This is a genomic window from Campylobacter sp. RM12640 (assembly GCF_020137595.1).
GTDB lineage: Bacteria > Campylobacterota > Campylobacteria > Campylobacterales > Campylobacteraceae > Campylobacter_E.
Genome location: NZ_JACGAU010000007.1, coordinates 1 through 57671 on the forward strand (window position 1 = coordinate 1; position 57671 = coordinate 57671).

At 27.7% G+C, this 57671-nt stretch carries 61 protein-coding genes and 1 pseudogene (1 of these 62 running past the window's edge); 9 read left to right on the forward strand and 53 right to left on the reverse strand.

The features are described 5' to 3' along the window. Both AVBRAN12640_RS03630 and AVBRAN12640_RS03635 read right to left on the reverse strand, forming a co-directional pair. Positions 1-709 (reverse strand): cache domain-containing protein (locus AVBRAN12640_RS03630; RefSeq protein WP_336608413.1); only part of this gene is annotated, 709 nt, incomplete at its 3' end. Positions 710-822: 113 nt separating this feature from the next. Continuing rightward, on the reverse strand, positions 823-1821 hold the full coding sequence (locus AVBRAN12640_RS03635) for a c-type cytochrome (RefSeq protein WP_214150613.1): 999 nt from the start codon (positions 1819-1821) through the stop codon (positions 823-825). Between the two features lie 225 nt (positions 1822-2046). On the opposite strand from AVBRAN12640_RS03635, the gene AVBRAN12640_RS03640 reads away from it, so the two are divergent. After that, positions 2047-2448, forward strand: a complete 402-nt coding sequence (locus tag AVBRAN12640_RS03640; protein WP_336608414.1) for a hypothetical protein — start codon at positions 2047-2049, stop codon at positions 2446-2448. A 97-nt stretch (positions 2449-2545) separates the two neighbouring features. On the opposite strand, the gene AVBRAN12640_RS03645 is transcribed toward AVBRAN12640_RS03640, so the two are convergent. The 37 genes and pseudogenes from AVBRAN12640_RS03645 to AVBRAN12640_RS03825 form a co-directional block, all read right to left on the reverse strand. Further along, complete coding sequence (locus AVBRAN12640_RS03645) at positions 2546-3016, reverse strand: hypothetical protein (protein WP_336608415.1); 471 nt, start codon at positions 3014-3016, stop codon at positions 2546-2548. A 71-nt stretch (positions 3017-3087) separates the two neighbouring features. Next, complete coding sequence (locus AVBRAN12640_RS03650; protein ID WP_336608416.1) at positions 3088-3495, reverse strand: hypothetical protein; 408 nt, start codon at positions 3493-3495, stop codon at positions 3088-3090. A gap of 2 nt (positions 3496-3497) precedes the next feature. After that, a complete protein-coding gene (locus AVBRAN12640_RS03655; RefSeq protein WP_214150257.1) occupies positions 3498-3929 on the reverse strand; it encodes a hypothetical protein in 432 nt (143 codons plus the stop codon). A gap of 37 nt (positions 3930-3966) precedes the next feature. After that, positions 3967-4437 carry a hypothetical protein gene (locus AVBRAN12640_RS03660; protein WP_336608417.1) on the reverse strand — a complete coding sequence of 157 codons (471 nt, stop codon included), beginning with the start codon at positions 4435-4437 and terminating at the stop codon, positions 3967-3969. Between the two features lie 61 nt (positions 4438-4498). Further along, the gene (locus AVBRAN12640_RS03665) at positions 4499-5437 is read right to left on the reverse strand and encodes a carbon-nitrogen hydrolase (RefSeq protein WP_214142768.1); all 939 of its coding nucleotides are present in this window, start codon (positions 5435-5437) and stop codon (positions 4499-4501) included. A 42-nt stretch (positions 5438-5479) separates the two neighbouring features. Next, the gene (epsC, locus tag AVBRAN12640_RS03670; RefSeq protein ID WP_214115729.1) at positions 5480-6001 is read right to left on the reverse strand and encodes a serine O-acetyltransferase EpsC; all 522 of its coding nucleotides are present in this window, start codon (positions 5999-6001) and stop codon (positions 5480-5482) included. Continuing rightward, the gene (gene cysK / locus AVBRAN12640_RS03675; RefSeq protein ID WP_336608418.1) at positions 5994-6902 is read right to left on the reverse strand and encodes a cysteine synthase A; all 909 of its coding nucleotides are present in this window, start codon (positions 6900-6902) and stop codon (positions 5994-5996) included. Before cysK ends, epsC begins: the two co-directional genes overlap by 8 nt. A 78-nt stretch (positions 6903-6980) precedes the next feature. After that, positions 6981-7916, reverse strand: coding sequence for an agmatine deiminase family protein (locus AVBRAN12640_RS03680; protein WP_214120147.1), 936 nt, complete (start codon positions 7914-7916; stop codon positions 6981-6983). After that, positions 7916-8977 (reverse strand): YeiH family protein, encoded by a 1062-nt coding sequence (locus AVBRAN12640_RS03685; protein WP_239803498.1) that lies wholly within the window; start codon positions 8975-8977, stop codon positions 7916-7918. Before AVBRAN12640_RS03685 ends, AVBRAN12640_RS03680 begins: the two co-directional genes overlap by 1 nt. Beyond that, complete coding sequence (gene argS / locus AVBRAN12640_RS03690; RefSeq protein ID WP_267524420.1) at positions 8974-10566, reverse strand: arginine--tRNA ligase; 1593 nt, start codon at positions 10564-10566, stop codon at positions 8974-8976. Before argS ends, AVBRAN12640_RS03685 begins: the two co-directional genes overlap by 4 nt. After that, entirely contained in the window at positions 10566-10796 is a 231-nt protein-coding gene (gene tatA / locus AVBRAN12640_RS03695; RefSeq protein ID WP_214115733.1) for a twin-arginine translocase TatA/TatE family subunit, read from the reverse strand. The genes argS and tatA overlap by 1 nt, the downstream gene beginning before the upstream one ends. A 1-nt stretch (position 10797) precedes the next feature. Then, positions 10798-11409, reverse strand: a complete 612-nt coding sequence (gmk, locus tag AVBRAN12640_RS03700; protein ID WP_214115734.1) for a guanylate kinase — start codon at positions 11407-11409, stop codon at positions 10798-10800. A 2-nt stretch (positions 11410-11411) separates the two neighbouring features. Beyond that, positions 11412-13232 (reverse strand): hypothetical protein, encoded by a 1821-nt coding sequence (locus AVBRAN12640_RS03705; protein WP_336608419.1) that lies wholly within the window; start codon positions 13230-13232, stop codon positions 11412-11414. 9 nt (positions 13233-13241) lie between these two features. Then, positions 13242-14000, reverse strand: coding sequence for a flagellar biosynthetic protein FliR (fliR, locus tag AVBRAN12640_RS03710; protein WP_214115736.1), 759 nt, complete (start codon positions 13998-14000; stop codon positions 13242-13244). Beyond that, positions 13988-14695: an SIR2 family NAD-dependent protein deacylase gene (locus AVBRAN12640_RS03715; protein WP_336608420.1), complete on the reverse strand. Its 708-nt coding sequence runs from the start codon at positions 14693-14695 to the stop codon at positions 13988-13990. The genes fliR and AVBRAN12640_RS03715 overlap by 13 nt, the downstream gene beginning before the upstream one ends. After that, positions 14688-15308: an ABC transporter ATP-binding protein gene (locus tag AVBRAN12640_RS03720; RefSeq protein WP_214120152.1), complete on the reverse strand. Its 621-nt coding sequence runs from the start codon at positions 15306-15308 to the stop codon at positions 14688-14690. Before AVBRAN12640_RS03720 ends, AVBRAN12640_RS03715 begins: the two co-directional genes overlap by 8 nt. Beyond that, entirely contained in the window at positions 15308-16372 is a 1065-nt protein-coding gene (tsf, locus tag AVBRAN12640_RS03725) for a translation elongation factor Ts (RefSeq protein ID WP_214120153.1), read from the reverse strand. The genes AVBRAN12640_RS03720 and tsf overlap by 1 nt, the downstream gene beginning before the upstream one ends. Then, positions 16372-17142 carry a 30S ribosomal protein S2 gene (gene rpsB, locus AVBRAN12640_RS03730; RefSeq protein WP_214115740.1) on the reverse strand — a complete coding sequence of 257 codons (771 nt, stop codon included), beginning with the start codon at positions 17140-17142 and terminating at the stop codon, positions 16372-16374. Before rpsB ends, tsf begins: the two co-directional genes overlap by 1 nt. A gap of 120 nt (positions 17143-17262) precedes the next feature. Continuing rightward, a complete protein-coding gene (locus tag AVBRAN12640_RS03735; protein ID WP_214120154.1) occupies positions 17263-18516 on the reverse strand; it encodes an ArsS family sensor histidine kinase in 1254 nt (417 codons plus the stop codon). Beyond that, positions 18513-19190: a response regulator transcription factor gene (locus AVBRAN12640_RS03740; protein ID WP_214115742.1), complete on the reverse strand. Its 678-nt coding sequence runs from the start codon at positions 19188-19190 to the stop codon at positions 18513-18515. The genes AVBRAN12640_RS03735 and AVBRAN12640_RS03740 overlap by 4 nt, the downstream gene beginning before the upstream one ends. A gap of 233 nt (positions 19191-19423) precedes the next feature. Continuing rightward, positions 19424-20658: pseudogene (locus AVBRAN12640_RS03745) on the reverse strand (type II secretion system F family protein). Positions 20659-20661: 3 nt separating this feature from the next. Further along, entirely contained in the window at positions 20662-22353 is a 1692-nt protein-coding gene (locus AVBRAN12640_RS03750; protein ID WP_442862245.1) for a GspE/PulE family protein, read from the reverse strand. Positions 22354-22397: 44 nt separating this feature from the next. After that, complete coding sequence (locus AVBRAN12640_RS03755; protein WP_214120155.1) at positions 22398-22934, reverse strand: hypothetical protein; 537 nt, start codon at positions 22932-22934, stop codon at positions 22398-22400. Next, complete coding sequence (locus tag AVBRAN12640_RS03760) at positions 22931-23803, reverse strand: CDC27 family protein (protein WP_336608421.1); 873 nt, start codon at positions 23801-23803, stop codon at positions 22931-22933. Before AVBRAN12640_RS03760 ends, AVBRAN12640_RS03755 begins: the two co-directional genes overlap by 4 nt. Beyond that, on the reverse strand, positions 23796-24623 hold the full coding sequence (locus AVBRAN12640_RS03765; RefSeq protein ID WP_214115747.1) for an ATP-binding protein: 828 nt from the start codon (positions 24621-24623) through the stop codon (positions 23796-23798). The genes AVBRAN12640_RS03760 and AVBRAN12640_RS03765 overlap by 8 nt, the downstream gene beginning before the upstream one ends. A gap of 9 nt (positions 24624-24632) precedes the next feature. Continuing rightward, a complete protein-coding gene (gene mshL / locus AVBRAN12640_RS03770) occupies positions 24633-26255 on the reverse strand; it encodes a pilus (MSHA type) biogenesis protein MshL (RefSeq protein WP_214150105.1) in 1623 nt (540 codons plus the stop codon). Continuing rightward, a complete protein-coding gene (locus AVBRAN12640_RS03775; RefSeq protein ID WP_214115749.1) occupies positions 26233-26601 on the reverse strand; it encodes a hypothetical protein in 369 nt (122 codons plus the stop codon). The genes mshL and AVBRAN12640_RS03775 overlap by 23 nt, the downstream gene beginning before the upstream one ends. Next, the gene (locus AVBRAN12640_RS03780) at positions 26601-27296 is read right to left on the reverse strand and encodes a hypothetical protein (protein WP_214120104.1); all 696 of its coding nucleotides are present in this window, start codon (positions 27294-27296) and stop codon (positions 26601-26603) included. Before AVBRAN12640_RS03780 ends, AVBRAN12640_RS03775 begins: the two co-directional genes overlap by 1 nt. Continuing rightward, a complete protein-coding gene (locus AVBRAN12640_RS03785; protein WP_214115751.1) occupies positions 27293-28981 on the reverse strand; it encodes a hypothetical protein in 1689 nt (562 codons plus the stop codon). Before AVBRAN12640_RS03785 ends, AVBRAN12640_RS03780 begins: the two co-directional genes overlap by 4 nt. 18 nt (positions 28982-28999) lie before the next feature. After that, the gene (gene era, locus AVBRAN12640_RS03790; RefSeq protein ID WP_336608422.1) at positions 29000-29869 is read right to left on the reverse strand and encodes a GTPase Era; all 870 of its coding nucleotides are present in this window, start codon (positions 29867-29869) and stop codon (positions 29000-29002) included. Next, on the reverse strand, positions 29866-31185 hold the full coding sequence (gene hslU / locus AVBRAN12640_RS03795) for an HslU--HslV peptidase ATPase subunit (protein WP_214150108.1): 1320 nt from the start codon (positions 31183-31185) through the stop codon (positions 29866-29868). Before hslU ends, era begins: the two co-directional genes overlap by 4 nt. Positions 31186-31187: 2 nt before the next feature. Beyond that, entirely contained in the window at positions 31188-31724 is a 537-nt protein-coding gene (hslV, locus tag AVBRAN12640_RS03800; protein ID WP_214115754.1) for an ATP-dependent protease subunit HslV, read from the reverse strand. Further along, positions 31724-32167, reverse strand: a complete 444-nt coding sequence (gene rplI / locus AVBRAN12640_RS03805; RefSeq protein ID WP_214120108.1) for a 50S ribosomal protein L9 — start codon at positions 32165-32167, stop codon at positions 31724-31726. The genes hslV and rplI overlap by 1 nt, the downstream gene beginning before the upstream one ends. Positions 32168-32266: 99 nt before the next feature. After that, positions 32267-32983 (reverse strand): tetratricopeptide repeat protein, encoded by a 717-nt coding sequence (locus AVBRAN12640_RS03810; protein WP_336608423.1) that lies wholly within the window; start codon positions 32981-32983, stop codon positions 32267-32269. 2 nt (positions 32984-32985) lie between these two features. Then, positions 32986-33468, reverse strand: a complete 483-nt coding sequence (locus AVBRAN12640_RS03815) for a DUF3972 domain-containing protein (RefSeq protein WP_214115757.1) — start codon at positions 33466-33468, stop codon at positions 32986-32988. Positions 33469-33476: 8 nt separating this feature from the next. Continuing rightward, positions 33477-34724, reverse strand: coding sequence for a peptidase U32 family protein (locus AVBRAN12640_RS03820; RefSeq protein ID WP_214115758.1), 1248 nt, complete (start codon positions 34722-34724; stop codon positions 33477-33479). Next, complete coding sequence (locus tag AVBRAN12640_RS03825) at positions 34724-35440, reverse strand: chemotaxis protein (RefSeq protein ID WP_336608424.1); 717 nt, start codon at positions 35438-35440, stop codon at positions 34724-34726. The genes AVBRAN12640_RS03820 and AVBRAN12640_RS03825 overlap by 1 nt, the downstream gene beginning before the upstream one ends. Positions 35441-35523: 83 nt before the next feature. On the opposite strand from AVBRAN12640_RS03825, the gene glnA reads away from it, so the two are divergent. Next, positions 35524-36954, forward strand: a complete 1431-nt coding sequence (gene glnA / locus AVBRAN12640_RS03830) for a type I glutamate--ammonia ligase (protein WP_336608425.1) — start codon at positions 35524-35526, stop codon at positions 36952-36954. A 30-nt stretch (positions 36955-36984) separates the two neighbouring features. Here the strand turns inward: glnA and AVBRAN12640_RS03835 are convergent, their stop codons facing one another. The 8 genes from AVBRAN12640_RS03835 to AVBRAN12640_RS03870 form a co-directional block, all read right to left on the reverse strand. After that, positions 36985-37332 carry a cupin domain-containing protein gene (locus AVBRAN12640_RS03835; RefSeq protein ID WP_336608426.1) on the reverse strand — a complete coding sequence of 116 codons (348 nt, stop codon included), beginning with the start codon at positions 37330-37332 and terminating at the stop codon, positions 36985-36987. A 61-nt stretch (positions 37333-37393) separates the two neighbouring features. Continuing rightward, entirely contained in the window at positions 37394-38275 is an 882-nt protein-coding gene (locus AVBRAN12640_RS03840; RefSeq protein WP_336608427.1) for a glycosyltransferase family 9 protein, read from the reverse strand. Next, on the reverse strand, positions 38272-39147 hold the full coding sequence (locus tag AVBRAN12640_RS03845; RefSeq protein ID WP_336608428.1) for a lipid A biosynthesis lauroyl acyltransferase: 876 nt from the start codon (positions 39145-39147) through the stop codon (positions 38272-38274). The genes AVBRAN12640_RS03840 and AVBRAN12640_RS03845 overlap by 4 nt, the downstream gene beginning before the upstream one ends. Further along, positions 39144-40091 carry a glycosyltransferase family 9 protein gene (locus AVBRAN12640_RS03850; RefSeq protein ID WP_336608429.1) on the reverse strand — a complete coding sequence of 316 codons (948 nt, stop codon included), beginning with the start codon at positions 40089-40091 and terminating at the stop codon, positions 39144-39146. Before AVBRAN12640_RS03850 ends, AVBRAN12640_RS03845 begins: the two co-directional genes overlap by 4 nt. Then, entirely contained in the window at positions 40072-41061 is a 990-nt protein-coding gene (locus AVBRAN12640_RS03855) for an OmpA family protein (RefSeq protein WP_214120115.1), read from the reverse strand. The genes AVBRAN12640_RS03850 and AVBRAN12640_RS03855 overlap by 20 nt, the downstream gene beginning before the upstream one ends. Further along, positions 41054-42133: a MotA/TolQ/ExbB proton channel family protein gene (locus tag AVBRAN12640_RS03860; RefSeq protein ID WP_336608430.1), complete on the reverse strand. Its 1080-nt coding sequence runs from the start codon at positions 42131-42133 to the stop codon at positions 41054-41056. Before AVBRAN12640_RS03860 ends, AVBRAN12640_RS03855 begins: the two co-directional genes overlap by 8 nt. 2 nt (positions 42134-42135) lie before the next feature. Beyond that, entirely contained in the window at positions 42136-43185 is a 1050-nt protein-coding gene (gene fbaA / locus AVBRAN12640_RS03865) for a class II fructose-bisphosphate aldolase (protein WP_214115767.1), read from the reverse strand. A gap of 9 nt (positions 43186-43194) precedes the next feature. Continuing rightward, positions 43195-44004: a peptidylprolyl isomerase gene (locus tag AVBRAN12640_RS03870; protein ID WP_214120118.1), complete on the reverse strand. Its 810-nt coding sequence runs from the start codon at positions 44002-44004 to the stop codon at positions 43195-43197. Positions 44005-44078: 74 nt separating this feature from the next. Between AVBRAN12640_RS03870 and nth the strand changes: the two genes are divergently transcribed. From nth to gltS, 5 genes are all read left to right on the forward strand, one after another. Beyond that, complete coding sequence (gene nth / locus AVBRAN12640_RS03875) at positions 44079-44720, forward strand: endonuclease III (RefSeq protein ID WP_214120119.1); 642 nt, start codon at positions 44079-44081, stop codon at positions 44718-44720. Then, positions 44683-45927: a ComEC/Rec2 family competence protein gene (locus tag AVBRAN12640_RS03880; RefSeq protein ID WP_336608431.1), complete on the forward strand. Its 1245-nt coding sequence runs from the start codon at positions 44683-44685 to the stop codon at positions 45925-45927. Before nth ends, AVBRAN12640_RS03880 begins: the two co-directional genes overlap by 38 nt. Beyond that, a complete protein-coding gene (locus AVBRAN12640_RS03885) occupies positions 45924-46724 on the forward strand; it encodes a YihY family inner membrane protein (RefSeq protein WP_214115771.1) in 801 nt (266 codons plus the stop codon). Before AVBRAN12640_RS03880 ends, AVBRAN12640_RS03885 begins: the two co-directional genes overlap by 4 nt. A 212-nt stretch (positions 46725-46936) precedes the next feature. Further along, the gene (locus tag AVBRAN12640_RS03890) at positions 46937-47125 is read left to right on the forward strand and encodes a hypothetical protein (RefSeq protein WP_214115772.1); all 189 of its coding nucleotides are present in this window, start codon (positions 46937-46939) and stop codon (positions 47123-47125) included. A gap of 178 nt (positions 47126-47303) precedes the next feature. Then, positions 47304-48605 (forward strand): sodium/glutamate symporter, encoded by a 1302-nt coding sequence (gene gltS, locus AVBRAN12640_RS03895; protein ID WP_336608432.1) that lies wholly within the window; start codon positions 47304-47306, stop codon positions 48603-48605. 12 nt (positions 48606-48617) lie between these two features. Here the strand turns inward: gltS and AVBRAN12640_RS03900 are convergent, their stop codons facing one another. The 4 genes from AVBRAN12640_RS03900 to AVBRAN12640_RS03915 all read right to left on the reverse strand — a co-directional run bounded on the left by AVBRAN12640_RS03900 (position 48618) and on the right by AVBRAN12640_RS03915 (position 53013). Continuing rightward, a complete protein-coding gene (locus AVBRAN12640_RS03900; protein WP_214115774.1) occupies positions 48618-48923 on the reverse strand; it encodes an ArsR/SmtB family transcription factor in 306 nt (101 codons plus the stop codon). Positions 48924-48931: 8 nt separating this feature from the next. Then, the gene (locus AVBRAN12640_RS03905; protein ID WP_239803478.1) at positions 48932-49807 is read right to left on the reverse strand and encodes a permease; all 876 of its coding nucleotides are present in this window, start codon (positions 49805-49807) and stop codon (positions 48932-48934) included. Positions 49808-50653: 846 nt separating this feature from the next. Next, on the reverse strand, positions 50654-52201 hold the full coding sequence (locus AVBRAN12640_RS03910) for a flagellar hook-basal body complex protein (RefSeq protein WP_214115776.1): 1548 nt from the start codon (positions 52199-52201) through the stop codon (positions 50654-50656). Then, positions 52198-53013, reverse strand: a complete 816-nt coding sequence (locus AVBRAN12640_RS03915) for a flagellar hook capping FlgD N-terminal domain-containing protein (RefSeq protein ID WP_214149753.1) — start codon at positions 53011-53013, stop codon at positions 52198-52200. The genes AVBRAN12640_RS03910 and AVBRAN12640_RS03915 overlap by 4 nt, the downstream gene beginning before the upstream one ends. Before the next feature lie 93 nt (positions 53014-53106). Between AVBRAN12640_RS03915 and ciaB the strand changes: the two genes are divergently transcribed. After that, positions 53107-54849 carry an invasion protein CiaB gene (gene ciaB / locus AVBRAN12640_RS03920; RefSeq protein WP_239803475.1) on the forward strand — a complete coding sequence of 581 codons (1743 nt, stop codon included), beginning with the start codon at positions 53107-53109 and terminating at the stop codon, positions 54847-54849. Then, a complete protein-coding gene (topA, locus tag AVBRAN12640_RS03925; RefSeq protein ID WP_336608433.1) occupies positions 54846-56933 on the forward strand; it encodes a type I DNA topoisomerase in 2088 nt (695 codons plus the stop codon). The genes ciaB and topA overlap by 4 nt, the downstream gene beginning before the upstream one ends. Positions 56934-56977: 44 nt before the next feature. Here the strand turns inward: topA and AVBRAN12640_RS03930 are convergent, their stop codons facing one another. Both AVBRAN12640_RS03930 and AVBRAN12640_RS03935 read right to left on the reverse strand, forming a co-directional pair. Further along, complete coding sequence (locus AVBRAN12640_RS03930) at positions 56978-57559, reverse strand: hypothetical protein (RefSeq protein ID WP_214119872.1); 582 nt, start codon at positions 57557-57559, stop codon at positions 56978-56980. Between the two features lies 1 nt (position 57560). Then, on the reverse strand, positions 57561-57671 hold the 3' portion of the coding sequence (locus AVBRAN12640_RS03935; protein ID WP_336608434.1) for a molybdopterin-dependent oxidoreductase. It continues 2283 nt past the right edge of the window; the window shows 111 of its 2394 coding nt (coding positions 2284-2394); the start codon falls outside the window, past its right edge; it ends in the stop codon at positions 57561-57563.

A 57671-nucleotide genomic window follows, 5' to 3' on the forward strand; every position in this document is an offset into this window, starting at 1 on the left:
TACCATTATTTAATTTGCTTAAAGATTTTACTATTAGCATCATCACATATACAATATAAGGGATAAAAACCACTATAAATACAAATAAAGCAATAATAGATGTCGTAACAAAACTACTATTGATTAAATTTTCTAACTCGTGAGTATTCTTATCAATCTCATCTAAATAAACACCTGTTCCAATCCATAAAGAATTTGTATTAGGTATTAATGCTACATAAGATAATTTTGGTGCTGTAATATCAGTGCCTGGTTTAGGGAAAGGAAAGGTTACAAAACCACCACCAGAATTAGCCTTTTTGCTTAATTCTTGAATAAAAAAAGTCCCATCAGGAGCTTGCATTCCCTTTAAATCTTGTCCTATTAGCTTTTTGCTAACTGGGTGAGCTACTGCTGTGGTATCTTTATAAACGAAAAAATACCCATTACCATTGTCAAATCTAAAATTTTCTATAGCTTGTGCTATATAATCAATTTTCTCTTTTTCACTCTGTAAATCTTTTAAATGAATTGAAAGCGCATTAATCATTGCATCAGTTGATATTTTTAATTTTTCTTCTATATCAACTTGCATAATTCTTGCTACCTCATTTGAATTAGCTTGAATTGTCTTTTGATTATTATTGTAAAATAAATAAAGCATCAAAAATAAAACAAACAATCCTAAAATAATAACAAAACCAAGTTTTGCTTTTATAGTTTTTAACATTACATACTCCTTTTGAAACTTTAAATAAAACATAATTTTAAAATTTAAAAATATAAATAATGTTAAATTTAATTAAGATTTTAGGAATTTCAAAATTGAAATTCCTTCTTTACTTATTTTGCTTTAGATTTGCTAACTTCTTGCATTTTTATATAAGGTCCAAATCTATGTTGCTCTATGCTAAAATCATCATCATAAGGAGCTACATCCATATCAAGTGGTTTTGTCCTTCTATCAGGAAAATCTGCTTCACGATTAGCCTTAATTGGTCTTGGTTTTGAATTAATATAAGCTGCTACATCAAAAGCTTCTTCATCACTTAAAGTAGCATCACCTTTTGGCATATTACCTTTAATATACGAAGCTGCTTTTATTAGTCTATACATTCCAGCACCTGTGTTATAGCTATCATCTCCCCATAAAGCAGGATATACATAATATCCACCTTTTTGCTCGTCATTTAGCATTCCTGCTCCATCTTCGCCGTGACAAGCCGAGCATTTTTCTTCATAAATAACTTTACCTTTTTTAGGATCAGCTGCTCTATTTAATAATTTTACTTGAGTAAGTCCTTGCCCTTCAACATTAGCACCCACTGGCACACCTTGGCTTAAATAGTGCATATAAGTTACAATTGCTTTCATCTCTACTGAATTAATAGGCAATGGCTTACCATTCATAGAGCGTTCCATACAGCCATTTATACGATTTTCAAGAGTAGCGACTACATCGCCTCTAGCTAAGTATTGCGGAAATCTAGCATAAATTCCTACAAAACCTGATTCATAAGGAATAGTCCCGCCATTTGCGTGACAGCTGCTGCAAGATAAATTATTTCCTGCATATCTTTTACTCTCATCTTTTGCCTTTGGACCTATGTAGTATGTGGTTTCATTTAGGATTTTATTGCCTAAAATCACTGCTTCAATATATTTTGAGCCTTTAGGTAATTTTTCTTCATCTAAATACCCATCATCATTCATAGCACTCGGCACTACCCAATTCATTTTAGCTTGTTTAATGCCTGTTTCTGATTTGGTTTTATTCACACTTGGGTCTATCGCAAATGCAAAAGATGATAATAATAAAATCATACTAATTTTAGTTTTCATAACTTCTCCTTAAATTGATTTAAGAAAATGCTAGGATTTTTATGTGAATTTAATGTGAAAAATAAGCATAAAAATCGTAAAAAATTACAAAATTGTTACAAATTTACAAAAAATAAATAAAACTAAGAGAATTTAAAAAGATGAAGTATTAATTTTGATATTCTGTATTAAGTCAATTATAAGTATTATATTATTAAAATAAAAAACTAATATAAAGGAGAGAAAATGAGTAAAAAAATTAATATAATTATGGCTAGTACGTTATATTTTATATCTACAGGTTGCGTTATGCCAGAACTTTTAAATGTAAATAATGTTATAAACCATAACAACAATTCTAATACTAACACAGCTAAAATCATAAGAACATATCCTGATAAAACCATAGTAACTCAAGGAAATATGAATTATGGTAAAAAATGTGCGTTCAAAACAGACCCTAGAAATAATAAAGTTGTAGAAGTAGGCTATGTTATACAAGATGCGTGCTTGCCTGATTGGTGTAAAAAATGGTATGACAATGTAGATTTAGAACCTAAATCTGATTCTGATAAATTTCAAGTTGATACTTGCCATAGTTTTATAATATATAATGCGTCATTAGGATATAAATTGATAGAAGATTAATAAAAGATTAAATAAATTATGCCTTTAACTTTTTAAAGCATAATTTATTAATCAAAAAACTAAAAAATAAAATCTTTAAACCAACAATCAAATTCTTTTACACTTCATCTTTCAATACTTCTTCTCTTACATAAATTGTGCATTCTTCTTTTTCATCTAAGCTTCCGTCCCATTTATAAACAACTAATATTTCTCTTAATAAGGCTATTATTTCTTTTTCATTTAATGTTTTATTATCTCTTATAGAAAGTATTTTATAGACTTTGTCATAAACTACATTATCAATCTCTTGACTAATATCATAATCTAAAATTATCCTTATATGCTCGCCTTTATAATATAAAATCCACAAAGATTTATTAAGTTTTGCATGGTCTAGTTCTGGGTCATCAAAATACATACAATTCATAAACCAGCAGTCTAATTCTTCATCTATTACAATGCGTTCTTCAAAAGGAAATTTATGATGTTGTCTTAAATACCAATCATTAGTATGCTCAATACAAATATCTACAAAAGAATATTTCTTCTCTAATCTATCATCAATAATTGCGTTTTTAAAAGCCATTATTTCTCCTTTTTTTGAAAATAAAATTCATATTTTAATTCTTTAAAATTTTAAGGAATTTAAAATAAGAATTAGCTTTTATAAAAAATATAATATTTTATTTTTTTAAGCCAATTATCTTTAGTTTTTATATCTTTAATTAAACTTAAATTTGCAAATACTAATAAATCCAAATAACGCTGAATAATAGAGAATATAAAAGATAAAATCACAAAAACTAAGAAAAACAAAATTATAAAAATTAAAATATTATCATAAACAAAAGCCCTAGCTATAAAAAATGCAATACTAAAATCTAACAGACCAAAAATAATATTTATCATTTCGCTAATTTTTAATCTTGATATTTTGCCTTTTAAAATATATAAAGCCTTGCAATTAGGACATTGCAAGGTATGAATACCTAAGTCTTTTTTATAAGAAAATGATTTTAGCTTTGAAATATTATAAGAGCAAAACTCGCATTCTTTATAAAACATTTTCATCTTTTTATAAGCTTTATGAAAAAATCTTTTAATTTAATTAATCTAGTTTTTTTAACTTCTAACTTCTCATTATCATCAATTAAAACAAATTTAGAAAATATAAATAAATTTAAATAATGCTCAAGTATTACCACAAAAAGCCCAATACCTAAAAAAGATACAAGCCATACAAAGATTAAAAAAGCAACATTCTTACTCACAAAATCACTGCATAAAAACACACAAAAAAATGGTAGCAAAAACGCAGTCCATCCTAAAATCTCATTCAAAATAGCATAAATCATTACAAAATATACTTTAAGTTTCAATCCATAAGAAGCATTGCAATTAGGACATTTTAAAGTATAAATTCCTAAATCCTTTTTATAGGTATATAATTTTAATTTTGAAATCTTACAAGAGCAAAGCTCACATTCTTTATAAAACATTTTTATCCTTTATATTTTTAAAATGATTTAATTTTTTTTACAAAATATCTTCAAACACTTCATCTATTATATATGCTTTAAATTCTTTATCATTATTTAAGCTTCCATTCCATTTATAAACAGCTAATATTTCTCTTAATAAGGCTATTATTTCTTTTTCACTTAATGTTTTATTATCTTTTATAGAAAGAATTTTATAAACTCTATTATAAACTACATTATCAATCTCTTGACTAATATCATAATCTAAAATTATCCTTATATGTTCGCCTTTATAATATAAAATCCACAAAGATTTATTAAGCTTTGCATGGTCTAGCTCAGGGTCATCAAAATACATACAATTCATAAACCAGCAGTCTAATTCTTCATCTATTACAATATACCAATCATAAGGAAATTTATGATGTTGTCTGCCATACCAACTATTAGTATGTTCTCCGTAGATATAAGAAAGTGAGTATTTTTTATCTAGTCTATCATCAATAATTGCGTTTTTAAAAGCCATAAAATATCCTAGCAATTAGAAATTAGCTTGATGCTAATTCCTAATTAAATTCCAAAATGATTTATTCTTTTATAGCTCTTTTTGTTAGATTAGAATAATGTTCTATTCTTCTATCTCTTAAAAACGGCCACCAGCGTCTTATTTGTTCGCATTTTTTCATATCTATAGCAACTACTACTTCAAGCTCTTCGCTTTCATTGCTTCTAAATAGCTCTTTACCTTGTGCATCATATACAAAACTATTACCCCAAAAATCAATACCATTTTTAGTAGTTTCATTGCTATTTATAAAATGTTTTTTCTCATTTTGAGTAATGCTGCTTTCGCCACTAAGACTTACATCTTCAAAACCAACACGATTTACCCCCACAACAGGCAAACAATTAGCTATTGCGTGTCCTCTTTGAACACCTAGCCACGCATTTAATTGGTCTTGCATAGTTTCACTATCATCGCTAACGCCGTTTTCATAAAGCCAACCAATAGCTGTAGGATATATTAAAATCTGTGCTCCATCTAAAGCCATAAGTCTTGCAGCTTCAGGATACCACTGATCCCAACATACTAAAACCCCTAATTTTCCTACGCTTGTATCAATCGCACGAAAACCTAAATCACCTGGAGTAAAATAAAATTTCTCATAAAAATGCGGATCATCAGGTATGTGCATTTTACGATATTTTCCTGCAATACTTCCATCACTCTCATAAACTATAGCAGTATTGTGATATAAACCTTCTAGGCGTTTTTCATATAAAGATGTAACTAATACGATATTATTATCTTTTGCTACTTCGCTCCAAAAAATCAAATCATTTTCATAATCACTAGCTAGGTCAAAATTATTAGTATTTTGCACTTGGCAAAAATAAGCACTTTGGTGTAATTCTTGTAAAATTACTAATTTTGCACCTTTTTTAGCAACATTTTTAATCTTTGCTTTTGTGATTTCTCTCATATTTTCGCTATATTTTTGTGATACTAAACCAATTTTTAACATATTTTTATCCTTATAAGTTTTCAAGATATTATCAAATTCTAGTTATTTTATATTCTTGATTATTTCCTTTCCTATAGTTCCTACCATTGTTGTATTTGGCGATACATTTTTTAAAATAGTAGCATTCGCACCGATTTTTGCATTTTTACCAATTGTGATATTGCCTAAGATAGTAGCACCTGCTCCAATTATTACTCCATCTTCAATGGTAGGATGTCTTTTACCACTAACTTTACCTGTGCCACCTAAAGTAACCCCGTGATAAATAGTAACATTATCTCCTATAATAGTCGTTTCTCCAATCACAACTCCCATTCCGTGGTCAATAAATAAACCTTTGCCAATTATTGCTCCTGGATGTATTTCTATACCTGTTAAAAATCTTGAAAATTGAGATATAAATCTAGCTATAAAAAATAATTTTTTCTTATACATAAAATGCGCTAAACGATGAAACAACACAGAATGTACACCAGGATATAATAAAAAAACTTCTAATTTATTTCTTGCTGCTGGGTCGTTTTTTAAAATATTTTCTAAATCATATTTTAAATTATCAAACATCAAAAATCCCCATAGAAATATATTTTTCTCCGCCATCAGGAGCTATTGCTAAAATCTTTTTATCATTTGGTAAAGTTTTTGCCAACTCTAAGGCTGCAAATATACTAGCACCAGATGAAATTCCTAATAACAATCCTTCTTTACTAGCTAATAATCTTACCATATTAATTGCATCAGCTTCATCTACACAAACAATATCATCAACCACACTAGCATCATAAATAGCAGGAACAAATCCAGCCCCTATTCCTTGAATTTTATGCGCTCCTGCTGTGTTTTTACTAAGCACTGGAGATTGCTCTGGCTCTACTGCTATTACTTTAATATCTTTAAAATGCTCTTTTAATCTCTTACCAGCACCACTAATAGTCCCGCCTGTGCCTACTCCTGCTACAAAATAATCAAGAGTTTTAAATTCTTTTATGATTTCTTCTGCTGTTTTCGTATAATGCGCTTTTGTATTTGCTGGATTTTCAAATTGTTGTAAGATTATATATCTATTATCACTCTTTGCTAATTCTAAAGCTTTATTAATAGCACCTTTCATACCATCTTTTCCACTCGTAAGAATTAAATCAGCTCCGAAAGTTTTTATTAAATCTCGCCTTTCTTTACTCATAGTATCAGGCATTACTATGCAAGCTTTATAGCCCATTAATCTAGCAATCAACGCTAAAGAAATACCTGTATTTCCACTAGTTGGCTCTAAAATGATTGAATTAGAATTTAATTTTCCTTGTAATTTAGCTTCTTCTATCATAGCTAAAGCAGCTCTATCTTTTACACTACCGCTTAAATTAAATTTCTCAAGTTTTACATAAACTTGAGCCATATTATCATTTGTTAAAGCATTGAGTTTAACTACTGGTGTATTGCCTACTAAATCTAAAATATTTTTCATAATTACCCCTTGTTTTTAAAATAAAAATTTTATTATAAATTAAAAAATTAATTAAAAAGAGTAATTATGAAAATAAAATTATTCTTCAAATATATTCATACAAGAACAATGTAATGAGCCATTTTGCCTTACGAAGACTAAGGCATTTACTAAAATAATTTTATGATTAGGTAAAGCTTTTTGTAATTTTTGTCTTACTAATTCATCGTTTTTATCATCATAACAAGGCACTATTAAAGCGTCATTTACAAACACAAAATTAGCATAAGTGCAGCCTAATCTTTTGCCATTATAATGTTTTGGGCTAGGAATTGGTAGTGAGATTAGATTATATTTAGTTTTTTTAAGCTCATCTTCTAAGGCTTTTAAGCTAGCGTAATTTTCATCATTTTCATCTTCGCAAGAACTATAAGCGATAGTATTTTCATCAATAAATCTAGCTAAAGTATCCACATGAGAATCCGTATCATCACCTATAATGACACCATTTTCAAGCCATAAAACTTCTTGAACTTTTAAATATTTTTTAAGTGTATTTTCTATTTCTTCTTTGCTTTGTTGATTTCTATTATCGTTTAATAAACATTCAGTAGTTGTCAATAATACCTTGCCATTAGTATCAATGCTACCACCTTCTAAAATAAAATCAATTTTATTTAGGTCTTTTTTAAGATAATTTTTAAACAAATTTTCATTAAAAGCATTGTCTAAATTAGAACTAAATTTATTCCCCCAAGCATTAAAAACAAAATCCAAATTATTATCAATTGGACCAAAATCTCTAATCCAAGTATCATTAGTATTAAAACAATAAAACTCTATATTATTTAACTTTTTAAACTCATCAAGATTTGCACTTTCGTGATGAACTAAAAGCACCTTACAATGATTTGTAATAGCTTTTGCAAATTCTAAATAAGAATTTAAAATCTCATTTAAATAAGGCGACCAATCACTATCTTTATGAGGTAATGCTAATAATATATATTCACATTTTTGCCATTCTGCTCTCATTAACAAAACACCTTTATATAAGCATAAGCTGCAACCACTAACCATACGCATAAAATTGCTGCCATAATAAATGGCTTAAGACCAGCTTTGCTTAACATATCCTTTCTAATATTTACTCCAAGTGCCACCATTGCTAAGCTTAATAAAAATGTATCAAAAATAGCAATATTAGGCTTTATAACATTTAAAGCATATTCTGTATTTAAAATAGGCAAACTTGATATGCCACAAGCTAGTAAAAATCCTAAAGCAAACCAAGGAATTTGATTTAAGAAATTGCCTTTTTTTTCTTCTTTTTTAAATCCAAAACTAAGCATTAATAAAAATGGAACAAGCATTAAAACTCTTACCATTTTTATAACTATACTTGAATTTGCCCCATCAACTCCTATACTAGAACCCGCTCCTACAACATGTGCAACTTCGTGTAAAGTCCCGCCTACTAAAAAGCCAAATAATCTACCATCTAAATCAAATAGATTTTGAACCAATGGATAAACAAACATTCCAATACAACCATACACAACTACGGTGCAAACTGCTATACCAACTCTTGCCGAACCACCTTTTAGCACACTCTCACTAGCTAAAACAGCAGCAGCTCCACAAATACTAGAACCACTAGCAATTAATGCTGATTGTAAAAAGTCTATTTTTAATAATTTTCCTATTAATAAGCCAATAAAAAATGTAGAAAAAACTATAAAAAAAGCAAGTCCAACTCCACTTAAGCCAATGCTTTCAATATCACTTAAAGAAATTCTAAAACCATAAAGAATAATCCCTAGTCTTAAAATCTGCTTAGTGCATACTCCTAAAGCACCTGTTTTTTTTAATAAGCTTACATTATGATGTGCGAAATTTCCAATAACAGCTCCCAAAATTACGGCAATTATTAAAGCTGATATTCCAAAGTTCTTAAAAAAGCTTAATTCACCAATAGCATAAGAACAAAATGCTAAAACTACTAATACTACATAACTTTCTATTTTTTTACTTTTATAAATTTTATTTACCCCCAAAGCTACTTGCTCTGGGGATTTGTTGTGTTTTTTACTCACTCTTTTTCCATTCTACTTACTGCATTTATACCAATTAAGCTAAAACCTGTTTTTATACATAAAGCAACTTGAGCAAATATTTTTAAATATTGCTCTTCATTTTCATGTCCAATAACTCTAGTTTCATTATAAATTTTATGAAATGAACTTGCGATTTGTTTTAAATAATCGCATAATTTAGAAAGAGTTCTGCTATTAAAAGCGTCTTCTAAAACATCATTTAAAGCTAAAGCATCAAATAATAAATTAAGTGCATTTTCATCTTTAAAATTACTTAAACTAACATTAATTACATCATTAAAGTTTTTATTAGCTTTTGCAAATATTTGATGAATTCTTGCATGTGCGTAGTTTATATAAAAAATAGGATTTGAATTATCTTGCTTTTTAAACTCATCTACATCAAACTCAAGCGGGCTATCACAACGCTTGCTTATAAAAATATATCTTAAAGCATCTACTCCAATATCATCTAAAACATCGCTAAATAAAATGACATTACCTTTTCTTTTACTCATTTTATAAGGTTGTCCGTTTTTTAGCAAATTAACCATTTGAGCTAGGATTACTTCAAGATTATTAGCATCATGCCCTAAAGCACTCATAGCAGCTTTTACACGAGCAATGTAGCCGTGATGATCAGCTCCCCATATATTAATAACTTTATCATATCCCCTACTTAATTTATCATCGTGATAAACAATATCAGCTGCTAAGTAAGTCCCCCTACCATCTTCACGCACTATAACTCTATCTAAGTCATCTCCATATTTTGTAGATGCTAAATATAATTTATCATCTTTTAAATATGTTGCTTCGGCTTTTTTTAATTTTTCTAAAGTTTCTTCAAGCTTTGGATAATAAGCAGTTTCGCTTACATAATTATCAATCTTAATTCTAGCATTTGCTAAAGTTTGCTTGATTTCTTTTAAGACTTCATCTTTAGCTAAACTTGCTATTTTGGTTTTGTTATTTATAAAATCATCTTTAAATTTATCATAAAAAATCCTAGCAAGTTCTTGCATATACTCGCCACCATAAAAGCTTTCAGGATATTCAACATTTTCTTTTAAAACAAAATCTCTTATAGCTAAAATAACGCTTTCGCCTAATAAATCTATTTGATTACCTGCATCATTTACATAATATTCTGTATCAAATGTATAGCCTAAATGTTTTGCAATTTTATTTAAACTATCTCCATAAATAGCACCCCTTGCGTGCCCTATGTGAAGCGGTCCTGTAGGATTTGCACTTACATATTCAAGCAAGATTTTATAATTTTTTTTAGGACTTTTTGCAAAATCTTCTGGGTTATTTAAAGCATTTTTACATAATTTATCTAAAAAATCATTTGATAATTTGAAATTGACATAAGCATTCACTGCTTCAACACTGCTAAAAATCTCACAATTTTTCAATTTTTCTGCAAAATCTGCTGCAATTTTATTTGGGGCTAATTTAAGCTCTTTTGCAAAGCTAAAGCAAGGCATTGCAAAATGAGCTAAATTTCTATCTTTTGGACTTTCTAAACTAAATTCGCATTCTAATACTTTTGATAAATACTCTTTAATACTTTCCTTTAGCATTAGGCTTTTTGCTCGCTTTTTACTTCATTAGCTTCAGTTTTTTTAGTATTATCAGCTAATTCATCAATTTCATTCACAGGCTTTGCAGTAGTATCATCTGCCATTTCTTTTTTAAATGTTTTAATACCTTTTCCTAAGCCTTTTGCAAGTTCTGGTAATTTTTTACCACCAAATAATAAAATGATTACTAATAAAACAATAATCCAGTGCCATCCACTACCTATTCCCATATTATTCTCCTTTTTTCCATTCTGAAATAAATTTTTTAATGTCTTTATTTAACACTTTTAAGTTTGCTGCTTGGTAAAGTAATTTAAGCTCTTTATAAGCTTTTTCCAAATCATCATTTATAATAAAAAAATCATATCTTCCAATAGCTTGAACTTCAGCAGTTGCATTATGAAGTCTTTTAGCAATTACATCAGGATTTTCTGTGCCACGAGAAACAAGGCGTTCTTTTAATACTTTTTCATTCTCAGGACTTATAAAAACTGATAAAAAATCTTTACCTAATTTATCTTTTACTATTCTAAAGCCTTGAACATCTATATCTAAAATAACATTTTTACCATTTTCTAAAGCGTCATAAATTGGTTTTAATGGCGTTCCATAATAATTCCCATGAACATTAGCATACTCTAAAAATTCATCATTTTTAATTCCTAATTCAAATTCTTCGTGGGTCAAATAATAATAATTTACACCCTCTTTTTCTCCTGCTCTAGGAGCTCTAGTGGTTGCTGATATTGAAAAATAAAAATCATTATAATCTTGTGCTAAACGCTCTAATAGTGTGCTTTTGCCCGCACCACTTGGGCCTGATATTAATAAAATTCCTGCCATAATTAATCTTTAAAACTTATATTAATTGATATATTTATATCTTTTATACGATTTTTCGTGCCTTTTGTGCTATTGATAATAGCTTGATTTACTGCTTTTGTAACATTTTCGCTAACTTCACTAATGTCATCATCAACATTTGCTTCTATGCTATTAGTAAAATCATTATTTTTTTCTTTTATATCTTCATTATTGTCTAATAATTCTACAACTTCCTCCCCTAACGCTTTTTTAATTTCAATTTCATTTAAATCATCAAAATCACTCACTTTTTCATCTCCTACAATTTCTTGAATATCTTCAATATCATCTTTAATATCATCAAAAGCAGCTAAAGAACCTAATTCATTATCTTGAATATCTTCTAAATGATTATTAACATTCAAATCTTCTTTCACATCTTCAAATTCTTCTTCTAAACCACTATCAATAAAATCATCTTTCATATCTTCAGCTACATCTAAATCACCCGTAACAACATCAAAATCATTTGTTATTTCTGTATTTAAATCATCTTCTAAATCTTTAAAATTATCATCTTCATAACTATCGTTTATATTTTCTTCTAAATCATTTGAACTTGTAAAATCAATATCATCTTGCAATAAATCTTGATAATCTCTACTTAATTCTTCAAAACTTTCAGGTAATGAAAATTCATCAATATTATTCAAATCATCTAAATTTAAATCATTATTTAAATTCTCTTCTAAATCATCTATATCTTTCGTAGTTTTTAAATCTTCTTCTAAAACAATAGCATTACTTAATTCATCTAAATTCTCAATATCACTTAAAGTATCCAAATCTTGCGATAATTCATCATTATTTAAATTCTCATCTTCGTTAAAATCAGATAATTTCGTATCTAATTCATCATCTAAAGAATTTAAATCATCAAGAGTATTTAAATTCTCATCTAACTCATCATTAGTATCATCTAAATCTTGTGCTAACTCATCATCTAAAGAAGTTAAATCATTAGAACTATCAAAATCTTGTGATAATTCATCATTATTTAAATTCCCATCTTCATTAAAATCAGATAATTTCGTATCTAATCCATCATCTAAGGAATTTAAATCATCAAGAGTATTTAAATTCTCATCTAATTCATTATTAATATCATCTAAACCTTGAGATGCTTCATCATTATTTAAATTATCAAGTTCTTCAATATTATCCAATTCTTCACTAAATTTATTATCAACATCATCTAAATTCTCTAAATCTTGCAGTAATTCATCATCTAAAGAAGTTAAATCATTAGAACTATCTAAATCTTGCAATAATTCATCATTATTTAAATTATCAAGTTCTTCAATATTATCTATATTAAAATCATCTATAGAATTTAATTCATCAGTATTATCTAAATCAAGCTTAGTTTCCAAACCTAAACTATTACCAAAATCATTCAAGTCTAAACTATCTAAATCAGTGATATTATCTATTTTAAATTCTTCCAAATCAATATCATCACTTAATAAATCAATATTATCTAAATCGCTAGTATTAAAATCTTCTTTTAATTCGTCTTTAAAACTATTTATCAAATCTATAAAATCAGTAGGTAAAAATGGTTTATGAATAACTATTGCATCATTACTTGTTTCATTTTTTGCTAATATAAGAATTAGTTTTTTAGACATTTGTTGACATAATTTAATATCAACTTCACACTCATTATCAGCTATAATAATATCACAAGGTTCAAGCTCTTCTAAATTATTTATTTCTTTATAAGTAATATTTAATTTCTGCAAACTAAGGCTTATTAATCTTGAAATTGCTGGATTTTTATTAATTAATATTGCATTCATTATACCTTCCTAACTTACAAATAGTTCAAGTTGTAAAAACACTTTTAAAACCAATTCTTTAAAATAAAACAAGATTGTAGCTAAAATTGTCATCAAAACAATAAATGCTATCGTTATTTTTATAGGATAGCCTACCACTAAAAGGTTAAATTGTGGCATTGTTTTCATAAGCAAACCAAATACAAAATCACTAAGCATTGATATAGCAATTATTGGAAACGCAAGGCTAAGACCAATTAAATATATATCTTTAGTCTCATTCATTATCTGTCTAAACCAACCATCATGCAAAGCAAAATCACCTAAAGCAATACCATTTAAACTCTTTGCCCAAAATAACAAAACCAAATGATGTCCATCATAAGCTAAAAACAAAAGCAATGCAATAAGAGAGATAAAATGACCGATGATAGGAGTATTTGCACCAGTATTTGGGTCAAGCACGCTAGCCATAGAAAAACCCATAATAAAACTAATATGTTCTCCACTCATTTGTAAAATCGTAAAAGTAAGCTGCAAACAAAGACCTGCAACAAGTCCTAACAAAAGCTCAGTTATAAGAGCAATAACTAAATAATTTGGCGTTATATTAGTATGAGCTAATGGATAGAAAAAAAAAGTCATAATAATAACAAAACTAGACTTAATAACCACAGGAATTTGTAAATGCGAATAAAATGGAAAAAACAAGCAAAGTCCGCTCATTCTAGCAAGTAATAGCATAAACAAAACTATGTTTTGCTCACTAAATAATCTTACGAGTTCCATTCTTGAATAATTTGCTCTAATTCATCTATACATTCATCACAAGATTTATAAATAATATGAGAAAATAAAGCTTCATTTATATATTTATTTTTTTCTAAATTAATTAGTATGTTTTTAGATTTTGCAAACCTTAATAAATAATTTATATTAATAACTGCACCACTTGTTCCTATGATAACCACCAAATCATCTTCATTAAGATTATAAAATGTTGAATATAAATCAGTATAAAATGGCGCTTGTTCTCCAAAAAACACCACACTAGGCTTAATTAATTTACTTTGGCATTTTTTACAATTTTCAAATTTAAATTCCAAATCATCATTTAAATTAAGTTTAGTAATATCTTTACAATTAGTGCAGTGTAATTCTAATAATTTTCCGTGTAAGTGAATTACATTTTCACACCCTGCACGCTCTAATAAATCATCAACATTTTGAGTAAAATTAATAACTTCAAAACGCTTTGATATTTCAGCAATTTTTTCGTGCATTTTATTAGGTGTTACTTTTCTTAATTCAAATCTTCTTTTATTATAAAATTCATGAACTAAATTAAAATTTTTAATCCAAGTTTGATAATTACAAACTATATCTAAATCATATTGCTCCCACAAACCATCATTATCTCTAAAAGTGCTTAAGCCAGATGGGGCACTAAGACCAGCTCCACTTAAAAAAACTAACTTACTCATTATTTATCCTTAAAATATCATCACACATTAAAGCTAAATTTTCATCGTGAGTAATTAAAAATAAGGCTGAATTATTTAATTTAACATAATCAATCAATAATTTCATAGCTATTTTTGCATTTGTTGGGTCAAGATTTCCAGTTGGCTCATCAGCAAAAATAATTTTAGGTTTTTTGCAAAGAACTCTAGCAATACTTACTCTTTGCTGCTCTCCGCCACTTAATTCATTAGCTTTTTTATTTAGAATTTCTTTAATACCTAAAAAATTAATTATCTCATCATCTATTTTATTATTTGATAAAACACTTGCTAATTCAATATTTTCATAAGCTGAAAATCCTTTAAAAAGATAATGCTGCTGAAAAATAATTCCAAAATCATTTCTTCTTATTAATAATCTTTCATCTTCGCTAAGTTTATAAATATTCTTATCTTTATAAAAGACTTCCCCGCTATCAGGTGCTAAAAGTGTTGATAAAATATGCAATAATGTAGATTTTCCGCAACCACTTTTGCCTAAGACGGCTAAAGTTTGTTGCGGATTTAAAGTTAAATTTAAATTGTTAAATAAAACGGCATCGTATTTTTTACCAATACCGCTTGCTTTTAACATTAATTACCCATTTGAGCTGCAACTTCTGCTGCGAAATCTTCGTTTTTCTTTTCTAAGCCTTCGCCAACTTCATATTTTACGAAGCTTTCAATTACTAATTCATCTTTTAATTCAGCTGATTTATCAGCAATAACTTGCTCTATAGTTTTTTTATCATCCATTACATAAAATTGTCCCATTAATGTAAGGCGAGAATCTAAAATTGAGTTATCAGCTATAAATCTTGCCATTTGACCAGGAACAATTTTATCCCAAATTTGCTCTGGTTTATTTTGAGCTTTTAATTCAGCTTTTATATCTTCTTCAGCTTTCTTTAAAACTGCATCAGTAATTTGTAATCTACTTGCAAATTGTGGAATTTTATGAAGTGGCTTTTTAAGGCGAACTAATTCTTCATTTTCTTTTTCAAGTTCAGCACATAAAGCTCTATATTCAGCTTCTACAAATTCCTTATCTAAATCTTTATAACTTAAAACACTTGGTTTCATAGCTGCAATATGCATACAAAGTTGTTTTAAAAATTCTTCAACTTTTGCTTTATTAGCAGCATTATTAAATTTAGCCTTAACGATAACACCTACACGACCATTTGTGTGTAAATAACCACTTAAAGCTTCATTATCATTTGCTTTTAAAGTAGCAAATCTTCTTACAACTAAATTTTCTCCAATAGTTGCGATTTGATTTTTTAGATAATCTTCAAATTTAGCCCCATCAATATTGCTATTTAATAAACTTTCAACATCGCAAACTCCACTAACTTGAACTTGCTCAACTGTTTTATTTACTAAATCTATAAATTTATCATTTTTAGCAACGAAGTCAGTTTCTGAATTGATTTCTACTAAACTTGCTAAATTATTTGAAAGTTTAACACCAATTAAACCTTCAGCTGCTAATCTATCAGCTTTTTTAGCAGCTTTACTTAAGCCTTTTTCTCTTAAGTATTCAACCGCTTTTTGCATATCTCCATCACACTCTTTAAGTGCGTTTTTACAATCCATCATTCCAGCACCTGTGCTTTCGCGCAGGTCTTTTACCATTGCTGCTGTAATTTCTGCCATTACATTTCCCCTTCCATCATAGCTTCTTCTAATACTTCTTGTTTTTCATCTTCGCTAACTTCTGCTCTTTCAACTACTTCACCATCTTGTTCTCTTAAAGCTTTACCTTCTAATATAGCTTCGCACATTTCTTGGCAGAATAATTGAACTGAACGAATAGCATCATCATTACCTGGGATAGGAAAATCTACAACATCAGGATCGCAGTTTGTATCAATTGGAGCTACTACTGGGATTTTTAATCTATTTGCTTCTGCAACTGCAATTTTTTCTTTTACTGTATCAATTACAAAAATCATATCAGGGCGAGTTTTAAGGTCTCTAATACCGCCTAAATAATCTAATAATTTTTCTTTTTTACGATTTAGCATTAATGCTTCTTTTTTAGTTAATAAATTAATGCTTCCATCTTCTTGCATACTTTCAATAACTTCAAGTTTTCTAATTGATTGGCGAATAGTTTCAAAGTTTGTCATCATACCGCCTAACCATCTGTGATTTACATATGGCATTCCACATTTAATTGCATATTCTTTAATAGCATCTGTTGCTTGCTTTTTAGTTCCAACAAATAAAATTGTTTTACCTTCTGCTGCTGCATCACGAACGATATTGTATGTATATCTAAAATATCTAATTGTTTTTTGTAAATCAATTACATAAATACCTTTTCTCTCACCAAAAATGAACTTTTTCATTTTAGGATTCCAGCGTCTTGTTTGATGCCCAAAATGCACACCACATTCTAATAAATCTCTCATTGTAACCATAGGTTTCTCCTTAAAAAATTGTTTTTACCTCCACACCCAAATACAACTAGCGTTGCAACAAATAAGGATTGGTGTGTGTGAAATAAGCGGGTATTTTAGCTTTTTTAAAGTTAATAAAGGTTATTTTTCTTGAGTTTTTTCTTCTTTGATTATATTATCAAGATTAGTAATGGCAAAAATATTATAACCATTATCATAGTTATAATTTAATTTCAATTTATGAGCTTCTAAAATCGTATTTACAACATAAAGCCCCAAGCCAAAAGAATTTGAACTCTTATTACCACCTTGAGTAAAAGGCTCTAAATAATACTCAATATTTTTATCTAATTTTTTACCTTTGTTATAAAACTTTATACTTTCATGGCAAATTATAACTCTTACAGCATTATCATCTGAATATTTAATAGCGTTATCTAATAAATTTTTAATTGCAGTTGTAAATAATTTAAAATCAACATAAACTACAAAAGTATTATCACTTATAATATTAATTTTTTCATTTTCTAAAAGCAACATTTCTTTTGCTTCATTAAAAATGTGATTAATTGAAATTTTCTTTGGATTTTTTGCAACTCCACTTGTGATTTGCTCTACTGCGGCTAATTCATCTATTAAAATAACCATTCTATCAAATACATTTATAAGTCTTTGCTTAAATTTCGTATCTTCTAGCATTTCAGCTGTAATTCTACCTTTTGTAATTGGAGTTTTAAGCTCGTGCATTATATTTCTTAAAAAAAATTGTCTTGAAGTATTTAAATCTTTAATTTTTTTAATAGCTTGATAAAAAGCATCTGAAACTTGAGAAATCTCATCATTACCCTTGCTTATATTTTCTATATTATCTAAATCATTGCTAGCAAATTTTGTAATTTGTCTTTTAAGTCTTCTAATAGGTCTTAATTTACCTATAACAAATATATAACTAATTAATAAAACCAAAATAACTATACATAATATTATTTGAATACTCATATATCTATAAGAATTAAAATTCGTATCTTCATATAAGAAATCTTTATCATTTGCTATTATATATAAATAATTCTTGCCATTACTTGTAAGAATTTTACTTGCTCCTAAGTTATTACTATCTTCAGCCAATGTTATAGCATCAAATAAAATTAATTTTTTACTATCTTGGTCTATTAATTTAAGTTTAAATTGATTTTGTTTGTAATTAAATTCATCTTCAGTAATTGCATTATTTAATTCTTGGAGTTTTAAATTCGCTAAGTAAGAATATCTAGCGTTTAGTTCGTTTGAATAATTATCCTTATCATAATTAATCAACCAAATAAACGCCATTCCTATAGTTGAAGTAGCTAATATAAAAATAAAAGTAATTACATAAAAAATACTAGATTTCATTGTGTTAGCTTATAACCAATTCCCCTAATTGCGTGAATATGAGTTGGAGTTTTGCTATCATCACTAATTTTTTGTCTTATTCTAGAAATAATTACATCTATACTTTTATTAGAACTTTCTTCATTAATTGAAGAACAATTGTAAATTAATTCTTCGCGGCTAACTACACCACCTTCTTTTTTAATTAAATAACTTAAAATATCAAATTCTGCATTTGTTAAAACTAATTCTTTGCCCCTAAAATAAATAGCGTGTTTAAATTCATCATATTCTAAAGTCTTGTTGCTATGCTCGTTTGCACTTATTTGAATTTGTTCAAATCTTCTTAAATGCGATGTAATTCTAGCTTTTAATTCTTTTGGATCATACGGTTTTGGTAAATAATCATCAGCGCCTAATTCTAAAGCTTCTACTTTATCATTTATATCGTGTCTTGCAGATGATACTATAATTGGACTTGTATATTTTTTTCTAATTTCTTTACATACTTCAAGTCCGTCCATTCCAGGCAATGTTAAATCCAATATAATCAAATCATATGTAGTAAGATTTAATTTTGACAATCCAATATATGGTTCATCAGCAATATCAACTTTCATATCATATTGCTCTAAATATTCTTTTAAAATTTCTGCTAATTCTAAATCATCTTCAATCATTAATATTCTAGTCATTTTAACTCCTTTAAATAATTACTAATACAGATAAAACCTTATCAAAATCTATAATTTATATTATAAACCAAATAGCTTACAAAGATTATTTTAATTCATTAAAATTAAAACTATTTATCAAATTAAAAAATATTGTAGCTTAGTGATTGTATAGAACTTAGTTAAATTATTGTAAATTCAAACTAATAAAGAAATGTATTATCTTTAGTCAAATTCTTGACTAAAGATTTTATTTAGCTTTTTACAGCGCTTCCTAAATCCCACATAGGCATAAAAATACCAAGTGCTAAGAAAAGAACCATACCAGCAATAAATAACATAAGAATTGGCTCAATATAGCTTGATAGGTTATCTATAATATTATTAAATCTTTCCTTATAATACCCAGTAACTTTTTCAAGCATTGCATCTAATTGACCACTGGCTTCGCCTGCTTTAATCATTTGAATAAGCATATTCTCATAAAGTTCTGTTTCTTTAAAAGATTCAGTTAAGCTAAGCCCTCTTGAAATTGAAACTTTAGTAGCATTTAATTTATTTTTCATAGTTGTATTAGATATTGTTCTAAGTGAAGTATCAAGTGCATCTGCAATAGGAATACCTGCTCTTACTAGCTCTGTAAAAATAAGATTAAATCTACTCATAGTAGCAAATAAAATAATCTTTCCTATTAGATAAGTTTTTAAAGCATATCTATCAACTAAAGCTTTATAATTATCATTAATTCCATAAAATCTTTTACTAGCAAATATCCCACCAATAAGCACAACTAAAACATATATCCCATAATTTCTTAAAGTATGCTCAATAAATAACAAAGCCTTAGTAGCAGGTGGTAAATTAGCCCCTAATTGTTCAAATATCTCCTTAAACTGCGGAACAACAACAAGCATTAAGATAGTAAATGCTATAGCAATAGCTGTAACAACTATTATAGGATACCTTAAAGCCTTTTTAAACTTTTGTTGATTGTCATATAATTCTTGTAAAATTTCTGCAAGTTTTTTTAAACTTTCACCCAATTTACCAGTGCTTTCACCTAGCTTAACCATAGCTAGTGTAATATCACCTAATTCAGCTTGAAATGGCTCAAGTGATAAACTTATACTAAGACCAGCATTCAAGTCCTCATAAACTTTAGAAAAAATCTCTTTTACCCTTTTATTTGCACTTGAATTTGCAACTTCTCTCACACTATCATGGATAGAAATACCAGCACCAGCCATAACACCTAATTGGTTAATTGAAGCAATCAAATCAGGTAATTTTATAGTAGGTTTAAAAAAAGATAAATTTTTTAATTTATCAACAGCACTTCCTAGCGAAACGGTTTGAACTTCGCCAGCCTTTACTATACGACCTAAATTTTTATTCTTAGCTTGTTCAACAGCACTTGCCTTGCTTTGTGCTGTTAGAGTTAAGACTTTTTTTGTCCTTTACTAATATACTCAACTTGAAATTTCTTCATTTATTACTCTTTCGCAACTCTTAATACTTCATCAACACTAGTAACACCCTTAGCAGCTCTTACTATACCATCATGAAACATATCAACAAAACCTTCTTCATAAGCTACTTTTCTAATCTCTTCTTTAGATGCACCCGCTGCAACCATAGAAGAAATTCTATCGCTGATTGGTAGAATTTCACTTATCATTTCACGACCAGTATAGCCTGTTTGAGAACATTTAGGGCAACCTACAGGCTTATAAAATTGTGGATTTTCTACTTCTTTTACATACTTTTCAATTCTTGAATAAAAATTATCAGGTAATTTTGTAACTTGCTTGCAATTAGGGCAAAGCTTTCTTACAAGTCTTTGTGCTTCAATTGCTGTTAATGCACCACTAACCATATAAGGCTCAACCCCCATATCAACTATCCTAGTAACGGCTGAAACTGCGTCATTCGTGTGAAGAGTTGAAAATACTAAGTGTCCTGTAAGTGCTGCTTGAATAGCAATTGTTAATGTTTCAGCATCCCTAATCTCACCTATCATTATAATATCAGGGTCTTGTCTTAGAATAGACCTAAGTGCAGCCGCAAATGTTAGCCCTGCTTTTTCATTAACATGCACTTGTTGAATTAAGTTTAGCTGATATTCTACAGGGTCTTCAACCGTGATGATTTTAGTCTCAACGCTTTTCATATCATTAAGCGCAGCATAAAGAGTAGTTGTTTTACCACTTCCCGTTGGACCAGTTACAAGGATAATCCCATAAGGTGCATGCATTGCTGCTTGAAATCTTTCAAGATTTGTAGGGTGCATTCCAAGATTGCCTAGACTAATTAAAATCTTTGATTTATCAAGTATCCTTAAAACTATACTTTCGCCATTTATAATAGGTAATGTTGAAATACGAAAATCATATTCTTTATCTAAAACCCTAGCAGAAAATCTACCATCTTGTGGTTTTCTTTTTTCTGCAATATCCATATTTGATAAAAGTTTCATTCTAGAAACCATTGGTGGATATATATCTTTATCAAAAATAAATATTTCAGTTAGCATACCATCAATCCTACCACGAACAATGCAGTTTGTCTCGGTTGGTTCAATGTGAATATCGCTTGAGCGATTTACAATACAAGTTCTAAGGATAACTTCAATTAATTTTAAAATTCCAGAACTATCTTGCTCTCCACCAGTCATTGTAGGATCAGAACTTAATTCTTTTCTAATATCATTGATAATATCTTTTATACTTTCATTTAATTGAATTTTACTTAAATATCTATCAATTTGAGATGGATGTGCGACATAGTTTTTAACAAGTTTTCTACTAAATAAGTGTTGAACTTTATCTTGAGTTTCTAAATTAAATGGTTCTTTATATGCTACATATAAATTAATTTCATCTTCTTTAAAAGGTAAAAATCCATAGTTTGATAAAACTGAATACTGAATTTTTTCAGAAATCTTATAATTAATATCAACTGAATCTAAATCTATATATTCAAATCTTAATTTTTGTGCAATTTTTTCTAAAAATTCTTTATTACCTATTTCAAAATGTAATGCAATATCATCTAAAGTAATACCATTAGTCTTATAAAGGTCAATCAATAAAGATTCTAATGTGCTTTCATCTAAAACGCTTTTTAAATAATTTAACTTATCTTGTGGATTTTCAAAAGACATAATAGTGTCTTTTAATTCCATTTTTCTTCTATATACTAAAACTCCTAAACGATCTACAAATTCCATTACCAGTACTCTTTCACTTCTAATATTTGATTGTTTGAATTTAAAATAGTTAAAACCATCTTAGTAAATGGTTTATCAAATCTCAAACTCATTTCATAGATTTTATCATTATATCTAAAAATATATTTATCATTTTCCTTTATATAATTACCTAATATATAATCATCGTAAATATCAGATAAAATATAATCACACTTAGGTAGCTTAATAGAGCTTATATTAAGGTTATCAACTAGTGCTGAATGCAATAATTTTTTCTTATATAAAATAGTTGAATAGTAAACAGCATTAGCTCTTGCTTCTTTTGAATTTCTAAGTGCAATAATAACAGCTGATAGTTTGTTTATATAATCTGTTCTTAAACATGCAATACCATACAAATTCATCAATCCATCATCTTGATTTTTTACAGCTAAATCATATACTAAATTATTGCATACTTTTGAATATTCTTGATTTTCAATAGCTTTATTAATATCTGCTAAACTAATAGCAAAACAATTTAAAGCTATTAATAAAAAAATAATTTTTCTCATAATTTACCTTCTTTAATTAAGTCTAAAGTTTGTTTAACACGAGTTGAGCTATTAGAATTTAAATAATTAGTTAAAGAATTAATAGCTTGCTCTTTTAAACCTAATTTATAACTTGCTTTTGCAAACATAACCCAAGATTTATCGTTTTTAACATCTAATTTATTTGCAGTCAATGCCCATTCTCTAGCGTTTTTAAAATCACCTTTAGAATAATATACATCAGCTATATCTAAAGCAAAATATATACTATTAGTTTCAGAAAATTTTAATTTCAAATATTCTAAATCATCTAATTCTTTTTTGCTTTCTACCTTAGGTGTAGCCGTAGAATTTAAATCAGTAATAACTATTGTGTTAGTTTCTATATTTTTAGGTATATTTTTAATAATGTTATTATTTTTAATATTACTTGATTTTGTTTCACTTGTATTTGATTTAAAAGATGAGTTTTTAACATCTATATTCATAATACTTAATGATATAGTTTCATTATTTGTAGTATCTGATAAAGTAGTAGTATTAACTTCTTCTTGTTTAGGCATATCTACTAATTTCTTATCATTATCTGGCTTATTACTAATTACTTCTACTGGTTTATTGATAATATTTTTATTATCTAATATTTTTTCTTTTTCTAATTTAACCTTAGTATCATTTATAATCTTTTTAACTTCATTATTACTTTTTTTTACATTAGTTTCTAATTCGCTAGCACCTTTTGAGTATGCAAAATATATTAAAGCAAATATAAAAATAACAAATATAATAAAAGCTAATATGTATAAAAAGATATACTTTTTCTTTTTTTTCTTACTTGAATAAATTTTCCATTTATTTTCTAATTCTATAACTTCATGTAAATTAAGCATTTAATAAACCTTTATCAAGAGCAGCCATTTCTAATACTTTTTCATTGATTTTTGGATTACTAAACTCACTAAATCTTTCTTGCTCGTAAAATTCATATATTTCAAATGCTTTATATAATAACATATTAACAGTTCTTAAGTTTCCTTTAGTAACGCTATATATAAACTTATAATTTTTATTACTAAAAAATCCTTTATCCAAACCATTCTTTAAAGTTTCTAATTTCTTATTAATATAAGTTTTAATTTCATCTTCACTAGATTCACTAAGTTCAATACTTTCCCAAATTCTAGTAGTAAAATGCTCTTGAGCTAAAATATCCTCATCAGCAATCGTCTTATGAACTGTAAATAAGAATTTAAACATTCTAGTATCTGATAATAGTCTAATTTTTTCTATTAATATATTAGGATACATTTGAGCTTCATCAAGCATTACCATATATCCATCGTATTTTAATTCTTCGGGAGTTTGAGTAACTTTATCTTTAAAAATTCTTAAAAAATCTTCGTATTTTTCAATCTCTACATATTCATTAAAAATTTTTCTATGCAACTCTGTGTAAAATCCTGATTCTGAATAAAATGGCTGTTCTAATAATATAATCTTTTTATTTTTTTCTTTTAAATCTTTTTCTATTTTATTTAATAAAAAAGTCTTACCACAACCTGGCTTACCATAAAACAATACTAATTTTAAAGGCTTTTCTAATGAAGTTATAATCTTATGATAAGCAATCTTAGATTTATCAAGATTGATAAATCTAAGGCTTTCTAAATTGTCTATAAATAATTCTTTAGCTAATGTATATTTATTCAATAGCAACCCTTATTCAACATTATTTATTGAATCAAATTCTTCTGCTTTTTCTTTAAATAAGTTTTTAGTAGCAGTAGGTTTTAAATCTTCTTTATAATCTAGTGCTAAAGAGTATCCTAAATCTTCTAAAGATTTTCTTACTTCTTCTTTATCTTTAGTAAAATCAACAACATGCGGAGTGATAACAAACACTAATTCTGTTTTTTCTTTTGATTTTTGTTTAGAGCCAAATAATTTTCCTAATAAAGGAATATCTTGTAATACCGGAATTCCATTTTTACTAAATAATTCAGAATCAGTAATAAGTCCACCTAAAACAATAGTCTCTCCATCTCTTACTTGAACAACTGTTGATAATTTCTTTTGTTTTGTATCTGGAGCAACAACCCTATAGCCATCTTTAACTTTTTTATCTTCAATATTTATTAGCTCACTAATGCTTGGATTAATTCTTAGCATAATTTTATTATCATCTGATATTTCAGGTAAGATATTTAATAAAATACCTACGAAAATTGATTTTTCTTCATCAGCATCACCCGTGCTACCACTATCTGTAGTTGTGCTACTTCCTTTTAATTTATAATTATATGTATCACCAACCGTGATTAATGCTTGTTGGTTATTTAAAGTTGCGATTTTAGGACTTGAAACAACTTTAACATCTCCACTTTCTTTAAGAAAATTTATCATACCTGTTAGGTTAATACCCATATTAATAGCTATATTTTCATCTCCGTGCCATCTACCTTTATCGGTTTTACCCCAAAATACATTAGAAGTATTTTTTTTATCAGTTAAAATAATAGTGCCATTAGCAGTGTTTCCAATAAGATTTGTAAGAGATGCTCCAGTAGTATCAAATCCTAAATTAAATTGAGTCCAATCTATACCTGTTTTATGAGATTTATTAAGGCTTACTTCAATAATTGAAACATCAATTACTACTTGCTTTTTAAGTGATTCTTGAACTTGATTTAAATAAGTTTCAATCCTATCTAAAATTTCATTACTTGAAGTAACTGTGATTAAACCTGCATTAGCATTGATTGTAGGAGGGGTAATAGGAATATTTTGACCTGAATTTTGAACTATTTCTGAAATCTCTTTACCTATGTTTTTCCAAAAATCAAATTCTTCTTTAGTTTCAATCATATTATCACTATCTGAACTTGAACCTGAACTTGAACTTGAGCTACTGCTATCGCTGCTGCTTGCTTGAGATTCAACATTTGCCTTAGTAATAGCACTACCCTTACGAACTGAAGTAATATAATCTAATTTAAATGTTTTAGTATTTAAACCTTGAATTTTTAAGATATTATTTGAAAAATCATAATCTAAACCTTGTTCAGCAATAAGCAAATCAAAAATGCCATTAATATGCATATTTTTAATGCTTATTCCATCTTGTCTAGTACTCAATATTCCTTTTGAATATGAATCTTTATAAACTACACTAAAATCACATACTTTTGATAATTGATTAATTATTTCGTAAGCTGAAGTATCTTCTTTATTTACTTTAATATCAAAAGCTCTTTTTGAGCAATCTGCTGCACTTAATGAGCTAGATAGCATTAGCGCTGCACTTAAAGATATAATAGTTTTATTTAACACTGATTTGAACATTCTGATTATCCTTTAAATTAAGTTCTACATAATTAATTGAATTTGAAAGACCAACTCTTTCATTATTAATACTAACTACCCTATAACCTGCAGTAATTATTTCGTTTAAACCATACCATTTTTGATTGATTTTCACTCTTTTATCTACAATAGCATATAAAGTAAAAGTTATAACCTCGTCTGATTTGATTTTGTCCTTATAAAAAGGATCATTTGTTTTTGTAATTTCAAGATAGTCTATTGTATTTCTAACTTGAACTAATTCATTAAATTTATTGTCAAGTTCTGTTCTTGTCATAGCAAAAATTGCTTGAATACAAACTAATATACATAATACTTTTTTCATTAATATTTAATCCCCCATATTGAGATTTTAACATCAGCTTGAATGTCATTTGTATAAACTTTGTTATTTTCGCCACCATTATTATCCTTATTAGGATTATCTGTAGGCTCAATTTTGTATAGTTTAAGCATATTTACATCTACAACATCAATTGATTTTTCTAAGCTATTTACAAAATGTAAAATATTTTGGAATTTACCAGTTAAAGAAAATTGAACATTAAAAACTTCTTCTACTTTTTGACTTACCAAATCATTTACACTGCTTCTTACATCACCTAAAACTACTTGATATTTTTTAGATAATTCATTAATTTTAGCCATAAACTCAGACCAATTTTTTTGATTATATAATAATTTTGATGCTTCTTTTAATTTATCATCAAAATACATATTCTCATCACTGATTTCTTTTCTTGCTTTTTCTTCGCTAATGATATCTTGTGTTAATTTTTGTATTCTTGAGTTTTGCTTTTCTCTTTCAATAAAATCATCAAGTCTTCTTAACTCTTCTTTAGCTTTATTTAATAATTCTGTTTGTTCTGCCACATACTGCTCTGAACTCTCATATGTATAATCATAGATTAAATAACCAAATAAAAATACACACATAAATATACTCATATAGAATATATTAGTATTAGGCTGCTTTTCGTAATAATTATCTATTTTATCAAAAATACTACCTTGTTTCATCTTAAAACCTTTATTACAATATTACTTTCATGCTCTTTATCTTTATCATCAAGATTTAATATCTTAATCAATACATCTCTTGATTCAATACTATAAGTATCATCAGCACCTATTTCTTTTAAGAATGAAGTTATACCTGTTGAAGTTCCTTTTAAATTAACATTTATAATATCATTATCAAAAGACATACTTGTTACTTTAATATTGCTTTGATTTAAGATACTAGCCATTTTTGTAGCTGCACTAGCTTTTGATAGATAATTAACTTTTTTATCATAAATGTTATCTAAAAGTGTATATCTAAATTCTAAAGTTCTTCTAGCTTCATTTACTTCAGCTGATAAACTAGATAATCTACTTTCAAGGTTTTTAATTTCATTATCAATTCTTGTATATTCTGTTTGTTTAGCAGGAATTTTTTCACTAGTATCTCTTTCTTCTACTTCAATAAATTTACCATTTATGTAATTATATATAGGATAAATACTAGCCAATACAATAACAGCCAAAATTGATAAAATTAACTTCCCAGAATATCTCTTCGCAAAAGGTGGTGGTCTTAAGAATGTAGATATGTTGAATACATCATTTGGCATTTTTAATTGTTCATTAGCTCTTAACAAGCTTAATAAAACAAATGGATTAATCCTTAATTCTCCGCCTTCTTTTTCAGGAGTAGTTGTAAATTCAGAAGGTGTATTAACCTCAACGGTAAAATTTCTAATATTTTTAAATAAATCATATTTAATTTTATGGATATTAATAAATTCTGCTACCTCAAGACTATTAATTCCAATTTCAACTTTATTATTAAGCATAGTTTCAAGTATAATATCATCATCAAGACACCTAAAGCAAGAAAACAATACTTCAACTTTTTTTAAGAAATTTTGACTTAACCCAATATCAGTTCCTACAAATACTTTTGTAATAGTAACATTATCTAATTGAGCACCTCTTAATATTAAAGATAAATTGTTAATTAAGAATTTAAAAGACTCGCTTAAAACCTTATTAAGTGAAACTCTTTTTGCATCATCTACATGGTCAAAACCATATTTTGATAATTCATTTAAAAACATATGTTCAGGAATTCTCTCTCCTAAATCATGAGAAAAACTACCATGCAACATATCTATGCTAAGTTTATTAATAATCTTATAGTTTATTAATTCTCCATCTTTATACACAGTAAGTGTTGTATATGTTTTATGAAAATATATAAATACTTGAACTCCATCACTTTCTATAAGTTTGCTTGTATAATAATTTTGATACATCAATGGTTCAATATCTATATAATCAATATACTGAAGCTTATTAGCTACATCTTTAAATTCTGTTTCAATTTTTTCATTTTCTACTACAAATACATTATATACTGTATTAATTCCCATACTAGCATTAGAAATACTATAAGATATCTTATAATCCTTGTCTATATCTAATTCTAATACTTCATAAGTTTTGTTTGTAATTATACTGATTTCATCCTCATCTGTATCGTTTGGAACCTCAACAGAAGCATACTTTACATTTTCACCTGGCATATAGGTAATATTGTAAGCAGAATTGCTTTTTTCCTTAACGGTAATTTCACTAAGGACATTATCAGCAAGTTTATAGAGTTTTTTTGTACTTGAATCAAAAGCGACCAATTCTCTTTTTTTCGCTGTTTTCGCCATTTAAATACCTTTTATTTTTTATTGTTTTAAGCCTACTTTTTTTAAAAAGTTCTCATTATCGTACCATTTTTTTTGAACTTTTGCAACCAACTTTAAGTTAATTTTTAATAAAAAAACTTCAGCAATTCTTTTCCTAGCAACTATTCCAATACGCTTAATTGTATTAGCATTTCGACCGATTAGCATTGCTTTATGATTTTCTGAATCTGTAATAATATCGGCATAAATAGTTAAAAAATTATCTTTTTCTATAATTTTATTAATTAACACTTCACAACAATATGGCAATTCATCACTAAGATTTTGATAAATGCTTTCTATTATTAATTCCTTAACAACATCTTTAGTTGTTTTATCAGTACTAAATTCTGGGTCAAAAAAATATGGGTGTTCTGGTAAATACTTTACCATCTCATCTAATAATTTATTTTTATAAAATTTATTTTTTGATGAATAAGGAATGATATTAGGAACAATATCTAATTTATTAAATTCTTCTAATTTATCCAATAATTTTTTAGGTTCAACCAAATCAACTTTGTTTATAACTACAATATGCTCAACCTTTGGCTTTAAATCTAAAAATTTTTTATATTCATCTAAACTATCAAAAATACTCATCACAAATACAATCAAATCACACTCATCTAAGCTCTTTTTAGCAGCTTCTATTAATAGTTGATTGAAATTCTTATTGCTTTCGTGTAGACCTGGAGTATCTATTAATATTATTTGATTTTCATCGTGCATTATTACCACATTCATTTTTCTTCTTGTGGCATTTTCTTTATGTGATACTAGGCAAATATTTTCGCCTAGTAAAGAATTAATCATTGTGCTTTTACCGGCATTTGTTCTGCCGATTACACTTACAAAACCGCTTTTCATAAAATATATCTTGCTATATCTTGATTTTCTATAATAGAGCCTAATTTATCATCAACTAATTTTGTATCTATTACACAATCTTTATCTTTGTATTTATCACACTCATAAGAAATATCTTCTACTAATTTTTCAATAACAGTATGTAAGCGTCTAGCACCTATATCTTCCATACTTTCATTTGCTTGTGCTGCTATTTTTGCAATTTTTTTAATAGCATCATCTTCAAATACTAAATTAACTCCTTCAGTTTCTAAAAGGGCTTTATATTGTTTTAAAAGTGAGTTTTTAGGTCTTGTTAAAATCTCATACAATTCATCAGCACCCAAGCTATCAAGCTCAACTCTTAGTGGAAATCTACCTTGTAATTCAGGGATTAAATCACTTGGCTTACTTAAATGAAATGCACCTGCTGCAATAAATAATATATGATCAGTTTTTACATTACCTAATTTAGTATTTACTACACTACCTTCTACGATAGGTAATAAATCTCTTTGAACACCTTCTTTGCTAGGGTCTTGTCTGCTTGAATTACCCGAGCTTACCGCAACTTTATCTATCTCGTCAATAAAGATTATTCCTTCATTTTGAACTCTTTTTAAGGCTTCATCTTTAATACTTTCATTATCTAAAACACTATCTGTTAATTCAGTTTCTAAAACTTTTCTAGCGTCTTTAATTTTTAACTCTTTTTTCACTTTTTTATCAGCAATACCAATTACTTTTACCATCTCTTGCATACTTGCAAGTTCTGGTGGTAGATTTGGATTTGTCTCAAGTGAGCGTTGGGTTACATAAATTTCTATAACCTTATCTTCAAATTCTTTATTTCTTAGACGCTCTTTCATCTTTTCTAAGCTAGTTTCATACTCTGCTTGTTTTTCTTCACTAACACCTTTTGGTAATGGCGGTAATAATTTTTCTAAAATTTTATTTTCTATTAATTCAGCTAATCTTGATTTGTTTTTTTCTAAATGCTCGTTTTTTACTAAAGTTAAAGCTGCATTAGCTAAATCTCTTACCATACTTTCTACATCACGACCAACAAAACCAACTTCAGTATATTTACTAGCTTCTACTTTAATAAAAGGCAAGCCCATTAATTTAGCAATTCTTCTTGCAATTTCTGTTTTACCAACACCTGTGCTTCCTATCATTAAAATATTTTTAGGAACAACATCATCTTGCATACTTTCTTCAAGCTTTAATCTTCTATATCTATTTCTTAAAGCAATAGCAATTACCTTTTTAGCTTTTTCTTGACCTATTACATATTCATCTAAAAATTCAACAATTTCTTTAGGTAACATCTGCATTCTTAATCCCTTAATTCATAAGTAGTTATATTTGTGTTTGTATAAATACAAATCTCTCCTGCAATTTTAAGACTTTCTTTAACTAAAGTTAATTCATCTAAATTCGCATGATTATGCAATGCTCTTGCAGCACTAAGTGCGTATGCTCCACCACTTCCAATAGCACAAATGCACTCATCTTGTGGCACAACTACATCGCCTGTCCCGCTTAATAAAAAGATTTGTTTTCTGTTTAAAACTATCATCATAGCTTCAAGTTTTCTTAAGTATTTATCTTTTCTCCACTCTTTTGAAAACTCAATAACAGCTCTTTCTAAATCTCCTTTTTTACTCTCAAGCATTTTTTCAAACATATCAAATAAAGTAAAAGCATCAGCAGTGCTTCCTGCAAAACCTGCTAATACTTTTCCTTCATAAAGTTTTCTAAGTTTTACTGCATTACCCTTTAAAACCGTATTTCCAAAAGTAACTTGTCCGTCACCACCAATTACTGAAGCGTCTTTTCCTTTATAAGCTAAAATCGTAGTAGCGTGAAACATTAAGCACCTTTTACCACTACTACAAATTCAGCAACAATGCCATGACCTAATTTTGCACTCACTTTATACTCACCTTCTGCTTTAATAGCATAATCTTGAATGCTTTTTTTATCAAGTTCAAGGTTAAATTGCTCTTTAATAGCGTGTGAAATTTCATCTTTTGTAACTCCACCAAATAATGCTCCATTAGCGCCTAATTGTTTTTTAATAATAACTTTTTTATCAGCTAAGCTATCTTTTAATTTATTCATTAATTCAAGCTCATATCTGTCTTGCTCTTCTTTTTTCTTTAAATCACTTGCGTGTTTTCTAAGCACTTCTGTGCTAGCAACTTTTGCAAAACCTTTACCAATTAAGAAATTTTGACCATAACCATCTTTTACTTCTTTAACTTCTCCGGCTTTACCTAAGCCTTTTACATCTTTAATTAATAAAACTTTCATAATTTCTCCTTTTTGTAATATTATTGATTGTAATAAAAAAAAGTATATTTTACGCAAATTATTATGTGGAATTTAAATCTATAATGAATGATTTAAATTCTAATACTTTATTTGATTAAGTATGTCGTAATTATAACAACCCATCTGCTCGCCTAAATCACAAGCTTTTTTACTTAATTTAAGCGCTTTATTATAGTCTTCTTTTACACCTTCGCCATTAAAATAAGCAAGAGCTAAATTATTGCAAGCCATAGGATATTCTCCATCGCAAGCTTTTTCGTATAATTTAATTGCTTTATTGTAATCTTGTTCTACGCCTTTTCCTTCGCTATACGAAACGCCAGCATTATAACAAGCATTAAAAACTTCTCCATCGCAAGCTTTTTCATACAACTTGATTGATTTACTATAATCTTGCTTTACACCTTGTCCAATATAATAAGAATTACCTAAATTATAACACGCTTCAAAAATATCTGCATTACAAGCTTTTTCATATAAGTTATTTGCTTTTTTGTCATCTTGTTTTATACTTTTTCCATTTTTATATATCCAACCTAAACCAAAACAAGCACCAAACTCATTTGCATCACAAGCTTTTTTAAATAGCTTAATTACTTTTGAATAATCTTGCTTTACATATTTTTCTTGACTATAAATATAACCTAAAAAACTGCAAGACTTAAAATTATCTTTAGCACATTCTTTTTCCCAAATTTTAGCAGCTTTTTCGTATTCTTTATTTTTATAATACTCTAAACCTTGATTAGCAAAACAAAACACGCTAATAAATACAAATAATAATAATTTTCTCATTTTTATTCTTTAATATCTTTTTGATAATTTTCTACAGCTTTATTCCACATTAGTTTATATTTGCGTTTAAGATATTCAATTTCTTCTCTAGCTAATTCTAATTCTTTATTTAGAGTATCTATTACTTTTCTATCTTCATCATAAAGCTCTTGCATAGAATAAAGTGCTTCTTTTAAAAAGGCATTTTCACCCCTTAAAACTTCTAAAGTTTCATCTTTTGCATCTAAGACTTTCTCGTGAAGATTAAGAATAGTTCCTATTGTCTTTTCTATAAAATTACCTGCAGGGGTATTTGCAATATCTTGAACTTCTATGTTTTTATCTTTTACAGGAACGATTGCAAAAGTCCCCGCATTTGCTTCTATTAAAAGCTTTTCATTTTCATATTTGTGTTTTAATGAACCACTTTTAATCATAGCCATTACGACTTCTTCATTCAAATGAACTAATTTGCAAAATTCACTAAGTTCAAGATATGTTTGCATAAAAACTCCTATGCTCTTAAAAAGCTAAATTCTGGCAATAAAGATGGGCTTAAAATCTCATTTATATTACCACTATGTAATTCGCCAAATTCTTTATTGTTCTCATTTATAAGCTTTTTAAATTTGCAAAAATATTTATCATCACGCTTATAAATTTCGCCTATTTCATTATTCACTAATTCAATATTTGCATTTAATGGAGCAAATATTTCGTATTCATAATCTTTTTTAATAATTCCCTTACTAGCTATGCTTTTACCATTTTCGCTAAACCCATGCACTTGCATTGTGCCTTGCATTATTGAAGTTTCGTGATTTTGAGTATCATCTTTTTCATAAGGTCTAGCCATTAAATACCCATCAGTAAATCCACGAGATTTTAAAGTATTTAACTCATCATCATATTTTTTCGCATCAAATTGATTATTTAAAGTATCAATTACAGCTTGTTTGTAAGTTCTAGTTGCACAAGCTACATAATATTCACTCTTAGTTCTTCCTTCTATTTTAAAGGCATTTATGGCATTTTTTTCCATAATTTTGTCTATATAATTAGCAAGTTTTAAATCTTTAGAATTAAAAATATGTGTTCCTAAATCATCTTCTACTATTCTAAATAAAGCATTATTTTCTGGATTTTTCGCATATAATTCATAAGGAAATCTACAATCATTAGCACATGCACCAAGATTTGAGCGTCTTCCACTCTGAACTGCTGATATTAAACACCTTCCACTATAAGCAAAACACATTGAGCCATGCACAAATGCTTCTATTTCAATATCTGCATTTTTTGCTATATCACAAGCATCTTTTAAGCCTAATTCTCTAGCAATTACAACTCTTTTTGCACCTAATTCTTTATAAACTAAAGCATCTTCATAATTTAAAATATTTGCTTGAGTACTAACATGGATAGGAATATTAGGAGCTATTTGTTTTGCTAATCTCATAGCACCTATACTAGCTATTATTAACGCATCAGGTTTTAACTCAGCAAGTAAGGCTAAATGTCTTTTAAGACCTTCTAATTGAGCACTCACATGAAAACCATTAACCGTTGCATAAACTTGCACACCTTTGCTATGAGCATATTTTATACCTTCTGCAAAGCTAGTTTCATCAAATTCTTTAGCAGCACGAGAGCGTAAAGAAAACGATGAAAGTCCTGCATAAACAGCATCAGCACCATAATTTACAGCAATTTTTAATTTTTTTAAATTACCTGCTGGAGCAATTATTTGTGGAGTTAGCATTATTTTTTACCTAATGACGCAATTAATGCTTCAATATCATCATTTGTAACCAAATCAGCTGTGCTATCTCCTTCAATATGAACAGCACTACTAACTCTTTTTTCATCATCAATCCTGCCTTCAAACAAGCTATTCATATACTTAGATAACGCTCTCATTACATTAATTACACGCTCAATTTTTTGTCTATGAATATCTTGATATTGCATAGCGTCCATTGCCATCATAGCTTCATCTTGTCCCATAGCTAGATTATCTAATGCTTCATCAATTTTTGCTAATTGTTCTTTGCATTCAGCTAAACATTCACTAAATTTATTAACATTAGGAAATTTCTCATTTAAAGTTGTAAATAACTCAACTTGATTTTGAACTGATTTTTTAAAGGTTTTTATAATCTTTTCAGCAGTTGCAAAATAATCCATCATTGTTTCAATTTTTTCAAGTAATTCAGTAGCTTTAACTTCACTATCACGAGTTACATCATCTAATTGATTTACAACTTTATGATCTTCTGTTGGTGGTGGTGGTGGCCAAGATTTCCTTGAATCTGGTCTATATGATTTATATTCTTCTTCTAAACTCAATTCTTCATCTTCTAAATCTTCAATTGCTTCACTAGGCTCTACAACTTCTTCTTTTATATCATTAACAATTTCATCTTCAAAATCATCAAGCCCACCAGCCATTAAAACATCTAATTCTTCTTGCGTCATTATTTTTCTTCCTTAAAATAATACTTAATTAAAAAATATTAGCTAAAATCATAGCTAATCAAATCTAACTTAAGGTTAAAAAAATGGCTAAATTTGTAAATAATGTTACCGAATTCTTTGATTTTTGCATAAGCAATGAAATAAAGTTTGTAGATTTTAGATTTACTTCTCTTGATGGCACTTGGAATCATCATACATACACTATGAAAAGTGTAACAAAAGATACACTTACTAGTGGAATTCCTTTTGATGCAAGCTCGTATAAAGGATGGCAACCAATTGAAAAAAGTGATATGATATTAATCCCTGATGTTACAACAACTTTTATTGACCCATTTACAAGCGACAATACCGTTATTGTAATCTGTGATATTTTTGATGTTTATAAAAATGATTTTTATGAAAAATGCCCAAGAACAATAGCAAAAAGAACTCTTAAAATGCTAGAAAGTAGTGATATTGCTGATACTGCATATTTTGGTGCTGAAAATGAATTTTTCATCTTTGATGATATTAAAATCGTAGATACAATGAATTATGCTATGTATCAAATAGACACAGAAGAAGGTGAATGGAATGATGGTAAGCATTATGAAGACGCTTATAACACCGGTCATCGCCCAAGAAGAAAAGGTGGTTATACTCCAGTTCCTCCTGTTGATAGTATGCAAGATTTAAGAGCTGAAATGGTTCAAGTTTTAGAGCGTGTTGGTATTGAATGCTTTGTTCATCACCACGAAAACGCACAAGGTCAAGGAGAAATCGGGGTTAAGTTTAATACTTTAGTAGAAGCTGCTGATAATGTTCAAATATATAAATATGTAGTAAAAATGGTAGCTCATCTAAATGGTAAAACTGCTACATTTATGCCAAAACCACTTCATCTTGATAATGGTAGCGGAATGCACGTTCATATGAGCTTATTTAAAAATGGTAAAAACTTATTCTATGATAAAAGTGGCTATGCAGGACTTAGTAAGACTGCAATTCATTATATAGGTGGGGTTTTAAGACACGCAAGAAGTGTAACAGCATTTACAAATCCAACTACTAATTCTTATAAAAGATTAATCCCAGGGTTTGAAGCTCCATCAATTCTAACTTACTCTTGTCAAAATCGTTCAGCTAGTTGTAGAGTGCCTTATGGAATTAACGAAAAAAGTGCTAGAGTTGAAATGCGTTTTCCTGATAGTTCTAGTAATGTGTATTTGGCATTTTCATCTATGCTTTTAGCAGGACTTGATGGAATTAAAAATGAGCTTACTGCAGCTGGACCTATGGATGAGAATTTATTTAAATTAAGCCTTGATGAAATTAGAGAAAAAGGAATAGAGCAATTACCACATACTCTAAGGGGTGCTTTAGAGAGCTTAATCCGTGATAATGCTTATTTAAAACCTGCATTTACTGATGTTTGCATACAAGATTATCAACATATGAAGTTTAAAAATCAAGTTTGGCCAGTAGAACAACGCCCAACTGCATACGAATTTAAAACTACATATTCTTGCTAATTATTTAGAGGTTGAAAAACCTCTAAAGTATTAATCAATTTGAACGCTTTTTACCCTACTAAAATTATCATTTTTTGCAAGACTTAGTCTAATTACACTATCTTCATTAGCAATTAAACTATGATTAATATTAGCAGCTACTTTTATACTCATCAAATCTTTTAAATTTATACTTTTATTATCAATTACAAACTCAATATCCCCTTTTAAAACTTGAACTACAATCACTCCTGGAGCTTTATGCTCTTGCATAATTTTACCTTTTGGTAAAATAATTTGGATTTCTTTGTTTGCTTCATCATCATAAATTGGAGTTATTTTTAACTCACTTGAATTGCCTTGCCAATCTTTTACTTCATAAATTACATTAAATTTCATAAAATCTCCTTTGAATAATTTTAGGAGTATTTTACTCTTTAAAGAAATAAAAAGACTTGATTTATCTCATTTGTTCTAATACAAATTCAGGTGTCATTTGTTTCATACAATTGTGGTGCTTTAAAGGGCATACTTTTTTAGCACAAGGAGAACAAGGCAAAAACAATGAAAATAACTTACCATTATTACAAAAAGGATATGTTTGTTTTGTATTCGTAGGTCCGAAAAATGCTAGAACTTTTATATTAAAACTAGCACCTAAATGCATAATTCCACTATCATTTGCCAATAAATAATCAAGGCTAGAAACTGCTAAAGCCAATCTTTTAATATTAGTTTTACCACACAAATTAATGGCTTTTATATCGTATTTTTTAAGCTCATCTTCAATAAAATTACAAATTCCAGCTTCATTTTTAGTCCCAAAAAGTATTATTTTATGCTCTTTAAAAGTGCTAGCAATTTTTGCAAAATAACTAGGCTCATAGCATTTAGCAGCACCATAATTAGCACCAGCTGCTATTCCTATTAGTTTTCTTGTTTTAAGCTTTTTAAAAGGTAAAGCTGTGTTTAATTGCTCGTCTAATCCAAGTGGCTTTATTAGATTAAAATATTTTAAAACTTGATGAGTATTATCACTTTTGTTTGCTTTAAAATAAAATTTTTTCTTAGCATTTAATATAAATAATAAAAACTTAGATGACAAACTTGCTTTAAATGAAATTCCTAAATCAAATTCTTCTTTTAAAGCCTTAATTTGCTTTAATCTTTGTTTTTTTATCTCTACTACAATTTCACCTAAATCCTTATAAAGCTCACAAGCTACAAAACTTCCATAAAAAGTAATTTTTGCATTAGGATATTTTTTAATTAAAGCATTAATAGCACCAGCAGCCATAATAGCATCGCCTAGCCAATTAGGTAAATATATAAAAATTTTCAATACTCATCCCCATAAAATGTCTTAAATCTTTTGTGAAACCAAAAATACTCGCTAGGATTTTTTTCCCACATTTTTTTCGTGCATTCTAATTGATAAAAGCTAAGTTCTTCTATTGTTTTTTCACTAGCCTTTAATGGCTTAAAAAACTCTATACAATAACCATCGCTAATTTCATAAATATAAACAGGCAATAAATAAGCATCACACCTTTTAGCTATAAGACTTGCTGCATTGCTTTGAGTAACTTTTCTACCATATAAAATAAACTCGCTACTTTCTTTAATATGTGCGTCTTGATCGCTTACAATTCCTACTAATTCATTATTGTTTAAAGCCTTAATCATAGGTCTTAAAGCATTTGTTTTTTCTATTAGTTTTACTCCGAAATTTTCTCTATATTTAGTAAGTATGGCATTAATTTTTACACTCTCTAAAGCTCTTCCAATTATATTAATTTTACAATTATACTTAATAGCAACAGCAGATGGCAAAATCTCCCAATATCCATAATGTGCTGTTGTAAAAACTATTTTTGCATTAGCACTTAATAAATCTTGTAAATATTCTTCGTTTTTGAATAATTTTATTTGTTTTAATAATTTTTCTTGGCTTATATTTTGATTTTTTACCATTGATAATATATAAAAGGCAAATTTTTTATAAACTTGTTTGGTAATTTCTATACTTTTTGGAGCTTGTGTGAGTTTGCAAAAATGCTCTAAGTTTTTTAAGATTATATTTTTATGTTTTTTATTAATTCTAAATGCTAGGCTACCAATTAAATTAGCAAAGAATTTTAAAATCTTATTGGGAATTAATTTCAGTAAAAAATTAAAAAAATAAAAAATAAAAATATATAAATAATCTCTCATTTGCTAAAAACCCTACTAATAATATCTAAAACTTTTTCTTTATTTACATCGCTAAATTTATAAAAATAATGTTGTAAATTAGATGGACTTATTAATCTTTTTGCAGGTTTTTTATCACACTCGTTTAAAAAAGTTATATTAGGACGATTTAAAACCACAGCAATATGAGTAGTCCCACTATCATTTCCTATGATTAATTTTGCTAATTTGCTTAAAAACACTAATTCATTTAATGAAATTTTAGGCAAGACTTTAGCATTTTTACATTCTTTTGCAATCTCATTTGCTCTATCAAGTTCTATTTGAGAACCCCAACTAAGCAATATTTTATAATCACAATTTTTACAAATATCAATCAATTTTTCTAAAGGAAGCATTTTATTTATCTTGCTTGAGCCATTATGTAATAATATAAATTCATCTTCTATTAAAGGCTTTATTTTATTCATAATATTTTGAGTTTTTATCTCATCATAAATTAATATATCGCTAGTTACTAACTCATCATTTTTAAATTCTTTTAAAGCAAAGCAAGTTAATTCAAGGCTTCTTTTATACACATTTTCTAAATAATCACAATTGCAATGGTTTTTATAAAAATAATAAGCTAACTTTTCTCTTAAACCATTTTTAGAATATCCATAAGAATTTGCGCTCAAATAATTTGCTAAAAAACCTGATTTTATTCTTCCTTGATAATCAATACTAATATCATATAATTTTTTTAAATGTTTTATCTCTTTTATTGCTTTTATTGGGTGTTTTTTAAGTGGTAATGAATAAATATTATCAAACCAAATAAGTCCATCAAGTAAAAAATAAAACCTAGAATCTACAAAAAAATCAATCCTAGCTTTAGGATATGCAGCTCTTATATAATTAATATGCCATAGCATATGAAAAATATCGCCCATTGCACTAAGTCTAATTATTGCTATTTTCACTTAAATCCTTTGAAATTACACTTTCAAATTCCTTGATTGCTTGTTCATTTGAAAATTGTAATTTTATTTCTATTCTTCTGCTTGCTTGTTTATCTTCAACGCCATCTTTAAATTTTAAATCATTATAGCTTTTGCCAACTGCTACAAGTAGTTTTTCTAATCTTTTATCATTATAAAACGAATTAATAAATTTCATAATCTCCAAAGCTCTTTTTTGAGATAACTCAAGATTATAAGTAAATCCACCAACACTATCAGTATGTCCTTCAATCACTATACTATCAATATTAGCTAGAATTTCAGGTGAGCTAAGCAAGGCATCAAAATACTTAATTAGAGTTTTTTTAAGCTCTTCTTTTGCACTATCTTTAATCAAATACTCCGCACTATCAAACAAAATACTAGCATTTAAGCTAATACTGCCTGAATTAAGATTGATTAAAATATCATTTGATAACTTATTTTGTAAAGCTTGAATTAATTTTGTTTTATTATTTTTAAGCTTTTCGTATTCAACCTTAAACCCACTCAATTGCTTTGCTAATTCGTCTATTTTATCATCTTTATTTTTTATTTTTATTTCAGTATCTTCAAGATTTTTAAGTAGTATTAAAATCTGTGCGTCTTTTTTGTCAATATTGCTTAATAATTCTTCCTTATTTTTTGCATTTTCATCTAAATTAAGAAGCAATTTTTTAATATAATCATTTGCATCTTTATTTTTATTTAGCTCATCGTTTAATGAAATATTGAGTTTTTCAAGCTCTTCATTTAACGAGCTCAAAAGCTCATCTTTGCTAATTATTAAAGCTTTTGATTCATCTAAATGTTTTTGTTCATTTTTTAGCTCATTTTGTGTAAAAATATATTTTAAAACAATAGCACTAAGAACTAAAATAAATACAAACAACAATCCAGCCATCAAATCAGCATAAACTATCCAAAAATTATTATTATCTTTATTACGCATTATTTATTTTATTTAATACCTGATTTGCTTCTTTACTAAGGTTTTCAATATCAGCTTTTAATTCATCAACTATTCTAAATTCATGTTTTTCATCTTCATAAATATTTTTAAAATCTAATAATTTAGCTTCTAAATCTTCTTTTAATTTAGCAAATTCTTTCAAGCTATTTTCAATTCTTAATGAAAATTCATCTATCTTTTCTTGCATTTGCTTAGTATTTTTATTGCTTAATTCTAAAGATTTTTGAGCTAAATTTGTATGAACTATCGCAATTTTTTCATAAGATTTAAATAATTCTTTAAAACCCGTAAATTTATCTTGATGAAGTTTTGATATTTCATTAAAAAACTCATTATCATAAAGCTTTGATAATAATAAATTTGTATTAGAAAATAACTCACTATTTTTTCTAAGAGAAATTCTTTCTAATTCTTCTTTACTCCAAAAATATTTTTTACTATTAATTCTATAATTTTCTTTAAAATTATTAATTTTAGCAATACCAAGTCTTGAATAAAACATCCACCAAATAGTAAGAAAAATCCCATAAATTGAAACATAAAAAGCAGTTGAAATTCCACTAAGCAATAAGCTAATTTCTCCTTCAAGTGCAGCTGAACTCCCTACTTTAAAATCAGGCATAGATATTGCAATACTTATAAATGTTCCTAAAATTCCAATCATTGGAAAAACAGCACTAGCAATATATCCAAATGAAAGTGGCTTTAGCTTATGTAAATAATTATCAAAAAATTCATCAAAACTCACATTAGCCTTACTAATTTCATCAATTCTTAAAGAATTATCTTTAATAAAATCTTTTAAATCATTTTCAAAAATTGACGAATTTTTTTTAATTTTTGCATATACACAATATTCATTTTGCGGTGCAAAAAACATAGCAAATACTAAGAGCACAGAACACATTATAATAGTATGTAATGGCATAATAAGTTTTATAATATTTAAATAAGCTAAAATCGCTAACACGAAGACTAATAAAGGTAAAAAGATTAAAAACAAAAAAGAAGAAAATACACTTTTCTTCTTTTTAATAATTATTGTTTGCAAGATTAATTCCTATTCATACAATTTAACTCGCTAAACGCTTGTAAAAGGCGTTTTTGCATAGATTTTTCTCCAGCAACTAACCACATTCTTGGGTCATAATATTTCTTATTAGGCTTATCATCGCCTTCAGGATTTCCGATTTGTCCTTGTAAATATCCGTGATTTTTTACTTCATATTCACGAACACCATCCCAAAATGCCCATTGAGTATCAGTATCTATATTCATTTTAATTACGCCGTAATTAATTGCTTCAGTGATTTTTTCTGCTTCACTACCACTTCCGCCGTGGAATACAAAATTAAGTGGTTTTGCACCCTTTTGTAAATATTCTTGACAATTATGCAAAATTACTGGCTCAAGTCTTACATTTCCTGGTTTATAAACCCCATGAACATTACCAAAACTTGCTGCGATTGTATAATTTGTCCCAATTTTGCTTAATTCTTTATGAGCTAGTGCTACATCGCTTGGTTGAGTGTATAATTTAGCATTGTCAATATTTGTATTATCAACTCCATCTTCTTCTCCACCAGTGCAACCTAATTCAATTTCTATACCGATTTCTAATGCGTTAAATTTCTTAAAATATTCGCAAGAAATTTCAATATTTTCGTTTAAACTTTCTTCGCTTAAATCAAGCATATGAGAACTAAATAAAGGTTTTTTATGAATTGCATAAAATTCTTCATTTGCCTTAATTAAATCATCTATCCAAGGTAAAAGTTTTTTTGCTGCGTGATCGGTATGTAAAATAGCAACTACTCCATAAGCAGCTGCTACTTCATGCACATACTTTGCACCTGCAATTGCCCCAATTACTGCTGAATTAGGACAATCTTTTCCTGCAAAAAAACTAGCTCCGCCATTACTAAATTGAATAATAATAGGCGAATTTGCTTCACGAGCAGCTTTTAATGCGGCGTTTATAGAATTTGTTCCTACAACATTTACTGCTGGAATTGCAAATTTATTTTCTTTTGCGTAAGCATAAACGCGCTCTAAATCTTTACCATAAATAACACCTGGTTTTACCAATTCTAAAACACCCATTATAAATCCTTATTTAACTTGTAAGCCTGAATTTTTAATCAAATTCTCAACTTCGTTTTTAATTAATTCTTTATGTTTTTCATTTTTTAAACCATTTTCAATAAATGGAGTTGCTTCTTGTAAGCTTCCTTGTCTGCTAGCTCTAAAATCTTCTCCTAAGATTACATGAAAACCAAATTGAGATTTTACAGGTTCTGAAACTTCATCTTTTTTAAGTTTTTTAGCTGCATTGAAAAACTCAGGAACTAATTCATTTGCACTCATATAAGGTAAATCGCCACCCATTGCTCCTGAACCTTTATCAAGTGATTTTGATTTAGCAAGTTCGCTAAATTTAGCTACTAATTTATCTCCTTTAAGACCTTTTAATTGTTTTAATATTTCTTTAGCATCAGCTTCGCTAGCAACTAAAATATGTTTAGTTTTTACAGCTTCAGGAACTTTAAAATCATTTAAATGTTCATCATAATATTTTTTAATTTCAGCATCACTTACCTTGATACCTTCAAATTTTTTCAATAAATATTGTTGAGCAAGTAATAATTCTTTTGCACTATTTAAAGCTGATTGAAATTTCGCATCTTTATCTAATTTCATCTTTTCAGCTTCTTTAGCAAAAAGTCTTTTTGATAATACATCTCTTATTAAACCATCTTTAACTTCTTTTGGAAGCGCACTTACATCGCTTATTTGAAATTGAGCTAAATAAGGTGCTAAATCATCGCTTGTAATTTCTCCACCTTTATAAGTTGCAACCACAGCTGCATTTAAGCTTACACCACATAAAAGTCCTGCTAGAACTAATGAAATTTTTTTCATAATATCTTCCTTTTTCAATTGATTTGATATATCATTTTACAAATATTGTGTAAAAAAATAGTAAGATAGTAATTATGAGAAGAAGAGAAAAAGAAATTAAAAATAGATTTTTAAATAATTATAAAAACGCAAAAAGTGAATTAATTTTTAATAATGATTATGAACTTTTAGTTTGTGTTATGCTATCAGCTCAATGCCTTGATAGTAGGGTTAATCTAATAACACCAAGTTTATTTGCAAACTATCCTGATATAAATTCTTTAGCAAATGCAAATTTAATGAATATAAAAGAATTAATTAAAAGTTGTAATTTTTATCAAAATAAAGCAATTAATCTTATCAAAATGGCAAAAAGTGTTGTGGAATTTCATTCAGGAATTATACCTATGAAATTTGATGATTTAATAAATCTTGCAGGGGTTGGAGAAAAGACTGCTAATGTGGTTTTATGCGAGAGTTTGGGTGCAAATGTAATGGCTGTAGATACTCATATTTTTAGAGTTAGCAAAAGGTTAAAAATATCAAATGCAAAAACTCCTAATGATTGTGCTAAAGAGCTTACAAAACTATTTAAAACCGACCTTGATAAATTGCATAAAGGAATGGTTTTGTTTGGAAGATATATTTGCAAGGCTAAAAAACCTGATTGTAATAATTGTTTTTTAAACGATTTATGTGATGAATATAAAGAGCAAAAGAACTCTAATAATCAATAAAAAACATTATTTTATAATATTTATTGTTTTAATTGCTGTATTTTGTTTGCAAGTGCATTTGAAATTCTTAGATTTTTGCGAGTTTTTAGAACAAGATAGTTATGAGTTAAAAATAAACAATAATTATTCAAAAACTAAAAATAATAAAAGTTATTATGTTCTAGCACTTGCATATAAAGATGTTTTAATATACACAACTACTAAAAAAGAAATTAAATCCAATCAAATCAGCTTAAAATTCGCAGCTAAAAATAAGCTTAATTTTTATGAATACTTACAAGCTAGATTTTATTTACCAAGCTATGCTTTAGAAGAATTAGAAGAGATTAAAGAGAACGCATTTGTAAGTTATTTTATAGATCAGCACGAGAATTTAACTATGAAGCAATTTTTTGGAGCTTTATTTTTTGCAAAAAGCATTAGCAAGGATTTAAGAGATAGCGTAAATTACTATGGAATTGCACATTTACTAGCAATATCAGGCTATCATTTAGGGCTTATTTATTCCATATTTTTCTTTATATTTTCAATTATTTATAAGTATTTTCAAAAAAGATTTTTCCCATATAGGTCAATTCATTTTGATTTAGGGATAATTATTTTCATAATCTTAGCCTTATATTTTTATGAAATTGGTCTAGTTGCAAGCTATTTTCGCTCATTTATAATGGCTATTTTGGGATTTTATTTCATAATTAGAGCAATTAAAATTCTTAGTTTTTCACATTTATTTTTAGCATTTTTTATTTGCATTGCTATTAATCCTAGCTTTTTATTTAATGTAGGATTTTTCTTCTCTTGTCTTGGGGTCTTTTATATATTTTTGTTTATTTATCATTTTAATGCTAATTCACTTACAAAACTAATCTGCCTTGAACTTAGTACCTTTTTTGCAATGGTTGCACCTGTTTTATACTTTTTTCCATTGCTTAGTTTTCAACAATTATTAGGGATTATTTTAACTCCTATTTTTGTGATTTTTTATCCTTTAGTTTTGTTTTTACATATTATTAATTTAGGAGATTTATTGGATAAATACTTATTAATATTTTTAGATTTTAAAATGTTTGCAACTAATTTTAAATTAGAATTTAAATATTTTTTCATTTATTTAATACTTAGTTTTTTATCAATTTTTCATAGGTATTTAGCAATTTTTGTTATAAGTTTGAACTTAATATTTTTTATTTATCTAGGATTTTTATGAAAAAGATTTTACACATTTTAAAAACAATCATTAATGTAAGTGATAAAGGTATTTTACAACACGCTAGCTCGCTTTCTTTTTATAGTGTTTTAAATATTATTCCGATTTTATCTTTAAGTTTTTTTGTATTCGCTCATATGCCAAGTTTTAAAGAACAAAGCAGCCAATTAAATAATTTTATATTTAGCTTAATTTTACCAAACCAAGAAGCAAATTCTGTAAATTACATAGAACAATTTTTACAAAATAGCACAAAACTTGATGTAGCAGGAATTATCGCTATGGTTTTTGCTTTATTTATGTTTTTTAATGCTTATGAAAATACCATCTCGCACATTAGCAATACTCCTAAAAAGGGCTTTTTTTCATCGCTTAGCACATATTGGTCGCTAATTACTCTAGCGCCTTTAGGATTATTAACTAGCTTTTATTTAAGTTATAAAATTCAAAAATATATAGATGCAATAGGACTTAAATTTAATTTCTTAGGGATTTTACCTTTTTTAATCATTTGGGCTTTGTTTTTTGTATGTTTTCATATATCAATTAATAAACATTTAAATCCTAAAATCATAGCTCTAGTAAGCTTTTTAGTAGCTTTAGTTTGGAGCATTTTTAAAAGTCTTTTTGTATTTTATATATCATTAAATAAAGTATATGCTAGCATTTATGGTAGTTTTTCTGCTGTTTTATTTTTCTTTATATGGCTTTATTTTTCTTGGATAATTTATCTTAATGGAGTAAGAATTAGTTCTTTACTAAACACAGATAATGCAAAAACAAAATCAACAAAATAGGAACTAAATTCCTATTTTAAAATCCATAATTGTTTAATTTAAATTATATAAATATATTTAATAATTTTATAAATATTTTGCTAATTTAAAATCGCTAATTTGACTATATATTAGGAATTTCAGAATATTTTTTCAAAATTTATTTTTTTTAAGTAAAGTTTAAGATTGTAGGAGTAGAATGCCGGCGCATTTTAATTAAAAAGGAAGAAAAAATGAAAAAGTTATTAGTTTTAACAGCTATCTTAGGTGCATTTAGTGCAGGTTTATTCGCAGAAGAAAATACAGACGCTACAAAAGTTCAACCAGTAGAACAAACTCAATCAGTAGAAAATGCTGATGCAAACGCACAAGCAGTTGCAGTTGAGCCAGAAGCAGAAAAAAAAGACGCTGAAAGCAAATAATTTCTAAGCTACCTTTTAGGTAGCTCTTCTTTATATATCAATCAAAACTTTATTAAATAAAATCTCAAAATTATTACAAAATTACTCACTTTTTTAAAAAAATAAAATTAATTGCTTATATTTGTAACAAATTAAATATTTTAAGACAAAATAAAGCGATTTAATAAAAGGAGTTTTAATGGAAAAAATCAATCTCGGTATTGCAACTTTGCTTAGCAATGATAATGGCACTAGTGTGCTTGAACTTAATTTTTATAGCACATTTATTTGTATTATGCTTGTCTTAATTTTGGGTAGAATAATTACTAAATATTCTAGCTTTTTAAGAAATTACGATATTCCAGAGCCTGTAACTGGTGGTATCATAGTAGCATTTATTTTATTCTTATCTAGTTATTATGCAAATTTTACAATCAAATTCGCAGAAGATATAAAAACCCCACTTTTATTAGCATTTTATGCAACGGTTGGGCTTAGTGCTGATTTTGATAGTATCAAAAAGGGCGGGAAATTACTAATTACTTTCTCAATTGCTGTTTTCGTCTTATTAGTGGTTCAAAACGCAATTGGTGTTGGAGTAATGAGTGCTATGGGTGAAAATCCATTAATAGGCTTACTTGGTGGCTCAATTACACTTAGTGGCGGACACGGAACTGGTGCTGCTTGGGGAGCTACATTTCAAGAAGCACCTTATAATTTCGCACAAGCAACTGATATAGCAATGGCGTGTGCTACTTATGGATTAATTTCTGGTGGGCTTATTGGTGGTCCTATGGCGAATTATTTAATCAAAAAATTTAATCTAAAAAGCGATGAAGTAGAAAACAACGAAACATCAAGTGATGAAGCATTTACAAGTCCGCAAAAAGTAAGATTAATTACAAGTTATAGTTTTATTACAAGCTTAAGTTTAATTGCTCTTGCTTTAGTGATTGGTAATGCAATTGATTATGCGTGCCAAGCAGCAAATGTAGCTACCAATAAAGAAATTGGCTTTTTAAAATTCTTAGATAGTATGCCGACATTTGTATGGTGCTTATTTTCAGGTATTATTATTAGAAATGGCTTTAGCTCACTAAATATTCATAAAGTATTTGATAGAGAAGTAGGTGTGATAGGAAATGTGGCTTTATCATTATTCCTTGCTATGTCAATTATGACTTTAAATATCGTTGAACTTATAAAATTAGCTGTTCCGATCAGCGTTTTATTAATAATTCAAACAATAGCAATTATTATTTATGTAAGATATGTAACCTTTGTTATTTGTGGCAAAAACTACGCAGCAGCTTGCCTTGTAGCAGGACATTGTGGCTTTGGTATGGGTGCAACTCCAACTGCGATTGCAAATCTTCAAGCAGTAACAAATCACTTCGGACCTTGCAAAATAGCATTTATTATCGTTCCTATTATGGGTGGATTTTTAGTAGACATTGTAAATGCTCTTGTTGTTAATGGCTTTGTTGGATTTTTATTTTAATTCCTAGATTTTCTAGGAATTACATTCTTTTGGGGTTTTTAAATCAGGTAAAGTAAAATTAGCCTTTTTTAAAAGCTCTAAAATCTCTTTAGTATTTTCATAATTTATCTCATAATAAATAAACGCCCCATCTCTACTGGCTATTAATAAATCAGCATCTTTTAATATCTTTAAATGCCTTGAAATCCTAGACTGAAGCATTTCAAAACTCTCACATATCTCACATACGCAACATTTTTTATGAATATCTAAAAAAGCTAAGATTTTAAGCCTAGTTTCATCATTTATAGCTGCTGTATAATTTAATAAATTCTTCATTTTAATCCTTAATAAAATAAATAAAGTAAAATTCCAAAAATATTTGCCATTGATAAAATACTAATGATAAATATTATCATCATACGAATTTTAAACATTGACCTAAGTAAAATTAATTCAGGTAAAGAACAACCCCCACCAGCTATTAAAAAACTAAAAAATATACCGATAGGAAACCCAACATTTATTAAAGTTACTCCCAATGGAATAATCAAGCAAGTTTGTATATAAAGCAACAAACCAACAAAACTAGCCAAAAATATACCATAAATTCCAAAACTAGATAAATAATCTTTAATAAATTCAACAGGCATAAAATTATGCAAAAAAGCACCTATTAACATACCAAATAATACATAATAAAAAATATCATTATATGATTTTAAAGACTTGTATAAACATTCATACAAATTAAGCTTGGTATTTTGATTAAATTGAAATTCTTTAGTTACAATATCTTTTAATAGCAATCTTGCAGGTATTAAACCTATTAAATAGCTTATAATAAATACAAATATAACTATATAAATAATGTAATAAAAAGTTATGCTAAAACCAAATGCACTAAGTAGCATAGTAATTAGCATAGGATTAATTAATGGCGAAGTTAGTAAAAAAGCACTAGCTACTCCGTGATTAATATTATTTTTAATTAAAGAATTAAAAACAGGTATAGTTGAACAAGAACAAAAAGTAGTAATTGAGCCTAAAAATATTGCTATAAAATATGAAAAAACATTATTTTTTAAATATTTATTAAAGCTATATCTTGAATTAATATAAAACATAATCATATTGATAAAAATAAATAAAAAGCTTATTTCAGCAGTTAAAAACAAAAACTCATAAAAAGTTTCTAATAATTTCTCACTTGTAAATTCCATAAAAATCCTTTTTCAAAATAAAATAATTTTGAAAATTTATTATAGTATTCTAAATATCAAGTTATCTTGATATATTATAAATATATTAAATACTTTTCACAAGATTTCAATCAAAATAGCTATGAGAATTTAAAATTAAGAATTTTTATAAATATTTTAATTACTAATACAATTTATACTATTTTTAAGCTTCTTTTTAGGATTTGGCAATTCATCAACCATTGCTATTACAATCATACTCAAAAGCTATTTATCTTCTTATAACAAAATATCTAATTTTGCTCTTTTAAAAAAGTAATAAAATTAGCTCATTTATATATTTAATGCTTTAATAATAACTGATTATCAAAAATACCACCTACAATAAAAACATACTCACTAAAAATATATTTATAATCAAACAAGTCTAAAACATACTCTAAATAATCCTTAATTTTAGCTATAAATTAATCTTTCTTAAAAATAGCAATAAGTAAAATTAAAAATTATGTTTAGTCTAATTACTATATGATTATGTATAAGTTAAATTGATATAAAGTTAAATTATAAGTAAAATAAATTGTATAAATAATAAAACTTTTTCAAGTAACAAAATCAAAACATATTAAAAATTACCATAAAATATTGTTCTTATAAATCAAAAATAATTCCAAAATACTAATTAAGTAAAACTAATAATTTATCTCTTAAAAATAAAGCATTTATATCTAATATTTAGTAGAAAATATTTTAAAAATAGTATTAAACACACAATTTTTAAATATTTTTATACTAAATAATTTATTTAAAATATATTTTTAATTATATTTAACACGAAAAATTGTGCTAAATATAATTTATTTTGTATTATTTTTTCATCTCTATTGCGCGTTTTAGCATTTGATCGGCTGTTGTGATACTCTTAGCATTTGCTTCATAAGCCTTTTGAAAAATAATCACTTGAGTAAGCTCCGTGCCTAAATCCACATTGCTTTGCTCTAAATAATTTGATTTGATTTTATATGAGTTTATTACATTACCATTTGCGTCGGTAAAAAATATAGGATTTCCACTATCAGGAGTAGTGCTGAACTCATTTTCTCCATTTTTATGTAAGCCTTGCTCATTTACGAAATTAAACACTGCAAACTTAGCTACAGCTTGAGATTTACCATTGGTAAAATTAGCTAATATATTGCCCCTTTCATCAATAGCATAATCTTTTAAAACTCCTGCTGGATAGCCGTTTGCTTCTACATAACGCTCTATTTTTGCATTATCAATACAAGTTAATCCATCATATCCACCCTTGCCATCAACTCTTGGGCTTCCTAGATTTAGATTTATTCCATCTATTTGATTTAATTCATTTGTATTTAATGAACCATCGGTATTAAAAATAATATTCCCACTAGCTTCACTAATAGTATTTCCTTGAGTATCTTTTAAAATAGCAGTAGCTTTAAAATTAAGCTTATCAATAGCTTGTATTTGCAAATCAATTTTTCTAATATTTCCATTCGCATCATAAGTTGCTATATCAAATTTATTATTAGCACCTACATTAATAGTCTTTACTTGCCTTGCACTAAAGCTATTTACATTCCCGCTAATTGTCTTTTCTAAATTCCCAAACTCATCAGCAAATGCTTCTATAGTATCGCTTCCATCTCCCCTATCAACTTCTAATAAAATTCTAGCATTAGGCTCAAGATTACTTGCTTTAAAAGTGCTTTTATTATTATCAATTTCTAATTCAATATTATCAAGATTTATATACTTATCTTCTTCGTGAAAAGCATTGCTAAGATTTGCTTTAATATTTACATTTGTAGTTGCTACTGCATTCATAAAAAGTGTTCTTGGCAATGTTATAGGAGTTTGTGCGTTTGGTGCGTTTAGTTTAATATCTAAATCATTATTAGATATTGTAAAACCAGCATTTGAACTAACTTTTCCAAACATTTCTTTAATATTTTCACTCATAGCACTCGCATTAAATCCAGCATTCATAGTCCCTAGCACAAATCTTCCAAAACTATCAACCAAATTAAAATCGCTATCAATATTAAAAGCCCCATTTCTAGTATAATAAGTATTACCATCGTAATCTTTTATGCCATAAAATCCCTTACCTTCAAGTGCTACATCAAAGGTATTTTGACTAGAAACTAAAGCTCCTTGTTTTTGAGAAAAAGTTGAGCTTAAACCACTTGCAGCAAGTCCAACTTGATTTGCCCCAAAATTATTTAAGCCACCAACATCATTGCCTGTTTGATAAAATATGTCTTTAAATTCAGGCATAGCAGCCTTGTAGCCAACGGTGTTTATGTTTGAAATGTTATTAGCTAATAAATCCATTCCAAAACTATGAGTTTTTACCCCACTAACCCCGTTATAAAATGAACGCATCATAGTTTTTCATCCTGAAATTGTGCTATATCATCAAAGCTGATTTTAATACCAGAAGCGTTTAAATAAGCTTTACCATCTTCAAAAGTAACCCCATCAACCTTAAAATACCCGCTAGGAATTTGAACTATATTTCCGTGTTCATCTTCATATTGAGCTACGAATTTAAAATCGCCTTTCTCTCTAATAGTTCCATCTTCATATCTAGTATCCCAAATAAAATTATTATTACCTTTTTGAATAATGTCTTTATCAACTTTAATTGCGTCAATTTGCTCTTTATTTGAGTTAAATACACCTATTACTACATCATTTGGAGCACCATTTGGAAAGTATAAGTTAAACGGCAAATCAACAGCCTTACCATCGTGAGTAAAGGTATCTTTTTTAAGCACAGCCATTTTACCAACCGCATTAATCATACCAATTCCTACACTATTGCTAAGTAATTCCATTCTCTTAGCTAATTCATCCATAGTTTTATTAGTTTTTTCTTGAGTTTCAAGAGCTGCTAGTTGGCTTGTTTGAGTTAGCATTTTATCACTATCCATTGGACTTGTTGGGTCTTGATGCTTTAATTCTTCAAGCAATAATCTCATAAAAGCTTCTTGAGAAATCTTAGAATTTGGATTAGTCCCATCGGCTTCTTTTAAGGCTTTTGCATCTGCTTCTTGCTTTTTTACATCACTTGTATGAATGGTATTATCAAGACTAAAGCCCTCTGATTTTTGCTTATCAGAAAGCGTATTAGCATTTTGTGCAGCGATACTTGTATTAACACTCATAGCAGTATTATTCATAGGTGAAATTGCCATTTTCTATCCTTGTTTAAAAATATTTTTACTTATATAGCAAAGTGTGTTCCATATTTAAATATTTTTTGGCAAAATGCGAAAAAAGGAGCAAAAATGTTAGGAAAAATCATAAAAGAGCACGAAGAAGAATTATTCTCATTATACAAATTAAACTCATCAAGCAATCACGATTTAGCAAGACTTATCAATAATGATTTAAAAGAACTTGGCTTAGAGATAAATGATATGAATTTCAATTCATATTTATTAAGAATTATTGAGCTAAATACTACAAATTATGAAAATACTTGCAAAAAAAATAATATAAACTTAGCAAAAGCAAAGGATTTAGCATATAAAAGAGTAAAAGAATTTTACGAGCAAAGACATATAAAAATCATTGAAAAATTAAGCCCTTGTTTAGATAAATTTTATGTAGATTTATTAAAACTAGTGCATAAAATCGGTCTTGTTTTTAATAGTATTCAGCCTAAATGGGATAAGGCAATTGAAAAAAATAATGAATTTTTTAAAAGTTTAGAAAATCCTTATGAGTTTATAAAAAATAATAAGCTTTATTATCTTGATGAAAATGATGAAATAGCTACTAGGATTTATGCAATAGCAATTAATTTGGATACTAAACCAGAGCTTTTACCATATTCTTTATATTTTGAAGAAGAATTTAAAAAGATTGATGAATACTTTAATGAGTTTTTTAAATTAAATCATAAAAATGAAGCATATATAAAATATCTTAAAGCCTTGCAAAATGCTTTAATGAGTAAAGAGCTTAGCCTAAAGCCTTGGCAAAATGCTGAAATAGCTTGGATGGGGGCAAAAGACTTCATTCAAGTTGGGCATTTTTTAGAATATTACGAAGACGCATTTACTCATTCAGTAGCACTTGAGTGGGATATTAGAATTGATGATAATTATGATTTTAATAGTGAAAGTTTTGTTAATAAGATGAAAAATAGCTTAAATAAAGCTTATAAAAACGCTAATATAACTAATCAAAACGCATTAAATCTAAGCCTAGCTAATTTAGACAAAATTGAGCTTCATATTAGCAAACCTATACTTTATTATGGAGCAGAATTAAATGGCTTATTTTCAGCTCAAGTTGTGCCAAATGATGAATTTGTATCAGCAAATTATGGCAAAAAAATATTTGCATTTTTAGATTTTGTCTATAAAAAAACAAAATCAAAACCAAGAACAATGCTAAATCAAAAAGTATTTGATAAAGCCTTTAACGACTACAATAAAAGCGTATTAAATGATGAGTTTTTATGGAAAAAGATTTATGAGATTAGCACCATTGGACACGAAGCAGGACATATTTTCTTTATAGGTAGCGATACAGAAAGCTTAATGAATACTAATGGAGTATTTAAAAATATTGAAGAATTTAAAGCAAGTGCTGGTGGGATATATGATTTTTGCAATCATTTTGATGAAAAATACAAAAAGGCCTTATTAGCAAATATAACAAGTAGAGCAGTATCTTTAATGGCTTATAAAAGCACTAAAGAAATAGAGCCTTATTATTGTGAAGGTTTGATATTTTTAGCAATATTATTTAAAAGCAAGGTTTTAAGCTTTTCAAATGATACTTTATTAAGTGTTGATTTAGAAAAATTTGAAGATTTTCAAAAGGAATTTTTAAATGTATATAACGAACTTGCAAAAACTTATCTTAAAAAAGAAAATGCAAATAATTTTTTAAAAGATTATGCAGTGTTAAAGGATTTAGAATACATTAGCACAAATAAAGATTTAGTAAAACTTGGCGATGAATATAGAAAATTATATGATGAATTTGCCAATGTTTTAATCAAGGAGAACGAATGAGTAATACCCTAATAATAGTAGAATCACCAAGCAAAGCTAAAACAATTTCAAGATTTGTAGGTAGTGAATATAGCGTAATTGCGTCTAAAGGTCATATTAGGGATTTGCCTAAAAATAAATTAGGAATTGATATAGAAGATGGACATTTTAAACCTAATTATGAAATCAGTAAAACTCACTCAAGCATAGTAAAAGAATTAAAAAGCCTTAGCAAAGGTGCTAAAGTCTTACTAGCAACCGATGAAGATAGAGAAGGAGAAGCAATTGCATATCATCTAGCAAATATCTTAGGCGGAGATATTTTAGGCTATGATAGAATAGTTTTTCACGAAATTACAAAAGACGCTATTTTAAACGCTATTAAACACCCAAGAAAAATAGATTTAAATAGCGTAAATGCTCAACAAGCTAGGCGTATGCTAGATAGAATTGTGGGTTTTAAATTAAGTGGCTTATTATCAAGCAAGGTAGCAAGCAAGCTTAGTGCTGGTAGGGTTCAAAGTGCGGCTTTAAGATTAATTATCTTAAAAGAGCGAGAAATAAGAAATTTCGTAAGCATTGAGTATTATGAACTTGATACTAAGTTTAAAACAGATTTAGAAGTAGAATTAATAGAATTTGATAACAAGAAATTATCAAAAACAAGCATTACTGAAAAAGCCTTAGCCGAAGAAATCCTAAAACACATTAAAAGCTCGGATTTTATAGTAGATGAAATCAGTATAAAAGAGCGTAAAGATAGTCCAAAGCCACCTTTTATGACTTCTACTTTACAACAAGCTGCTAGTTCTAAATTAGGTTTTTCTCCTAAAAAAACTATGATGTTAGCACAGACTTTATATGAAGGCGTTCAAACTCACACAGGATTTATGGGTGCAATTACTTATATGAGAACTGATAGCTTAAACTTAAGCGAAGAAGCAATAAAATCAGCAAGAGAGCAAATCGCAAAAGACTATGGCAAAGAATATTTACCGACTAAAGCAAGAGTTTATGAGACTAAAAGCAAAGGCGCTCAAGAAGCTCACGAAGCTATTCGTGTAACTAATGTTAGCTTTACTCCTGAAATTGCTAAAGAATATTTAAAGGCTGATGAATATAAATTGTATAAATTAATTTATGATAGATTTTTAATGACCCAAATGGCTGATGCGAAGATAGAAAACAATACAATTTATATCACAAGTAATAAGGCGAAGTTTAAACTAAGTGGAAGAAGAGTGCTTTTTGATGGACATTTAAGATTGAATGATGATGCTAGTGGAGATAAGATTTTACCTGCTTTAAATAAAGGCGATAAAATGACTTTACAAAGCTCAAAAATAAAGACCTTACACACAGAGCCACCTGCAAGATACAACGAAGCAAGTCTTATTAAACAACTTGAAGAATTAGGCATAGGTCGTCCTAGCACTTACGCACCTACAACAAGCCTTTTAATTGATAGAGATTATGTGAAGTTAGAGAAAAAACAACTAATCCCTACAGAAAAAGGCGAAAAAATCATAGAATTTTTAGAAGAACATTTTATGCAAATAGTAGATGCGAAATTTACTAGCAATATGGAAGAGCGTTTAGATGAGATTGCAACTCATGGGCGTGATTTAGATGAGGTTTTAAATGAATTTTATGAGCCATTTATCACTAAAATCAACGATGGAAAAACAAGTATTCAAAGTCAAAAACAAGTAGAAAAACTAGGAGAAAATTGCCCTGATTGTGGTAAAGAATTGCTAATTCGTGAAGGCAAATTCGGTAAATTCGTAGCTTGTAGTGGTTATCCAAAATGCAAATATTCAAGGAATTTAAACAATACAAAAACCGAAAACAAAGAAGAAAAACCTAAAAAAGAATTAGTAAAACTAGATGTCCCTTGCCCTAAATGTGGTAGCGATTTGGTGCAAAGATTTTCTAAAAGGGGTGCATTTTATGGGTGCAGTTCTTATCCTAAATGTAATTTCATTAGCTCATACCCACTAGCTAAAGAAAAATGCGCTAATTGTGGCGGAATAATGATTATAAAAGAACTTAAAAAAGGCACATTTATAGAGTGCTTAGATTGTAAAACAAAAATAGAAAAATAATAAAAGAATTTGTAATTAATCCTAATTACAAATTCTATTTTAATTTACTTAAAAGCTCCATTGCTAGAATGTGCTTGCATATAGCGTAATATTCTATCCTTTTGCTCGTCAGTAATTTTTGCATTCATTTGCATTGCTCCTAAATAAGCGTCCCATTCATCTATTGCGTGTTCGCTTGGAGCGTGTGCTGCGTGACAACTCGTGCAAGAATCATAATAAAACACCTCAACACCTTCAAAAGCAGCGTCTTTATCAGTAGTTAAAGAGCTTGATTTTACCCAAAAGCTCATTTCAGGCTTAGCGTTTTTACTCTCTAAATAGACAAATTCCGCATTTTTATTAAAAGCTAATTTATCTCCTACAACTTCTCCACTAATGCTAACCTTAGCTAAATCTCCCTTAGTTTCAATTAGCTTAACCATAGTTCCTTCATAAATCGTTCCGATTTGCTTTTGATTTTCATCTAGCATTGTTGCTTTTTCGTCTAAGATAAATCTAATATCTTTAGCAAATTCTTGCTTTTTTGTCTCAACTTTTGCAGGAGTTGGTAAAAATATTTGCTGATAATCAGGCTTATATGCAAAAGCACTTAAAGTAATTAATGATAATCCTATAATTTTTCTCATTTTACGCTCCTATAATTGTTGGTGGTGTTGTGTTTTTATATGGTTTAACAGCTTCGTTTTTACCTAGCTTTCTAATCGCTACTAAGCAAGTATTTACGCTAGTTGCTTGTGC

Excerpts from the sequence above, each read along its gene's own strand:
- AVBRAN12640_RS03775 (WP_214115749.1), bottom strand. The coding sequence starts at position 26,601 with ATGAAAAAAGTATTATGTATATTAGTTTGTATTCAAGCAATTTTTGCT.
- tatA (WP_214115733.1), bottom strand. The coding sequence starts at position 10,796 with ATGGGAATAGGTAGTGGATGGCACTGGATTATTGTTTTATTAGTAATC.
- topA (WP_336608433.1), top strand. The coding sequence starts at position 54,846 with ATGAGTAATACCCTAATAATAGTAGAATCACCAAGCAAAGCTAAAACA.
- AVBRAN12640_RS03780 (WP_214120104.1), bottom strand. The coding sequence starts at position 27,296 with ATGAAACAAGGTAGTATTTTTGATAAAATAGATAATTATTACGAAAAG.
- AVBRAN12640_RS03655 (WP_214150257.1), bottom strand. The coding sequence starts at position 3,929 with ATGTTTTATAAAGAATGTGAGCTTTGCTCTTGTAAGATTTCAAAATTA.
- glnA (WP_336608425.1), top strand. The coding sequence starts at position 35,524 with ATGGCTAAATTTGTAAATAATGTTACCGAATTCTTTGATTTTTGCATA.
- AVBRAN12640_RS03720 (WP_214120152.1), bottom strand. The coding sequence starts at position 15,308 with ATGTTAAAAGCAAGCGGTATTGGTAAAAAATACGATGCCGTTTTATTT.
- rplI (WP_214120108.1), bottom strand. The coding sequence starts at position 32,167 with ATGAAAGTTTTATTAATTAAAGATGTAAAAGGCTTAGGTAAAGCCGGA.
- fbaA (WP_214115767.1), bottom strand. The coding sequence starts at position 43,185 with ATGGGTGTTTTAGAATTGGTAAAACCAGGTGTTATTTATGGTAAAGAT.
- AVBRAN12640_RS03825 (WP_336608424.1), bottom strand. The coding sequence starts at position 35,440 with ATGACGCAAGAAGAATTAGATGTTTTAATGGCTGGTGGGCTTGATGAT.
- AVBRAN12640_RS03760 (WP_336608421.1), bottom strand. The coding sequence starts at position 23,803 with ATGCTTAATTTACATGAAGTTATAGAATTAGAAAATAAATGGAAAATT.
- era (WP_336608422.1), bottom strand. The coding sequence starts at position 29,869 with ATGAAAAGCGGTTTTGTAAGTGTAATCGGCAGAACAAATGCCGGTAAA.
- AVBRAN12640_RS03835 (WP_336608426.1), bottom strand. The coding sequence starts at position 37,332 with ATGAAATTTAATGTAATTTATGAAGTAAAAGATTGGCAAGGCAATTCA.
- AVBRAN12640_RS03640 (WP_336608414.1), top strand. The coding sequence starts at position 2,047 with ATGAGTAAAAAAATTAATATAATTATGGCTAGTACGTTATATTTTATA.
- AVBRAN12640_RS03905 (WP_239803478.1), bottom strand. The coding sequence starts at position 49,807 with ATGGAATTTACAAGTGAGAAATTATTAGAAACTTTTTATGAGTTTTTG.
- AVBRAN12640_RS03740 (WP_214115742.1), bottom strand. The coding sequence starts at position 19,190 with ATGACTAGAATATTAATGATTGAAGATGATTTAGAATTAGCAGAAATT.
- epsC (WP_214115729.1), bottom strand. The coding sequence starts at position 6,001 with ATGTTTGATAATTTAAAATATGATTTAGAAAATATTTTAAAAAACGAC.
- AVBRAN12640_RS03660 (WP_336608417.1), bottom strand. The coding sequence starts at position 4,437 with ATGGCTTTTAAAAACGCAATTATTGATGATAGACTAGATAAAAAATAC.
- rpsB (WP_214115740.1), bottom strand. The coding sequence starts at position 17,142 with ATGGTTACAATGAGAGATTTATTAGAATGTGGTGTGCATTTTGGGCAT.
- AVBRAN12640_RS03755 (WP_214120155.1), bottom strand. The coding sequence starts at position 22,934 with ATGAGAAAAATTATTTTTTTATTAATAGCTTTAAATTGTTTTGCTATT.
- AVBRAN12640_RS03810 (WP_336608423.1), bottom strand. The coding sequence starts at position 32,983 with ATGAGAAAATTATTATTATTTGTATTTATTAGCGTGTTTTGTTTTGCT.
- AVBRAN12640_RS03930 (WP_214119872.1), bottom strand. The coding sequence starts at position 57,559 with ATGAGAAAAATTATAGGATTATCATTAATTACTTTAAGTGCTTTTGCA.
- AVBRAN12640_RS03845 (WP_336608428.1), bottom strand. The coding sequence starts at position 39,147 with ATGAGAGATTATTTATATATTTTTATTTTTTATTTTTTTAATTTTTTA.
- AVBRAN12640_RS03715 (WP_336608420.1), bottom strand. The coding sequence starts at position 14,695 with ATGAGTAAGTTAGTTTTTTTAAGTGGAGCTGGTCTTAGTGCCCCATCT.
- AVBRAN12640_RS03900 (WP_214115774.1), bottom strand. The coding sequence starts at position 48,923 with ATGAAGAATTTATTAAATTATACAGCAGCTATAAATGATGAAACTAGG.
- AVBRAN12640_RS03750 (WP_442862245.1), bottom strand. The coding sequence starts at position 22,353 with ATGGAATTAAAAGACACTATTATGTCTTTTGAAAATCCACAAGATAAG.
- mshL (WP_214150105.1), bottom strand. The coding sequence starts at position 26,255 with ATGTTCAAATCAGTGTTAAATAAAACTATTATATCTTTAAGTGCAGCG.
- fliR (WP_214115736.1), bottom strand. The coding sequence starts at position 14,000 with ATGGAACTCGTAAGATTATTTAGTGAGCAAAACATAGTTTTGTTTATG.
- AVBRAN12640_RS03880 (WP_336608431.1), top strand. The coding sequence starts at position 44,683 with ATGAATATAAAGAGCAAAAGAACTCTAATAATCAATAAAAAACATTAT.
- nth (WP_214120119.1), top strand. The coding sequence starts at position 44,079 with ATGAGAAGAAGAGAAAAAGAAATTAAAAATAGATTTTTAAATAATTAT.
- AVBRAN12640_RS03680 (WP_214120147.1), bottom strand. The coding sequence starts at position 7,916 with ATGAGAGCAGAATGGCAAAAATGTGAATATATATTATTAGCATTACCT.
- AVBRAN12640_RS03890 (WP_214115772.1), top strand. The coding sequence starts at position 46,937 with ATGAAAAAGTTATTAGTTTTAACAGCTATCTTAGGTGCATTTAGTGCA.
- cysK (WP_336608418.1), bottom strand. The coding sequence starts at position 6,902 with ATGAAAAATATTTTAGATTTAGTAGGCAATACACCAGTAGTTAAACTC.
- gmk (WP_214115734.1), bottom strand. The coding sequence starts at position 11,409 with ATGGCAGGAATTTTATTAATATCAGGCCCAAGTGGTGCGGGCAAAAGC.
- tsf (WP_214120153.1), bottom strand. The coding sequence starts at position 16,372 with ATGGCAGAAATTACAGCAGCAATGGTAAAAGACCTGCGCGAAAGCACA.
- hslV (WP_214115754.1), bottom strand. The coding sequence starts at position 31,724 with ATGTTTCACGCTACTACGATTTTAGCTTATAAAGGAAAAGACGCTTCA.
- AVBRAN12640_RS03915 (WP_214149753.1), bottom strand. The coding sequence starts at position 53,013 with ATGGCAATTTCACCTATGAATAATACTGCTATGAGTGTTAATACAAGT.
- AVBRAN12640_RS03735 (WP_214120154.1), bottom strand. The coding sequence starts at position 18,516 with ATGAAATCTAGTATTTTTTATGTAATTACTTTTATTTTTATATTAGCT.
- AVBRAN12640_RS03910 (WP_214115776.1), bottom strand. The coding sequence starts at position 52,201 with ATGATGCGTTCATTTTATAACGGGGTTAGTGGGGTAAAAACTCATAGT.
- AVBRAN12640_RS03885 (WP_214115771.1), top strand. The coding sequence starts at position 45,924 with ATGAAAAAGATTTTACACATTTTAAAAACAATCATTAATGTAAGTGAT.
- AVBRAN12640_RS03705 (WP_336608419.1), bottom strand. The coding sequence starts at position 13,232 with ATGAATGCAATATTAATTAATAAAAATCCAGCAATTTCAAGATTAATA.
- AVBRAN12640_RS03650 (WP_336608416.1), bottom strand. The coding sequence starts at position 3,495 with ATGTTTTATAAAGAATGCGAGTTTTGCTCTTATAATATTTCAAAGCTA.
- AVBRAN12640_RS03820 (WP_214115758.1), bottom strand. The coding sequence starts at position 34,724 with ATGCTAACTCCACAAATAATTGCTCCAGCAGGTAATTTAAAAAAATTA.
- AVBRAN12640_RS03645 (WP_336608415.1), bottom strand. The coding sequence starts at position 3,016 with ATGGCTTTTAAAAACGCAATTATTGATGATAGATTAGAGAAGAAATAT.
- AVBRAN12640_RS03665 (WP_214142768.1), bottom strand. The coding sequence starts at position 5,437 with ATGTTAAAAATTGGTTTAGTATCACAAAAATATAGCGAAAATATGAGA.
- ciaB (WP_239803475.1), top strand. The coding sequence starts at position 53,107 with ATGTTAGGAAAAATCATAAAAGAGCACGAAGAAGAATTATTCTCATTA.
- AVBRAN12640_RS03870 (WP_214120118.1), bottom strand. The coding sequence starts at position 44,004 with ATGAAAAAAATTTCATTAGTTCTAGCAGGACTTTTATGTGGTGTAAGC.
- hslU (WP_214150108.1), bottom strand. The coding sequence starts at position 31,185 with ATGCAGATGTTACCTAAAGAAATTGTTGAATTTTTAGATGAATATGTA.
- gltS (WP_336608432.1), top strand. The coding sequence starts at position 47,304 with ATGGAAAAAATCAATCTCGGTATTGCAACTTTGCTTAGCAATGATAAT.
- argS (WP_267524420.1), bottom strand. The coding sequence starts at position 10,566 with ATGCTAAAGGAAAGTATTAAAGAGTATTTATCAAAAGTATTAGAATGC.
- AVBRAN12640_RS03635 (WP_214150613.1), bottom strand. The coding sequence starts at position 1,821 with ATGAAAACTAAAATTAGTATGATTTTATTATTATCATCTTTTGCATTT.
- AVBRAN12640_RS03855 (WP_214120115.1), bottom strand. The coding sequence starts at position 41,061 with ATGCGTAATAAAGATAATAATAATTTTTGGATAGTTTATGCTGATTTG.
- AVBRAN12640_RS03785 (WP_214115751.1), bottom strand. The coding sequence starts at position 28,981 with ATGGCGAAAACAGCGAAAAAAAGAGAATTGGTCGCTTTTGATTCAAGT.
- AVBRAN12640_RS03815 (WP_214115757.1), bottom strand. The coding sequence starts at position 33,468 with ATGCAAACATATCTTGAACTTAGTGAATTTTGCAAATTAGTTCATTTG.